The sequence below is a fragment of the Paraburkholderia denitrificans genome, from assembly GCF_042655705.1.
GTDB lineage: Bacteria > Pseudomonadota > Gammaproteobacteria > Burkholderiales > Burkholderiaceae > Paraburkholderia > Paraburkholderia denitrificans.
The window spans coordinates 229,444-287,114 of sequence record NZ_JBHSMP010000006.1 but is presented as its reverse complement, the minus strand read 5'-3'; the positions used below and the strand labels follow the sequence as shown (position 1 = coordinate 287,114).

The following is a 57,671-nucleotide window of genomic DNA, read 5'->3' as shown; positions in this document are numbered from 1 at the left end:
GTGCCGGGCTCGACGTCCTCGAACACTTCCAGCAGGAAATGCGCGCCCATCGCCGAGCGCAGCACCTTCGACGACCACACGTAGGCCGTGCCCGGCGTGCAGAACACCTTGTCGATCCCCGCCGCCGCCGCGCTGCGCAGGATCGAGCCGACGTTGCCCGCATCCTGCACGCCGTCGAGCACCACGCAGGTCGACAGCACGCGCTGTGGCAAGACGGCCTCGGGCGTATCGACCAGGAGCAGCATCCCCACACCGTGCACGACGTTCGAAAGCTGGCCGAACAGCGCATCGGGCAGCGTGATCACGCGCCGGTCGTCGACGCGCGCGACAATTGCACGCGCCTCGTCGTGCGCGAGCGCGCCGTCGGTGACGACGCAATACTCCGGCTGGCCGCCGCCGTCGAGCCAGGCGCTCGCCAGATGGAAACCTTCGAGTAGAGCCTGGCCGCTCTTGCGCTGTTGATGCGTCGAGCCGGCCAGCGCCTTCAGATGCTTGTAGAGTGGATTGTCGCGTGACGTAATGGCTTTCACGTTCGGGCCTGGCAATCTGAATAAAAGGGATTCGGGAAAAGGACAACGCGCCGCGCGATGCGGCGCTCAGCGCACGCGCGTAGCCACATCAGACCGGCGCGAACGCGTCGTCGTGCGGATCGGCGGAGTGACGCGCAGCCACCGTGCGGGTCGCCACGACGCCGTGCAGCGCATAAGCCTCGCGCACCGGCGCAAACGAGCGGCGATGATGCTCGCAGGGACCGTGCTCGCGCAACGCGGCGAGATGTTGCGGCGTGCCATAGCCCGCGTGCACGTCGAATCCATAAGCCGGATACGGCGCGTGCAATTCCACCAGCATGCGGTCGCGCGTAACCTTCGCAATGATCGACGCCGCCGAAATGCTCGGCACCAGCGCGTCGCCGCCGACGACAGCTTCGCTGCGCACGGGCAGCACCGGACAGCGGTTGCCGTCGATCTTCGCGAGCGTCGGCGTCACGCTGAGCCCCGTGACTGCGCGCCGCATCGCGAGCATCGTCGCTTGCAGGATATTGAGCGTGTCAATCTCTTCAACCGACGCCGACGCGACGCACCACGCGAGCGAGCGTTCGACGATGAGGTCGTAAAGCGCGTCGCGGGTCTTGGCGGTCAACGCCTTCGAGTCGTCGAGCCCGGCGATCGGCCGGGCCGGATCGAGAATCACCGCCGCCGCGACGACAGGCCCGGCGAGCGGGCCGCGCCCGGCCTCGTCCACGCCACAGACGATGTCGTCGGGCGAATCGAACAGCAAGCCAGCCTGCTGCGCCTGCGCGAGGCGCGCGGCGCGCTTTGCCGCCGCCGACTGCGCTTTCGGGGCGACTTTAGTTGCAGCCTTGGTTGCGGCTTTAGTTGCGCCTTTGGCCACCGGCTTGCGCGCACGCCCGGTCGCGTCGTCTATCATGAGTGCCCTCTGCGGCGTTCAACGATTTCAGCCACAACCTGGGCAGCGCGCTGCGACGTGTTCTGGCGCAGCGCCAAATGCATCTCGGTGAAAATTTCCGTGAGCGTGCGCCGGTTCGCCTCGTCGCGCAACTGCGTGAGCGTGGCGTCGGCAAGCGCCTCGGGCGTCGCGAAGTGCTGGAGGATCTCGGGGACGACGAAACGGCCTGCCAGAATATTCGGCAGGCCCACGTACGGCAGATAACCCTGGCGGCGCATGATCTCCCCGGTAAGCCAGGGCACCTTGTACGAAATCACCATCGGCTTTTTCAGCAGCGCCGCTTCGAGCGTCACCGTGCCGCTCTTCACGAGGATCGCATCGGCAGCCGTCATCGCAAGCTGCGACTGGCCGTCGATGATCGTCAACGCAAGGTTGTTGCGCGTGCTCGCGAGTTCCTGCAGTTGCGCATGGATCGCCGGCGTCGCTGCCGGCATCACAAAGCGCAGACCCGGTTCGCGCTGCTGCATGAGCGCAATGGCGTCGAAGAAGGTCGGGCCGATCAGGTTGATCTCGGAGCGCCGGCTGCCCGGCAGCACGGCGATCACCGGCCCGCTGTCGGGCAGGCCCAGCGCGCGGCGCGCGCCCGCCACGTCCGGTTCGAGCGGAATCTCGTCGGCAAGCGGATGGCCCACGTACGACGCCGCAACGCCCGCCTTTTCGAGTATCGCCGTCTCGAACGGAAATACGCACAGCATGTGATCCACCGACTTCTGGATCTTCTTGATGCGCCCGCCGCGCCACGCCCAGATCGACGGGCACACGAAGTGAATCGTGGGAATGCCCGCCGCACGCACCGCGTGCTCAAGGCCGAAGTTGAAGTCGGGTGCATCGACGCCGATAAACGCGTCGGGGGGATCGGCGAGCAACTGGTGCTTCAGCTCGCCGCGAATGCGCAGAATTTCGGGGATGTGCCTGAGCGCCTCGACATAGCCGCGCACCGTGAGCTTTTCCATCGGCCAGTGCGCGTCGAAACCGGCGGCCGACATGCGCGGGCCGCCGATTCCGTAGTACTGCGTCGTGTCAGGCAAGCGTTCCGTGAGGCCGGCGAGCAGCGAGGCCGCCAGCAGATCGCCGGACGGTTCGCCGGCGACCATCGCAACACGCAAGGGACGGGCTTGCAGGACCATTGGTTAGCGGATGATGCCGCGTTGCGACTGCTCGACGAACGCGATCAGCGCCTTGACGTGGACATCGCCGTCGCCGCCCGCCTCCGCCAGTTCCGCGAGCTGGACCTTCGCCTCTTCGAGCGACAGGCCGTTCTTGTAGAGCGTGCGATAAGCCGAGCGCAGCGCCGAAATCGCATCGGGCGAGAAGCCGCGGCGGCGCAGGCCTTCGACGTTGACGCCATGCGGCACGGCCTTGTTGCCCGCGGCGACCACGAACGGCGGCACGTCCTGCACGAGCGCCGATGCGCCGCCCACCATCGAGTGCGCGCCGATGCGCACGAACTGGTGTACGCCGGTCATGCCGCCGACGATCGCGTAGTCGTCCACGATCACGTGGCCCGCGAGCTGCGCGTTGCTCGACATGATCACGTTGCTGCCGAGGCGGCAGTCGTGGCCGACGTGCACGTAAGCCATGATCCAGTTGTCGTCGCCGATGATCGTGACGCCGGTGTCCTGCACCGTGCCCGTGTGCAGCGTCGTGTACTCGCGGATCGTATTGCGGTTGCCGATCACGAGCTTCGTCGGCTCGCCCTTGTACTTCATGTCCTGCGGACGGCCGCCAATCGCTGCAAAGTGGCCGAAGCGGTTGTCCTCGCCGATCGTCGTATAACCTTCGATCACGGTATGCGACCCGACAATCGTACGCGCGCCGATGCTCACGTTCGCGCCCACGACTGCGTACGCCCCGATCTCGACCGATTCGTCAACTTGCGCACCGGGTTCGACAATCGCGGTGGGATGGATCCTGCTCATTCGTCTTTGCTTCCGATTCTGTTATCTGCCGGCGCATCACGCGACGCGCGACGGCACCCTGCGGTGCGTGTTATTGCACGTCCGCATCCATTTTTTTCACGGTGCACATGAGCTCTGCTTCGCACGCGACGACACCGTCCACTTCGGCTTGCGCCTTGAACTTCCAGATGCCGCGCATGTAACGCTCGAACGTGGCGTTCAGGATCAGCTGGTCGCCCGGCTCGACCACCCGCTTGAAGCGCGCGCCGTCGATGCCGACGAAGTAGTACAGCGTGTTCGCGAAGTCCTGCTGCTGTTCGGAGAACGTCAGCAGCGCGGCCGTCTGCGCGAGCGCTTCGAGGATCATCACGCCGGGCATGACCGGGCGCGTGGGGAAATGGCCCGTGAAATACGGCTCGTTGACCGTCACATTCTTCAACGCCTTGATGCGCTTGTGCGGCTCAAGCTCGATGACCCGGTCGACCATCAGGAACGGGTAGCGATGCGGCAGCAGCGTGAAAATCTTGTGGATGTCGAAGTTGAGTTTTTCGATGTTCATGGTATTTCTGCTCACGCTGGAATTGCGCGAAGATGACTGCGAATGCCGATGCCGGTGATCTGGCGCTGACGCGCAGTATGCGCCAGCCCCGCGGATCGCGGCATGCGGATCTGCCCGGAGCACGGTCCGGCACGCAAAAAACCGGCGCCTGACGAAAGACGCCGGTCGTGTTGTACCCCGGCTTGTACCTGGAAGGCACCGCGCCCGGGTGACCTGTTGTTACGCGTCGCCCTGCGGCTTCGCGGGAAGCGCTGCCTCGAGTGCCCGGATACGATCGCGCAACTTGTCGATGTTGCGCAGCAGCGCGGCGCTCTTGTTCCAGTCGGCGTTGTCGACCGCCGGGAAGGCGCTCGTGTACACACCGGCCTTCTTCAGCGACTTCGACACACCCGATTTCGCTGTGACGATCACGTAGTCCGCGAGCGTCACGTGCCCGGCAATGCCCACCGCGCCGCCGATCATGCAATGCCTGCCGATCGTCGTGCTGCCCGCAATGCCGACGCAGCCGGCGATTACCGTGTACGCACCGATCTTGCAGTTATGGCCGATCTGCACGAGGTTATCGATCTTCACACATTCTTCGATAATCGTATCGGCCATTGCACCGCGATCGATCGTCGTATTGGCTCCGATCTCGACATCCGGGCCGATCGACACGCCGCCGACCTGCGGAATCTTGACCCAACTGCCCGTGCGCGCTTCGCCCTCGCCCGTGAAATCGGGCGCAAACCCGAAACCATCCGAGCCGATCACCGCGCCCGCGTGCACGATCGCGCGCTCGCCGATGCGGCAGCCGTGATAGATGGTGGCGCCCGGGTACAGATGCGAACCCGCGCCGATCCGCGTGCCGCGTCCGACGAACACGTTCGCGTCAAGACGCACATGCTCGCCGATCACGACGCCCGCCTCGACCGTCACGTTCGGGCCGATCACCGCGCTCGCAGCGATCTGCGCCGAAGCGTCGACGCTAGCGCCCGGATGAACGCCGGGTTGAACCTTCGGCGCGGCGAGGTCGATGAACGCCTGCGCGACGCGCGCGAAGTAAGCATACGGATTGGGTGTGACGATGAAGTTGCGGCCTTCGCGCGAAGCAAGCTTCTCGAGGTCGCCGGGGCTAATGAGCACCGCTCCCGCGCGCGTCGTGTCGACCTGAGCCAGATACTTCGGATTGGCGAGGAATGCCAGCTGCTGCGGACCGGCCTGGTCGAGCGGCGCGAGCGAGCCGACGCGTTGCGCGGCGTTGCCGATCACTTCACCGCCGAAACGCCCCGCGAGTTCCTCAAGCGTAAAAGCCATACGTGTCCTGCTCCTGCTTAATTGCTGCCCGACGAGCCGGCAAGCGCCTTGATCACCTGGTCGGTGATATCGATGCGCGGGCTCACGTAGACGGCTTCCTGCACGATCAGGTCGTAATGCTGCTGCTCGGCGATCTGCTTGATCACCTTGTTCGCCCGCTCCAGCACCGCGGCGAGTTCCTCGTTGCGACGCTGGTTCAGATCCTCGCGGAATTCGCGCTGCTTGCGCTGGAAGTCGCTGTCGAGCTGCGAAAGATCGCGCTGCTTCTGCGCGCGGTCGGTGGCCGACATCGCGACGCCGCTCTTGTCGACCGACTCGGACATCGTCTTCAGACGCTGCGCCATGTCCTGCAAGTCCTTGTCGCGCTTGGCGAACTCGGCCTCCAGCTTGGTCTGCGCGGCCTTCGCCGGGACGGATTCGCGCAGGATGCGATCAGAGTTGACTGCCGCGATCTTCGCCTCCTGCGCCTGGGCGACGCCCGCGTCGAGAGCAAACACCGCCAGCGACAACGTCATGGCCCCGATCACCCGTCTTGAATACTTACCCGTTAGCAAAGTCATCCTCTCGTTTCTCTGGATTCCGATTTCCATACAACCCGCTATACAACCCGCTGTACGACTTCGCCGTACAGCGTCTGGTTCGCGCCGTCAGAATGCTGTCCCGATCTGGAACTGGAACTTCTGGTACTGGTCGCCCGTGTGTTTCTGGAGCGGGAAACCAAGGCTCAGCTTGAGCGGACCGATCGGCGAGATCCAGGCCAGGCCCGCACCGTAGGCGTAACGCAGGCCGTTCGCGCCGATACTGCTGCCTTCCGTGCCCCAGACGTTACCACCATCGATGAAGGTGAAGACGCGCAGTGTGCGGTCGTAACCCGTGCCCGGCAGCGGGAACGTCAGTTCGATGTTGCCGACAACCATCTTCGAGCCGCCGATCGGGTCGTTCGTCGACTTGTCGCGCGGACCCAGCGAGCTCGGCTCATAGCCGCGCACCGAACCGATACCGCCGGCGTAGTAGTTCTTGAAGATCGGGAACGGTTTGCCGCCGAGGCCATTGCCGTAGCCGCCCTGGATGTTCAGGCCGAGCACGAAGCCGCGCGCGAACGAGTAATAGTACTGCGCCTGGACATCGGCCTTGTAGTACTCCGTCCCGCCCGCCGGCGTGCCGTATTCGGCATTCGCCTGCGTGAAATAGCCCTTGCTCGGCACGAGCGCGCTGTCACGCGAGTCGCGCGACCAGCCGATCGTCAGCGGCACGTTGTTCGACACGCGGCCGAAGTGGTCCACATAATCTTTGTAGCTCTGCGGCGTGTTGGCGTCGACGTCGAGGCGGTCCTGCTCGAGGCCCAAGCCGAAAAACACCGTATCGACTTCCGAGAACGGAATGCCGAACTTCAGATCGCCGCCGACCGTGATGATGCGGAAGCTCGAATCGGTCGAGTAGTACAGCGGCTGATACGTGCGGTAGTAGACGTCCGTGATGCGCTTGATGCCGTCCACGGTGAAGTACGGGTCCACCTGCGTGACCGACAGCGTGCGGTATGTCTGCGCGGTATTCACGTTCAACGACAGCGACTTGCCCGAACCGAACACGTTGTCCTGCGACACGCCCGCCGAGAGCACCACCTTGTCCGTCGACGAGAAACCCGCGCCCAGCGTAATCGCGCCGGTCGGCTTTTCCTTGACGTTCACATTCACGTCCACCTGGTCAGCTGTGCCTTCCACGGGCACCGTCGTCACGTCGACGTCGGTGAAGTAGCCGAGACGATTGATGCGGTCCTTCGAGAGCGCAAGGCGGTTCGAGTCGAACCACGAGCTTTCGAGCTGGCGCATTTCGCGGCGCACGACTTCGTCGCGCGTACGCGTGTTGCCGATCACGTTGACGCGGCGCACATAGACGCGGCGGCTCGGATCGACCTGCAGCGTGAGTTCGACCGTGTGGTGTTCCTGGTCGATCTTCGGCAGCGCATTGACCGTGGCGAACGCGTAGCCGTATTCACCGAGCTTGTCGACGATGGCCTTCGTCGTGCTCTTCAGTTTTTCCGCCGAGAACTTATCGCCCGGCCTGATCTTGATCAGCTTCTTCAGCTCGGCCTCGCGGTCGAGCATATTGCCGGACAACTGGATGCCCGACACCGTGTACGGCTGGCCCTCGTGGATCCCGATCGTCAGGAACATGTCCTTCTTGTCGGGCGAGATCGACACCTGCGTCGAGTCGATATTGAACTCGAGATAACCGTGGTCGAGGTAGTAAGAGCGCACGTTCTCAAGGTCGCCCGTGAGCTTTTCCTTCGAGTACAGGTCGTTCTTCGTGTACCAGGAGAACCAGTTCGGCGTGGAGAGCTGCATTTCGCCGAGCAGCGTGCCGCTGCTGAACGTCTTGTTGCCGATGAAGTTGATCTGGCGGATCTTCGCGTTCGGGCCTTCGTTCACCGAGAACAGCAGGCTGACGCGATTGCTGTCGATCGGCGTGACCGTCGTGATCACCTGGGCGGCGTAGAAGCCGCGCGTGAGGTACTGGCGCTTGAGTTCCTGCTCGGCCTTGTCGACGAGCGATTTGTCGTAGTAGCGGCCCTGCGAGAGACCGACCGCGTGCAGCGCCTTCGTGAGGTTGTCCTTATCGAACTCGTGGATGCCCGCGAAGTCGATCGTGCCGATCGCCGGACGCTCCTGCACCTGCACGATAACGACATTGCCTTCGGAGGCGATCTTCACGTCGTTGAAGAAGCCCGTCGCGTAAAGCGCGCGGATCGCCTCGGAAGCTTTGTCGTCGTTGAAAGTATCGCCCTGTTTGATGGGCAGATACGCGAAAACGGTGCCCGGCTCGACGCGCTGCAGCCCTTCGATCCGGATATCCTGAACCACGAACGGCGTAGTCGCTGCCGCAGTTACTGCATGAGCAACCAGTCCATGCGCGGCCAGGGCGGCGGCCGCAACGGTCTTTGGAACCAAGCGATGAGGTCTGAACAACGTGCTTCCCCAGGTATGTATAGCTGTATCAGGTCAGGCGGCCCGTCCCGGACGCCGCCCGACATTTTAAAAATGGATTAACCTAGCCAGATCGTTGAACAACGCAATCGCAGATAGCGCGACGATGCAGGCTAGACCCGCACGCTGCAGCACGAGCTGCCAGCGTTCGGATACGGCTTTGCCCGTTACGGCTTCAACCAGATAATATAACAGATGCCCCCCATCCAATACCGGAATTGGGAGCAGGTTGAGCACACCGAGGCTAATACTCACAAGCGCGAGGAACGACAGAAATGCCGATGGCCCAAGCCGCGCACTCTTGCCCGCATAGTCGGCAATCGTCACCGGACCCGATAGATTCTTCAGCGACGCTTCGCCCGTAATCATGCGGCCGAACATCCGAAGCGAGTAAACCGCGATCTCCCAGGTGCGATGGGCGCCGAGCTTCACGCTCTCGATCGGCCCGTAGCGCACCTCCACCGAAGGCGCCTGTGCCGCCAGCGCCGCACCGATGTGGCCCACGGTCTCACCCGTTTCGTCGTCGCGCTGGCCGACCGGCGTGACCGTCAGCATCAGCGGCTGGGTGGCGTTGCCGCGCATCACTTCGAGATGCAACGGCTTGCCTGCATGCGCCTTCACATACGAGATGAACGTGCCCGCGCTGTCGACCGGACGGCCATCGATTGCACGCAGATGGTCGCCCTTGCGCATGCCGGCGCGCTCCGCTGCGCTGCCCGGCTCGACGCCCGCGACCTGCAGCGTGCCGCCGCCGGCTTCGAGGCCGAGGTGCGACATGAAGTCGTCGTCGAGGTCCTTGCCGCGCAGTTTGCCGAGATCGAGCGGGAAATCGTAGGTGCTGCCGCCGTCGCGGGCCGCGAGCACGACGTGGCCGTGATCGAACGCCACCGCCAGCAGCTTCCAGCGCAGATCCGACCATGAGCGCACCGGCTGGGTATCGTTGCCGTTCGCATTCGTGACAGAGACGATTTTCTCGCCGCCCTGGAACCCCGCCTGGGCAGCGGCAGAATGCGCGGGCGGCGCGGCGACGATAGCCGCGGGCTCGTTCACGCCCGACGCGAACACGAGCGCAAACAATGCGATGGCCAGCAGGAAGTTGGCGATGGGGCCCGCCACGACAATCGCGATCCGCTTGCCGACCGGCTGCCGGTTAAACGCGTGCGGGAGTTCGTGCGCGGGAATGCGCTCGTCCGACTCGCGTTCGTCGAGCATCTTCACGTAGCCGCCGAGCGGCAGCGCCGCGATGGTCCACTCGGTACCGGTCTTCTTGCTGACCCATTGCACGATCGGCTTGCCAAAGCCGATCGAAAAGCGCAGAACCTTCACGCCGCACAGGCGCGCGATGCTGTAATGCCCGTATTCGTGGACGACGACAAGCACGCCGATCGCCACGAGAAAAGCCACCAGTTCGGTGAGCAGGTTCATATGCGCCTCCTGCTTGCGCGGCGTGCCGGTGCGTAACGCGCGAAACGTGCATTACGCGGCCTGAAACGGCCTCAGGCGGGCACCGGCAGGCTGTCGATGATGGTGTACGCCGCACGGCGCGCCGCGGCATCCGCTTCGAGTACGACGTCGAGGTTCGACGCGGCCGTATTGTCGAGCGCGTTAAGCACTGCGTCGACCGTCTGCGCGATCGCCATGAAACCGATGCGGCGGTTAAGGAACGCCTCCACCGCGACCTCGTTGGCCGCGTTGAGCGCCGCGCTCGCCACGCCGCCTTCGGCCAGCGCCTTCATCGCGAGCGCGAGACACGGGAAGCGTGCGTAGTCGGGCTTCTCGAACGTGAGCGTGGCGACCTGCGTCAGATCGAGTTGCGCGACGCCCGAATCGACGCGATCCGGGAACGCCAGTGCGTGCGCGATCGGCGTGCGCATGTCGGGGTTACCCAGTTGCGCGAGCACCGAGCCGTCCGCGTACGAGACCATCGAATGGATCACGCTCTGCGGATGGATCAGCACGTCGATGCGCTCGCCAGGCAGTTCGAACAGATAATGCGCCTCGATCACTTCGAGGCCCTTGTTCATCATCGTCGCCGAGTCGACCGAAATCTTGCGGCCCATCGACCAGTTCGGATGCTTGCACGCCTCGTCCGGCGTCACGCCGACGAGCGTGGCCGGTTCGCGCGTACGGAACGGCCCGCCCGAAGCGGTGAGGATGATCTTCGTGACGCCGCCGTGCAGCTCGCGCTCGCGCGGCAGGCACTGGAAAATCGCGTTGTGCTCGCTGTCGACCGGCAGCAGGATCGCGCCGTTGTCGCGCACCGCGTCCATGAAGATGTCGCCCGACATCACGAGCGCTTCCTTGTTCGCGAGCAGGATGCGCTTGCCGGCCTTCGCCGCCGCGAGCGTGGGCACGAGACCCGCCGCGCCGACGATTGCGGCCACAACGGTATCGCAGCCGTCGCTCTTCGAGACGTCGACGAGCGCCTGCGGACCATGGGTCACGACAGTGCGGCAGCCCGCTTCGCGCAGTTTCTTCTCGACGCGCGCGGCAGTGTCCGCGTCGCCGACCACGGCCACTTCGGGCGTAAAGCGCAGGCATTGTTCGACGAGCTTGTCGCCGTTGCGGTGCGCCGTGAGCGCATAAACCGAGAAGCGTTCCGGATGACGCGCGACCACGTCGAGCGTGCTGTCTCCGATTGAGCCCGTGGAGCCGAGCAGTGTCAGTCGTTTTTGCATATTCATGTCTCTAGCCGAGCAGCAGCATTGCAAGCGGCAGCACCGGCAGCAGCGCGTCGATACGGTCGAGCACCCCGCCGTGGCCCGGCAGGAGACCGCTCGAATCCTTCACGCCAGCCTGGCGCTTGAGCATCGACTCGAACAGATCGCCGATCACGCTGAACGCGACCAGCACGGTAAGCACAAAAAGCGCACGGCCTAAACCCAACTGGGCGGCCAGTGCGGAATAAAGCGTCGGCGCGAGGATGTGCAACGCAATCGCGGCGATCGACACCACCATCACGGCGGCCCAGCCGCCCACCGCGCCTTCCCATGTCTTGCCCGGGCTGATCGAAGGCGCCAGCTTGTGGCGGCCGAACGCCTTACCAGCAAAGTATGCGCCGATATCGGCCAGCCAGACGACCAGCAACAGGGACAGGACAAACGCCACGCCCGCCGTGCGCGCCGCGATGAGCGCGTGCCAGCAGGCCGCGAAGATCACGAGACCGCAGGCGAGCAGGAACACGCGCCAGACGCCCGCGGCGAGCGTCGGCTTGCGCAGCAGCACGTAAGGACCGGCGACGATCCAGAACACGCCAGCGGCCTGGAAGAGCGGGCGCGGCGCTTCGAGCTGGGCGCTCAGTATCACGACTGCCCCGGCGATGGCCGCATAGACGATCGAGCCGTTCTTCCCGGCCTTGAGCAGGCGCGCCCACTCCCACGCCGCGAACACGACCACGATACGGATCAGCGCACCGAACACCGGGATCGGCGCGAACAGCGTGACTGGCAAAAGGATGGCCAGCAGCACGACCGCCGTGATGACACGGGTCTTTAGCATGAAAGCGAGTCGGCGTTCTGGGATTGGGTGACGAGCTGGGCGCTCGTGCGGCCAAAGCGGCGTTCGCGTTCGACGTACGATTCGATCGCGCGGCCAAGCGCGGCGGCGTCGAAATCGGGCCAGTAGGTATCGGTGAAATAGAGTTCGGTGTAGGCGAGCTGCCACAGCAGGAAATTGCTGACGCGCTGCTCGCCACCCGTGCGGATGAACAGGTCGGGCTCAGGCGCATAGGCCATCGCCAGATGCTGGCCGAGCGTGTCCTCGGTCACCGGCACCGCCACGCCGCTCTTCGCGCTCTCTTCCACGAGCTTGCGGGTGGCCTGCATGATGTCCCAACGCCCGCCATAGTTTGCTGCGATCGTCAGCGTGAGACGGGTGTTGCGTGCGGTCTTGGTTTCGGCGCGGCGAATCAGATCCTGGATGCGCTCGTTGAACATCGACAGATCGCCGACCACGCGCAGACGGATCCCGTTCGCGTGCAGACGGCCCACCTCGCGCTCGAGCGCGGTGATGAAGAGGCGCATCAGGAACGAGACTTCCTCGGTCGGGCGCCGCCAGTTCTCGGAACTGAACGCGAACAACGTCAGATATTCGACGCCGCGTTCGACGCACGCTTCGACGGCAGAACGCACCGCGTCGACGCCACGCGTATGGCCCGCCACGCGCGGCAGGCGGCGCTGCGTTGCCCAACGGCCATTGCCGTCCATGATGATCGCGATGTGGCGCGGCACGGCCGCCACGTCGGGCACGCGAACGGTTGAGCTGGTATAGGTCATGGCCGTCGGACTATTACTGCGATAAAGAAGGGAAACCCTGTCTGGACTGAGAGCCTGGCGGCCTCAGACCGTCAGGATTTCGGCTTCCTTGGTCTGGACGAGCTTCTCGATCTCGGCCACGAAGCGATCCGTCAGCTTCTGGACGTCGTCGCTTGCACGGCGCTCGTCGTCTTCCGAGATTTCCTTGTCCTTCACGAGCTTCTTCAGTTGCTCGTTGGCGTCGCGGCGCAGGTTGCGCACGGCGACCTTCGCCGTCTCGCCTTCGCTCTTGACGACCTTCGTGAGTTCCTTGCGGCGCTCTTCGGTCAGCGCGGGCATCGGCACGCGAATCAGATCGCCGTGCGTGGCCGGGTTCAGACCCAGATCCGACTCGCGGATCGCCTTTTCGACGACCTGCACCATCTTCTTTTCCCACGGCTGCACGCCGATCGTGCGCGCGTCGACGAGCGTCAGGTTCGCGACCTGCGAGATCGGCACGGGCGAGCCGTAGTAATCGACCTGAATGTGATCGAGCAGACCGGTATGCGCCCGGCCAGTGCGGATCTTCGCGAGATCGCTCTTGAATGCTTCGATCGAGCGCTGCATTTTTTGCTCCGCGCCCTTCTTGATGTCAGCCACAGCCATTTTGAAACCTCCCAACCTTTAACGGTACGGACCGCCCGGCGCCTCGCCACTTCGCGAGGGGACGCGGCCCGCAATCGAGCCTCTCGGATGACGAGAGTTTACACGTGGACGAGCGTGCCCTCGTCTTCGCCCTGAACGATGCGCTTGAGCGCGCCCGGCTTGACGATCGAAAAAACGCGGATCGGCAGCTTCTGGTCGCGGCACAGCGCGAACGCCGTCGCGTCCATGACCTGCAGGTTCCGGCCGATCGCCTCGTCGAAGCTGATCGTCGAATAACGCGTGGCCGTCGGATCCTTCTTCGGGTCCGCCGAGTAGACGCCGTCGACTTTCGTTGCCTTCAGCACGACTTCCGCGCCGACTTCCGCGCCGCGCAGTGCGGCAGCCGTGTCGGTCGTGAAGAACGGGTTGCCCGTGCCGGCCGCGAAGATCACGACCTTGCCCTCTTCGAGCTGGCGAATGGCGCGCGGGCGGATGTACGGTTCGACCACCTGATCCATGCGCAGCGCCGACTGCACGCGCGCTTCGATGCCCGCGTGGCGCATTGCGTCCTGCAGGGCGAGCGCGTTCATCATCGTCGCGAGCATGCCCATGTAGTCGGCCGTTGCGCGGTCCATACCGGCTGCACCGCCCGCGACGCCGCGGAAGATGTTGCCGCCGCCGATCACCACCGCGAGCTGCGTGCCGAGCCGCACCACCTCGGCCACGTCCGCCACCATACGTTCGATCGTGGCGCGATTGATGCCAAAGGCATCATCGCCCATCAGGGCTTCGCCGGAAAGTTTGAGCAGGACGCGTTTATAGGCGGGTGTGGGCATGAGGTATCCAGATCGCGCGGAAAGGCAATAACTTGAAACTGTAGGGGTGAAATACAACTTCGGGCAAGCGCCGCCGGAACCGACGATGACCTGAGCCGCTGCGCGTCAGTCGTGCCGACGGGAGCCGGCCGCACGGGCGCCGCTGCGCTGCCCGCCGCGGCGGATTGCTCCGCCGCGGGTGCTACGGTACTGCGGGTACTGCTGTTGCTGTACGCGCGTGAACCTTATTGCTGCTTCGCAGCAGCGACTTGCGCGGCCACTTCGGCGGCGAAGTCGTCTTGACGCTTTTCGATGCCTTCGCCGACCACGAACAGCGCGAACTGATGAACCGTCGTGCCGGCAGCCTTCAGCATCTGCTCGATCGTCTGCTTGTCGTTCTTCACGAACGGCTGGTTCAGCAGCGAGACTTCCTTCAGGAACTTCTGCACCGAGCCTTCGACCATCTTCGAGATGATTTCGGCCGGCTTGCCCGATTCGGCAGCCTTCTGCTCGGCGATGCTGCGCTCCTTGGCGATCAGATCGGCCGGCACGTCGTCCGACGACAGCGAGACCGGCTTCATCGCGGCGATGTGCATCGCCACGTCCTTGCCGACCTGCTCTTCGGCGCCCGTGTACTCGACCAGCACGCCGATGCGCGTGCCGTGCAGGTACGAGGCCAGCTTGTTCGAGGTGGCGAAGCGCGCGAAACGGCGGATCGAGAGGTTCTCGCCGATCTTGCCGACGAGCGCGAGACGCACGGCGTCGACGGTCGAGCCTTCGAGCGGCAGCGCCGACAGGGCTGCGACGTCAGCGGGGTTTTGCGTGGCGACCAGCTCGGCCACCGTCTTCGCGAATGCGTTGAAGTCGTCGTTCTTCGCGACGAAGTCGGTTTCGCAGTTCAACTCGACCACGGCGCCCGCGCCGTTGCCGACATACGATGCGATCACGCCTTCAGCCGTGATACGCGAAGCCGCCTTGCTCGCCTTGTTGCCGAGCTTCACGCGCAGCAGCTCTTCGGCGCGCGCCATGTCGCCGTCGGCTTCCGTCAGCGCCTTCTTGCATTCCATCATCGGCGCGTCGGTCTTCGCGCGCAGTTCAGCCACCATGCTTGCGGTAATTGCCGCCATCATTCGCTCCTTGAGTCTGTCTGGTACACACCGGCCGCCTTTCGACGCGGCCAGCAGGAATTCGTTTTCCGCGAAACATGATTTTTACAGTCTCACGGTGCCGCGCATGTGGCACGGCAGCGAAAGTCACGGCTTAAAAAAAAGGGGCCTATGGAAAGCCCCCTTTTCTTGCCGGACACGGGGCAGCTTACGCCTCCGAATTGACCTCGACGAACTCGTCGTCGCCGTCATCGCCGCGCGCTGCGGCAACCACGTCGTTGACCGCGTTCGCACGGCCTTCGAGGATCGCGTCGGCCACGCCTTGCGTGTACAGCGCGACGGCCTTGCTCGCGTCGTCGTTACCCGGGATCACGTAATCCACGCCTTCCGGCGAGTGGTTCGTATCGACCACGGCGATGACGGGGATGCCGAGCTTGTTGGCTTCCGTCACGGCAATCTTGTGGTAGCCGACGTCGACGACGAAAATTGCGTCCGGAATGCCGCCCATGTCCTTCACGCCGCCGATCGACTTCTGCAGCTTGGCGATTTCACGTTCGAACAGCAGCGCTTCCTTCTTGCTCATCTTCTCGAGCTCGCCTGCTTCCACGGCCGCTTCCATGTCCTTCAGGCGCTTGATCGAAACCTTCAGCGTCTTGAAGTTGGTCAGCATGCCGCCGAGCCAGCGTGCGTTGACGAACGGCATGCCAGCGCGCAGTGCTTCCTCGGAGATCGTGTCGCGCGATTGACGCTTCGTGCCGACGAACAGGATCGTGCCGCGATTCGATGCCAGTTGACGCACGTACTTCAGCGCGTCGTTGTACATCGGCAGCGTCTTTTCGAGGTTGATGATGTGAATCTTGTTGCGATGGCCGAAAATGAAGGGGGCCATCTTCGGGTTCCAGAAGCGCGTCTGGTGACCGAAGTGGACACCGGCTTCCAGCATTTGGCGCATGGTAACTGCCATGAGAAATTCTCCGCTAGGGTTTGGGTCTGAAGCCGGCTGCCGCACCGGATGCGCCGCTTTTTCGCTGTAAATTACTGCATTCGTGGCGAAAAAATCGAAACGCAAACGGCACCCTGGATGCGCCGGCTCGCGAATATGCTGTCGTCACCGGAAATCATCCTGCTTCCGGTATCGCGCCCGCGACAGCAGCGGGCTCCTGCTTACTTCTTGATTCTTTCCTGCTTCTTTCTTGCCTCTTCCTTCTAAGCCACGCTACATTCCTTACATATTACGAAAGAATAGAGCGAGCGACTTAGCCGTAGAGTATAGCACGCGCAAAGCGGCCCACTCAAGCCAGCCATTGCCCTCGCAGACCTGCGCCGCCGCCAGCCAGCAGGTCTGCCGCCCTGCCTTTCAAAAGACAGCGACGCCTGGGATAAGGTGCGATAATTTAATATTCGACAGCATTTCCGGGCGCCCATCATGGCCATATCGATCAAGAATGAACACGACATCGCGCAAATGCGCGTCGCCGGCAAGCTGGCGAGCGAGGTGCTCGATTACATCACGCCCTATATTGCTGCGGGCGTAACGACCGGCGAGCTCGACCGCCTGTGCCACGAATACATGACCAATGTGCAGGGCACAGTGCCGGCGCCGCTCAACTACCAGCCGCCGGGCTACCCGCCGTATCCGAAAGCCACCTGCATCTCGGTCAACGACGTGATCTGTCACGGTATTCCGGGCGAAAAGACGCTGAAGAACGGCGACGCGCTCAATATCGACGTTACAGTCATCAAGGAAGGCTATTTCGGCGACACAAGCCGGATGTTCATCGTCGGCGAGGGTTCGATCCTCGTGAAGCGCCTTGTCCAGACGACCTATGAGTGCATGTGGCTCGGCATCGACCAGGTGCGCCCGGGCGCCCATCTCGGCGATATCGGCCACGCCATCCAGCGCTACGCCGAAGCGCAAGGCTACAGCGTCGTGCGCGAATATTGCGGCCACGGCATCGGCACGGTTTTCCACGACGACCCGCAAGTCCTGCACTACGGCCGCCCCGGCACCGGCATCGAACTCGTGCCCGGCATGATCTTCACCGTCGAACCGATGATCAACGCCGGCCGCCGCGAAATCCGCACGATGCCGGACCAGTGGACCGTCAAAACGAAGGATCGCAGTCTCTCCGCGCAATGGGAGCATACGGTGCTCGTCACCGAGACCGGCTACGAGGTGCTCACCGTCTCGGCGGGCACACCGGCCAAACCGGCGATCGTCGCTCAGGCCGCGGGCACGGCAGCCTGAAGCGCCGGACAGGCGAGCGGCGCGCGCTGCTCGCGGGCAGCGTCCAGCCACCTGCGCAGCCACCCGCGCACTTGCCCGACTCGTTGGCGGCGGCCGTGTGCCACCTGGCGCAGAACCGTCAGTCGCGAGACAATCCTGAAAGGTCGGGCGCGCTGCATCGATCCAACGTAGTTATCGGCAGTCATCGCAGCGCGATTGCGCACGCCCGCCCCGCCGGAGAGGGCGCGCGGCAGCGACACCGTCCGTTCCGGGCGGCTCACCGGCAGATCCGGCCGCGGCGCAGCTCCGGCCGGCCGCAATCCAACCCGCGCACGTACAACCCGAGCCCATGAGCGTTCCCGCCGCTGCCGTCCCCGATACGTCGTCGCTGAAATCCGACTACAAGGCCGCCAAGGCCCGGTTGCTGGAGCGTTTCCGCACCGCGACCAACGTCGACACGCTGATGCGCGCGCTCGCCCGCACCACCGACGAGACGCTGCGCAGCGCCTGGAACATGTGCGATCTGCCCGCGTCGCTGACGCTCGTCGCGGTCGGCGGGTTCGGGCGCGGCGAGCTCGCGCCTTATTCCGATGTCGACATCCTCGTGCTGTTGCCCGACGACGCGCCGCTCGCGCCGCTCGAAGCGCGAATCGAGCGCTTCATCGGGCTCGCGTGGGATCTCGGGCTCGAAATCGGCAGTAGCGTGCGCAGCGTGTCGCAGTGCCTCGATGAATCCGCGCACGACATCACGGTGCGCACATCGCTGCTCGAAGCCCGCCGCATCACCGGCAGCGCGACGCTCTTCGGCGACTTCGCGCAGCGCTATCGCGACGCGATGGACCCGCGCGCCTTCTTCCAGGCGAAGGTCCTGGAGATGCGCCAGCGCCACGCCAAATTCCAGGACACGCCCTACTCCCTCGAACCGAACGTGAAGGAAAGTCCCGGCGGCTTGCGCGATCTGCAGTTGATCCTGTGGGTCACTGAAGCCGCGGCGTTCGGCAGCAGCTGGCGCGAACTCGACCAGCGCGGACTGATCACCGCCCGCGAAGCGCGCGAACTGCGCCGCAACGAGGCATTCCTGAAGACGCTGCGCGCACGCCTGCATGTGACTGCAGGGCGCCGTCAGGACATCCTTGTGTTCGACCTGCAGACGGGCGTCGCGGAAAGCTTCGGCTACGTGGCGAGCGCCACGCGCCGCGCGAGCGAACTGCTCATGCGCCGCTATTACTGGGCCGCAAAGGCCGTCACGCAGCTCGCGACGATCCTGATCCAGAACATCGAGGCGCAACTCTTCCCGAGCACGAGCGGCATCACACGGGTGCTCTCGGATAACTTCGTCGAAAAGCAGGGCATGATCGAGATCGCGAGCGACGACGTGTTCGAGCGCGAGCCGCACGCGATCCTCGAAGCTTTTCTGCTGTACGAGCAGGTGGCGGGTTTGAAGGGCCTCTCGGCGCGCACGCTGCGCGCGCTTTACAACGCGCGCGAGACGATGAACCAGCACTGGCGGCGCGATCCCGAGAATCGCCGGCTCTTCATGGAAATCCTGATGCAGCCGAGCGGCATCACCCACGCCATGCGGCTCATGAACCAGACGAGCGTGCTCGGACGCTATCTGCTGAATTTCCGGCGCATCGTCGGCCAGATGCAGCACGACCTCTACCACATGTACACGGTCGACCAGCACATCCTGATGGTGCTGCGCAACATCCGCCGCTTTGCCGTCGTCGAGCATGCACACGAATACCCGTTCTGCAGCCAGTTGATCGCCAACTTCGAGCGTCCCTGGGTGCTGTATGTCGCGGCGCTCTTTCACGACATCGCCAAGGGCCGCGGCGGCGATCACTCGACGCTCGGCATGGCCGATGCGCGCCGCTTCTGCCACGAGCACGGCATCGAAGCCGACGATACCGCGCTGGTCGTCTGGCTCGTCCAGCATCACCTCACGATGAGCCAGGTCGCGCAGAAGCAGGACACGAGCGACCCCGAGGTCATCAAGCGCTTCGCCGATCTGGTCGGCACCGAGCGGCACCTGACCGCACTCTACCTGCTGACGGTCGCCGATATCCGCGGCACGAGCCCGAAGGTGTGGAACGCCTGGAAAGGCAAGCTGCTCGAGGACCTCTATCGCGCGACGCTCGCCGTGCTCGGCGGCGCGCGCCCCGATATGCACTCCAAGCTGAAGAAGCGCCAGGAGGAAGCCATCGCCCTGCTGCGCCTCGAAACCGTGCCGGAGAACGCGCACTGCGCGCTGTGGAAGCAGCTGGACGTCGGTTACTTCCTGCGCCACGACGCCGCCGATATCGCCTGGCAGACGCGCGTGCTCTATCGCCACGTCGAAGCGCCTGCGCCCGTCGTGCGCGCGCGGCCCTCGCCGATCGGCGAGGCGCTGCAGGTGCTCGTCTACGCGAAGGACCGCCCCGACCTCTTCGCGACGATGTGCGCCTACTTCGACCGCAGCGGCCTGTCCGTGCTCGACGCGCGCGTGAGCACGACGCGCCACGGCTACGCGCTCGATAACTTCATCGTCGCCCATACCGAAGGCGACGTGCACTACCGCGACATCGCGAACCTCGTCGAACTGGAACTCGCGGCGCGGCTGACCGCTGCCGGCGGCCCGCTGCCCGAACCGGGGAAAGGGCGTCTGTCGCGGCTCTCGCGCACGTTCCCGGTGACGCCGCGCGTCGATCTGCGAGCCGACGAGCGCGGCCAGTACTACATCCTGTCCGTGTCGGCGAACGACCGGCCGGGCCTTCTTTATTCCATCGCGCGCGTGCTGGCCGAACACAGGGTCGGCGTCCACGCGGCACGGATCAATACGCTCGGCGAACGCGTCGAAGACGTGTTTCTGCTCGACGGCGCGGTTCTCTCCGACAACCGTCTGCAGATCCGCGTCGAGACCGAATTGCTGCGCGCAATAGCAGTGTAAATAACCATGTCCACGAGAATTCGACTCACAGCGCGGCACCCGCGCCCGGCCACGCCCGAACGCGCCCCCGTCCGCCGCGGCAGCGCGACCGCACGCAAGCCGGTGCGCCCGGCCGTAAGCGCGGCGCCCGCCGCGAAGACGCCGGCGAAGCCCGCAGGCGCACGCGGCGAGGGCCGCACGACCGAACGTAGCGGCGCCAAAGCGGCTGCGCCGCGCGATCGCGATACGGCGAAGCGGCCTGCACGAACGGCGCCGGGTGAACGTCCGGCGCGCCCGCGCAGCGAAGGCTTCGGTGACGAACGCCGCCCGGCTCGTCCGCGCGGTGAAGGCTTCGGCGATGATCGCCGTCCGGCGCGTGCGCGTGGAGAAGGTTTTGGTGATGATCGTCGCCCGGCTCGTGCGCGTGGGGAAGGTTTTGGTGATGATCGCCGTCCGGCGCGTGCGCGTGGGGAAGGCTTCGGTGATGATCGCCGTCCGGCCCGTCCGCGCGGCGAAGGCTTCGGTGATGATCGTCGCCCGGCTCGTCCGCGTGTGGAAGGTTTCAGTGATGATCGCCGTCCCGCTCGCCCGCGTGGGGAAGGCTTCAGTGATGATCGCCGTCCCGCTCGCCCGCGCGGCGAAGGCTTTGGTGATGATCGCCGCCCGGCTCGTCCGCGCAGCGAGGGCTTTGGTGATGATCGCCGCCCGGCTCGTCCGCGCAGCGAGGGCTTTGGTGATGACCGCCGCCCGGCTCGTCCACGCAGCGAGGGCTTTGGTGATGACCGCCGCCCGGCTCGTCCACGCAGCGAGGGCTTTGGTGATGACCGCCGTCCGGCGCGTCCACGCAGCGAAGGCTTTGGTGATGATCGCCGTCCGGCGCGCCCGCGCGGTGAAGGCTCTGGCGACGAGCGCCGTCCGGCGCGCCCGCGCGGTGAAGGCTCTGGCGACGAGCGCCGTCCGGCTCGTCCGCGAAGTGAAGGTTTCGGTGATCGCGAACGCAAGTTCGGCGACCGCAAAGCGCCAGGCGCCGCACCACGCCGCGAATACGGCTCGTCGGCAGAAAGCCGCCGCCCTCGCGACGAAGGCACGCGCCGCACGAGCAGCGAGCGCCCCGCGCGCGAAGAGCGCAGCTTCGCACGCCCGGTAAAAGCCGCCTCGGGTTATCGAGACGACGCCCCCGCGCGCAAGTTCGCGACTCGCGTTAAACAGGACGACCGCGCTCCGCGCAGCGCACCCGTTGAATCGGCTGAGGGTGCACCACACCGCGCGACCCACACAGGCACCGACGCAGCCGGCTCACTGCGCCTGTCGAAGCGCATGTCAGAACTCGGTCTGTGCTCGCGCCGCGAGGCCGACGAGTGGATCGAGAAAGGCTGGGTTCTCGTCGACGGCGAGCGTATCGACACGCTGGGCACGAAGGTCACACCCGACCAGCGCATCGAGATCGACCCGGCCGCACGCGCTGCACAAGCCCGCCAGGTGACGATCCTGCTGCACAAGCCGGTGGGCTACGTCTCGGGCCAGGCCGAGGACGGCTATCCGCCCGCGGCGACGCTCGTCACGGCAGCCAACCAGTGGGATGGCGATCGCTCGGGCGTGCGCTTTTCGCCGCTGCATCTGCGCACGCTTGCACCGGCGGGCCGCCTCGATATCGACTCGACCGGTCTGCTCGTGCTGACCCAGGACGGGCGCGTGGCAAAGCAGTTGATCGGCGAGCAGTCGGACATCGACAAGGAATATCTCGTGCGCGTGACTTACGACGACATCGAGACCGACATCGACCAGCATTTTCCCGCCGAGCTTCTCGCGAAACTGCGCCACGGCCTGTCACTGGACGACGTGCCGCTCAAGCCCGCGATGGTGAGCTGGCAGAACGGCGAGCAGCTGCGTTTCGTGCTGCGCGAAGGAAAGAAGCGGCAGATCCGCCGCATGTGCGAGCTGGTCGGATTGAAGGTAGTGGGGCTCAAGCGCGTGCGCATGGGCCGGGTGCTGCTGGGGGCGCTGCCGCAAGGCCAGTGGCGCTATCTGACGTTCGACGAGTCGTTCTGAGTCGTTCCAAGTTGATCCGAACCCTCCCTTATGCAGGGAGGCTCGTGCAAACCAAAACGGGAGCCAGCGGCTCCCGTTTTCGCTTGATCGACTTAATCGTCGGCGACCGGATCGAGATCAGGAAACAGCACGTCGGTAAAGCCGAACTTCGAGAAGTCGGTGATCCGCATCGGATAGAGCTTGCCGATCAGGTGATCGCATTCGTGCTGGACCACGCGGGCGTGGAAGCCCTCGGCGACACGCTCGATCGGCGTGCCGAACTGATCGAAGCCGTTGTAGCGGATCATCGAATATCGGCTCACCATGCCGCGCATGCCCGGTACCGACAGACACCCTTCCCATCCCTCTTCCATGTCATGTGACAGAGGATGAATGACGGGATTGATGAGCACGGTTTGCGGCACGGCGGGCGCCTCGGGATAGCGCTCGTTTTGCTCGAAGCCGAAGATCACGACCTGCAGATCCACGCCGATCTGCGGCGCGGCAAGACCCGCGCCACTCGCGGCGTGCATCGTGTCGAACATGTCGGCGACGAGCGTGTGCAACTCGGGCGTGTCGAAATGATCGACTGGCTTTGCGATGTTGAGCAGCCGCGGATCGCCCATCCTGAGAATTTCGCGAATCATGTCGAGGACCCCTCCAGGAGCTTGTGCAACCCTTCTTCGTCCAGCACCGGCACGCCGAGTTCCTCGGCTTTCGCGAGCTTGCTGCCCGCGTCGGCGCCCGCCACCACATAATCGGTCTTCTTCGAAACCGAGCCTGCCACTTTCGCACCGGCCGCTTCGAGCATTTCCTTTGCTGCGTCGCGCGTGAGCGTCGGCAACGTGCCGGTCAGCACGACCGTCTTGCCGGCCAGCACGCCCTGCGGAGCCTTCGGCGCAGGCGGGCCTTCCTGCCATGCAACCTTGCCCGGCGCCCGCAGTTGCTCGATGACCGTGCGGTTGTGTTCCTCGGCAAAAAACTGGTGCAGCGCCTCGGCGACGATGGGCCCCACGTCGTTCACTTCGAGCAGTTCCTCGACGGAAGCGCACATCAACGGATCGAGCGAACCGAAATGCTTCGCGAGATCCTTCGCCGTGGATTCGCCGACATGCCGGATACCGAGCGCATAAATGAAGCGCGCGAGCGTCGTGGATTTGGCCTTCTCGAGCGAATCCAGCAGATTCTGTGCCGACTTGTCAGCCATGCGGTCGAGCGCCGCCAGCGTGCCGAAACCGAGGTTGAAAAGGTCCGCGGGCGTGCGCACAAGGTTCTGGTCGACGAGCTGGTCGATGATCTTTTCGCCGAGCCCGTCGATATCGAGCGCGCGCCGCTGCGCAAAATGCCAGAGCGCCTGCTTGCGCTGCGCCGGGCAAAACAGTCCGCCCGTGCAGCGTGCGATGGCCTCGTCAGGCAACCGCTCGATGCCCGATCCGCAGACGGGGCAATGCGTGGGCATTACGAATTCGCGGGCGTCGGCGGGACGACGATCGAGCAGCGCGCCCACCACTTCGGGAATCACGTCGCCTGCGCGGCGCACAATCACCGTGTCGCCGATGCGGATGTCCTTGCGCCGCACTTCGTCTTCATTGTGCAGCGTGGCATTCGTCACCGTCGCACCGCCGACGAACACGGGTTCGAGGCGTGCAACCGGCGTAATGGCACCCGTGCGGCCCACCTGGACATCGATAGCGAGCAGCTTCGTGAGCGCTTCCTGGGCCGGAAACTTGTGGGCGAGCGCGAAGCGCGGCGCGCGCGAAACAAAGCCGAGCGCGTCCTGCTCGTCGCGCCGGTTGACCTTGTACACCACACCGTCGATATCGTATGGAAGGCGGTCACGCTTTTCGCCGACCGCACGGAAAAACGCGAGCAGGCCCTGCGCGCCGGTCACGACGGCGCGTTCGCCGTTCACCGGCAGCCCGAGTTCCGCATACCAGTCGAGCAGTTCGCTGTGCGTGGCGGGCGTCGGCTCGCCTTCGAGCGCACCGATGCCGTAGGCGAAGAACGACAACGGCCGCTGTGCGGTGATCTTCGAATCGAGCTGGCGCAGGCTGCCCGCCGCCGCGTTGCGAGGGTTGGCAAATTCTTTCTGGCCGGCGTCGCGCTGACGCTCGTTCATGCGCTCGAAGTCGCGGCGGAACATCAGCACTTCACCGCGCACATCGAGCACTTTCGGCACCCGCTCGCCCTTCAGACGCAACGGCAGCGAGCGGATCGTGCGAACGTTTTCCGTGACGTTCTCACCGGTCGATCCATCGCCGCGCGTGGAAGCCTGAACGAATACGCCATCCACGTATCGCAGGGAAACGGCAAGCCCGTCGAACTTCAGTTCGCACGCGTATTCCACTTCGGACTTGTCGAGCGCGTCGGCCACGCGCTTGTCGAATGCGACGATGTCCTCATCCTCGAAGCCGTTGTTGAGCGAAAGCATCGGCACGTCGTGGACGACGGATTCGAACCCGGTCGCAACCTCGCCGCCCACGCGCTGCGTGGGGGAATCGGGCGTGACGAGTTCGGGATGACCGGATTCGATCTGCTGAAGTTCCTTGAACAACCGGTCGTATTCCGCGTCGGGCAACTCCGGCTGGTCGAGGACGTGATACGCGTGATTGGCACGCTCGAGTTCGGCGCGCAACCACGCCGCACGTTGCGACGCAGACGGTTCATCGGGATGACGGGCGGGCGTTCGGGCCATGCTGGAGCGGCTTCACGAGTGGATTTAGGAGACAGATTATCGCAGGAAGCGGCCCGTGTGGCATCGGCCAAACGGCCATGGTCGAACACCGCGTGCGCACCACCCGCGCACTGCCCGCGCGCCCCTGGCCGAACGGCTAACGTTCGGCCCGCTGCGTTGACAACGGGTTGCACGGGATGCGAACGTGAACGCATTCGCAACCTGCACGATGCGTGACCGCCATGAGCTTTCCAGCAGTTGAATCCGGCGCCTCCACGGTGGCGCTTCGCGCAGGCCGTCGCACGCAGCGTGCCCGCACTGCGAGTGACGCAAGGAACGAGAGGAACGCGCGGCACGCTTGCGGCGCCGCGCTGCGCACGTTCGAATTATTGGCTGAAGAGCCGCCGGGTGGCGGGCGATCCGGCCGGAATACCAGCCTGTTCGAGCTTCGCGTAGAGCGTCATGAGCTGCTTGTCGATGGCCTGCAGCACCGATTCCGGCAACGGACGGCGCTGGTCGTCAACCACGCGGCCGCCGATGCGCTCCGCGAGCGAGCGCGCGTAATCGCACATGAGGCGGAATGGCAGGATGTCCTCGTCGGCCACCGGCACGTCGAGAATCAGGCTGATCATCTGGCCACCCTTGTACGTGAGGTCGTCGCGCAGGAAGTTGGTGTCGCCGAACTGCAGCATGAACACCGGGTTCTGCTTCGCGTCGAGCTTCACGAACCGCGTGCCGTCGCGCGAGAGCAGCAGGCCGTCTTGCGCGGCCACGGCCTGGACGTAGTTCGCCGACCACGGTGCGCCGTCCGACAACACGTTGATCGAGAGCTGCGCATCGCATTGCGCGGCGAAACCGTCGAGCTCGCGCGCCATCGAAACGGTTTCCATCATGTCCGGGAATTCCGGCGCGGCGTCGAGTGCGTCAGCGAATTGCTGCACGCCGGTCACGAACTCCGAAAACTCCAGTTCGTTGAGCGGGCCACTGCGGTTAGCAAGCTGGGCGGCGGCGCGCAGCTCTTCATAGCGCACGCCGTTTTGCAGCAGCTCCCAACCGTCGCCGCCCTCCGGCTTGCCTTCGATATGCACCGGCTTGCTGCCGGCGCGGCGCAGGCGCTGGGCGAACGGAATCACGCGCTCGCCAGCCATCGGCGCGGCAAGGCGGATCGGGACGATGCAATCGATGCGGCGATCGACGACCGCAGGCGGCGCAGACGAAATCGTGGTCGCGGCAGGCAGGACCGGTTCTACGCGTTCAGCCTCTTCAGGCGTGGCCGCGGGCGTTGCGCTCTCCACGGCAGGCGGGCTGGCCTCGGTTTCCACATCGGGGAATCCGTTCGGCGACGTGTTTTCAGCCTGGATGTCGGCTGGCGTATCGAGCGGCGCCACCGTGCCGAACCCCGGCTCGACGCGCTTCTCTGCATCGCCCGCGAGCGACGGTTCGCGCCGCGCCGGCGCTCGGGCCGGCTCGATGAACGGACTCTGCTCCTCCAGGTTGTCGCGCGGCAGCGTTTCGGCCACTTCCTGCGGCATCGGCCGCGGCATGCGCCTGCGCACTCTCGCGCCCTGCCACGCGTTATAGACCACCACACCCCCGACCACCACGGCGCCCGCGCCGATCAATCCGAGAGTCAACTCGTCCATGCATGCTCCATCAGCAATTCTTGTCCAGCGGCGCGCTACAGGCGCGATCCGCTTGCGTTGCGTTCGCGCCGCACGCGGTGGCCGGCTTTCGCCCGGCACCACCGGATGCGCGTCGCGCGCCGCTCGTTAAACCGTATTCTGTGCAAAACCCGCCGCTGTTTCCATGTCGACCGCAACGATACGGGACACGCCCTGCTCCTGCATCGTCACGCCGATCAGCTGCTGGGCCATTTCCATCGCGATCTTGTTGTGCGAAATGAACAGGAACTGCGTCTTGTCCGACATGGCGCGCACCAGATTCGCGAAACGCTCCGTGTTCGCGTCGTCGAGCGGCGCGTCCACTTCGTCCAGCAGGCAGAACGGCGCAGGATTGAGCTGGAACATCGCGAACACCAGCGCGGTCGCCGTCAGCGCTTTCTCGCCGCCGGACAGCAGGTGAATCGTCGAGTTCTTCTTGCCCGGCGGCTGCGCCATTACCTGCACCCCGGCATCGAGAATCTCGTCGCCCGTCATGATGAGTCTCGCCTGGCCGCCGCCGAAGAGGCGCGGGAACAGATCGCCGAAATGCTGGTTCACTTCGTCGAACGTGCCTTGCAGCAGCGTGCGCGTTTCCTGGTCGATCTTGCGAATCGCATCCTCGAGCGTTTCGATCGCGCTCGTCAGGTCGGCGGACTGCGCGTCGAGGAAGATCTTGCGCTCTTTCGCCGCTGCGAGTTCGTCGAGTGCCGCCATGTTCACCGGGCCGAGCGCCGCGATCGCGTTATTGATGCGCGTGACTTCGCCCTGGAGATACGACGGCTTCATGTCCGGCGTGAGCTTCTCGCGCAGCGCCGTTTCGTCGACGCCCGCGGCCTGCAGTTGTTCGACGAACTGCTCGCCGTTCAGACGCGCGGCCTGCTCCTTCAACTGCAATTCCGTGATGCGATCGCGCAGCGGCTGCAGCGCACGCTCGGCGCTCAACCGCGTTTCGTCGGCCTGACGCAGCTTGCCGGTGAGATCGTCCAGTTCGGTGCGCGCAACGCGCAACGAGGCTTCCTTCTGCGTGCGAATCTCGAGCGCGTCCTGAAGCCCGGTGTGGGCAGTCTGTTCGTTGATCGTTTCGAGTTCGGCCCGCGCGTCTTCGAGCGACGCGGCTACCCGTTCGCTCTGATCGTGCGCCACCTGGATGTTGCGCCGCAGTTCTTCGATCCGGTTAGCCATGTCGCGCGCGGCGAAGCGCGCATCGCTTGCGGCACGTTCGAGATCGCGCGCCTCGTTGCGCGCAGCGCCGAGTGCCTCGTCGAGTGCTTCGAACGCAAGCTGGTTGTCCTCGAAACGGGCCTGCAGTTCGGCCAGCTCGCCATCGTGGCGCTCGAAGTTCGCTTCCGACTCGGCGCGCAGCGCGCGCTGCTCGTCGACCTGTGCCGCGATCTCGTCGAGTTCCTCGCGAATCTGCGTGCTGCGCGCCGTGTAACGCTCATGCGCCTGCGTGAGTTTGAGCACGTCCAGTTGCAGTGCGTGCACGCGCTGCGTCGCGCGCTCGGATTGCTGGCGCACTTCCGTGAGCGCCTGCGCAGCCTGCGTGTGCGCAGCTTCTGCGCGAATCGCAGCCGCACGCGCGTCGTCGGCGAGCAGGGCCTGCGCGCGCACCTGGCGCGTCAGATTCTCGATTTCCTGCTGCCGCGCCAGCATACCGGCCTGTTCCGAATCGGCGGCGTAGAGCTGCACGCCCACGCGCGTCACCATGTGGCCGGACTTCACGACGAACACGCCACCCGACGGCAACTGCGCACGCTGCGCCAGCGCCTCGGAAAGATCGGCCGCGACGAAGGTCGAGCCGAGCCATTCTGTCAGCACCGCGCGCAATCCCGCGTCGTCGATCCGCACGAGCGAGAGCAGCGGTGTGAGGCCGGACGGCGCAGACGGCGCCTGACCCGCCGCGGGCGGCGCGTAGAACGCGAGCTTGGCGGGTGGTGCATCGGTGGCGAACGCCTTCACCCAGTCGAGGTTCGACACCTCGAGCGCGGCGAGCCGCTCGCGCAGCACCGCTTCAAGCGCCGTTTCCCACCCTGCTTCGACATGCAGCTTCTTCCACAGGCGCGGCAGCGTGCCAAGCTCGTGACGTTCGAGCCAGGGCTGGATCTTGCCCTCGGTCTGCACGTTTTCCTGCAACTGCTTGAGCGCCGAGAGACGCGCTTCGAGCTGGTGAATCTGCGCGTTCTCGGCCTGCACACGCTCGTGCGCCGAGCGGCGGTCGCCGTCCAGACGCGGCAGCGCTTCCTGCGCGTCGCCGAGCCGCAACTGCGCGTCGTGCAGGATTTCCTCCTGCTCGGCCAGTTGCATGCGCAACTCTTCGAGCTGCGCTTCGTCCGGCGCGTCGAGTCCACCCTCTTCGGATTTGAGCCGCTCGTGACGCTGTTGCAGTTGTTGCAGCATCTGATCAGCATTGCGCTGATGCGCGGCTTCGAGCTTCAGCGCCTGTTCGGTGCGCGCAATGCCCGCGCGCTCTTCGTTGAGCTGGCCCTGCGCATCGCGCCACCGGCCTTCGAGCGCGGGCAGCGCGTCCTGCTTCGCCGCGGCCTCCTCTTGCGCGACGGCGGCCTTTTCTTCGGCCATTGCCAGCTGCTCTTCGGCGTCCTCGATGTCGCCTTGCGACTTCTGCGCCTGGGATTGCCACTGTTCGCGCTGTGCGCTCAGCGCCGCGATCTGCGCCTGCACACGATTGCGCGACTCGACGATGAACTTGATTTCGGCTTCGAGGCGGCTCACCTCGGCATTGGCTTCGTAGAGCGCGCCCTGCGCACCCTGCATCGCGTCGCTCGCGGTGTAATGCGCCACACGCAACGTTTCGAGTTGCGCCTCGACCTCGCGCAGTTGCGCCGTCTGGCGCTCGAGATCGATCTGCGCCTGTTCGATCGCGCGTTGCTGGCGCTCCTGCTCGCTCGCCGCCTCGTTTTTGCGCAGCAGCCACAGCAGGCGCTGCTTTTCCTCGCCGTCGAACTGCAGTTCGCGGAACTTCGTCGCGACGACTGCCTGGCCTTCCAGTTTTTCGAGGTTCGTCGAGAGTTCGCGCACGATGTCCTCGACGCGCGTGAGGTTCTCGCGCGTGTCGTGCAGACGGTTCTCCGTCTCGCGGCGGCGCTCCTTGTACTTCGAGACGCCCGCCGCCTCTTCGAGGAACACGCGCAGCTCTTCGGGCTTCGCTTCGATGATGCGCGCGATCATGCCCTGGCCGATGATCGCGTAGGCGCGCGGACCGAGGCCCGTGCCGAGGAAGATGTCCTGGATGTCGCGGCGGCGCGCTGGCAGGTTGTTGATGTAGTAGCTCGACGTGCCGTCACGCGTCAGCACGCGCTTGACGGCGATCTCCGCATACTGGCCCCACTGGCCGGCGGCACGACCGTCCGCGTTGTCGAACACGAGTTCGACGCTCGCGCGGCTGCCGGGCTTGCGTGCGGTCGAGCCGTTGAAGATGACGTCCTGCATCGACTCGCCGCGCAGCTCGGACGCGCGGGACTCGCCGAGCACCCAGCGCACGGCGTCGATGATGTTGGATTTACCACAGCCATTCGGCCCGACCACACCGACCAGTTGGCCCGGAACCTGAAAATGCGTGGGATCGACGAATGATTTGAAGCCAGCGAGTTTAATCGAGGTCAGACGCACGGCGATATCGCTGTTTGAATTGGGAGAGTGAACGGGACCGCTCGTGCCGCACGCCACGCACCGGCGCAATCGCCCGGCAGCGGAACGCGCACTGGGCAGCCGCCACGGCTCGCCGCGCGGCGCGGCCTGGCGTGCGCTCCACGGCGAGAATTAGCGGCAATCATACCATCGCACGCAGGTCGTTCTGCTCGCTCTGCGACCCGTCGCCCGCGCTGCCGCCGTCAGTATCGTCGCGCTTGTCGCCGTCATCGGCATGCCCGCCTGACAGCCGGGCGCCGTCGTCGCGCCGGGCAGGCGCGCTGCGCACGCGGTGCACCCAGCTCGACAGCAGCGACGCGAGTACGATGCAGCCGCCGCCCGCCCACTCGCGCGGACCGGGCGCCTCGCCCGCGAAGAGCCACGAACTGAGCGCGGTCACGATGATCTCGAACAACATGATGATCGACGCGCGGTTCGCGCTCACGCGCGCGAGACCGTACTGCACGATCATGTTGTTCGACGCGAGCACGAGGCCGAGCGCCAGGACGAGCAGCAGCGCGCGCCCGAGCAGGTCGCCCGCAGGGGCCGCCGCCATCGGTTCGAAGGTGCTCGCGCAGGCGCTGAACAGGGCCGTGCCGCCAAAGATCACGGCCGTGCGCATTTCCGGGCGCATGTCCGGCAGCACGCGGCTCGTCTTAAGCACCAGCACGTTGCTCATCGCGAAACCCATGCCGCCCGCGAGGCCCGCCCATTCCGCCGCATTGCCCGGCAGCGGCACGCCGAGCGCCGGCGACCACAGCATCAGCATCGCCCCGCCAAGCGAAAGCGCGGCGAGCGCCGCGCCCGACCAGGTCAGCCGCTCACCGAGGATAAAGTGCGCAAAGAGCGCGGTCCACGCCGGGGCCAGATAGAACAGCAGCATCACGCGCATCACCTGGCCGTGGATCGTACCCCAGACGAAGCCCAGATTCGTCACGCCCGCCGCGAGCCCGAGAAACGGCAAGACCCAGTGCCAGCGCACCGTCGCAATCGAGCGGCGGCGTAGCAGCAGCACGAATGCGCATCCGGCGGCGCTCGTCACTGCGCTCGCAACCGTGCCCGTGACGCCGAGCGCCGCCAGCATCCGCAGCGGATACCAGACGATGCCCCACACCGACGCGCCGACGAGGATCGCCAGCGTCGGCCAGTCGACGCGCAAGCGCTGGCTCATCGCAGCGTCCTCGGGCACGTCAGGCGCCTCAGGTGCTTTAAGTGCGCGTCGCGGGTCATGCACCGCCGATACATCGAAAACCGCATTCTTGCCCCCTCACACCCGTTAAAGCCCTTCAGAGCCTTCAAAACTCCGACTTTCCCTCACAGCCGCAGACGATTCGCAAAGGCCATGCGGCACGCCGCATGGCCCGCGACACCACGCTATAATCGACCGCCTGCAACCGTCTGCCGCATGGTTTCAGTGCGCGCCGCAGGCGAGTTCCGCGCGCCTGCCCCTCTGTTTTTCGCTTACGCCCGTTTTTCGCTTACGCCCGCCCAACGCCCAAGTGAATCCGCTACTCGACACCCTTCAGACCTATCCCTTCGAAAAGCTGCGCGCCCTCTTCAAGGACGTCACGCCGAAAGCCGGCCTGCGGCCCATCAGCCTGGGCATCGGCGAGCCGAAACATCCGACGCCCGCGCTGATCCGCGACGCCGTGGTCGCCTCGCTCGACGGTCTCGCGGTGTATCCGGCGACAGCGGGCAGCCCCGCGCTGCGCGAGTCGATCGCGAACTGGATCGAGGCGCGCTACGCGTTGCCCGCCATCGACGCGAACACCGAAGTGCTGCCGGTTTCGGGCTCGCGCGAGGCATTGTTCGCGCTCGCGCAGGCGGTGCTCGATCCGGCCGCTGGCGTGAAAGACCCGGCCAGACGGGCGATCGTACTCTGCCCGAACCCGTTCTACCAGATCTACGAAGGCGCCGCGCTGCTCGCGGGCGGCGAGCCGTACTTCGTGAACAGCGATCCGGCACGCAACTACGCGTGCGACTATTCGCAGGTGCCCGATGACGTGTGGGCCCGCACGCAGCTGCTCTACGTGTGCTCGCCCGGCAATCCCACGGGCGCCGTGCTCACGCTCGACGACTGGCGCGAACTCTTTGCGCTGTCCGACCGTTACGGCTTCGTGATCGCCTCCGACGAGTGCTACTCCGAGATCTACTTCGACGAAACGAAGCCGCCGCTCGGCGGCCTTGAAGCGGCGCACCGCCTCGGCCGCGGCTTCGAGCGCCTCGTGATGCTGTCGAGTCTGTCGAAGCGCTCGAATGTGCCTGGCATGCGCTCGGGCTTCGTCGCGGGCGACGCCGCGATCCTCAAGCAGTTCCTGCTCTACCGCACCTACCACGGCGCGGCGCTGTCGCCGGTCTGGCAGGCCGCGAGCGTTGTCGCGTGGGGCGACGAGCAGCACGTCCGCGAGAACCGCGCGAAGTACGCGCGCAAGTTTGCAACGGTCACGCCGATGCTCGCCGACGTGCTCGACGTGCGTCTGCCGGACGCCGCGTTCTACCTCTGGGCGAACGTCGCGCGTACCGGCCTGTCCGATACCGCTTTCGCCCAGCGTCTCTACGCCGACTATAATGTGACGGTCCTGCCGGGCTCTTATCTGGCCCGCACCGCGCACGGCACGAATCCAGGACAGAATTTCGTCCGCATGGCGCTTGTCGCCGACGTCGAGGAGTGCATCGAGGGCGCACAACGCATCGTCGATTTCTGCCGCTCGCTCGCCTGAACGCCACGCGCGGCGTCCACGAGGCATGCCGCGCCCGCACCGCCTTCCCTATCCGAACTCACACGAAACCAACACCATGTCGCAACAATTTCAGCAGATCATCGACAACGCCTGGGAAAACCGCGCGGACTTCTCGGCGAAGTCCGCACCGAACGACGTGCGCGAAGCCGTCGCCCACGTCATCGCGGAACTGGACCGCGGCGCGCTGCGCTGCGCCGAGAAGAAGGACGGCGACTGGGTCGTCAACCAGTGGGTGAAGAAAGCCGTGCTGCTGTCGTTCCGTCTCGAAGACAACGTGCCGATGCCCGCGGGCGGCTACAGCCAGTTCTACGACAAGGTGCCGTCGAAGTTCGCGAACTACACCGCCGAAGACTTCGCCGCGGGCGGTTTTCGCGTCGTGCCGCCGGCCATCGCGCGCCGCGGCTCGTTCATCGCGAAGAACGTCGTGCTGATGCCGTCGTACACGAACATCGGCGCCTACGTCGACGAAGGCACGATGGTCGACACCTGGGCGACGGTCGGCTCGTGCGCGCAGATCGGCAAGAACGTGCACCTCTCGGGCGGCGTCGGCATCGGCGGCGTGCTGGAGCCGCTGCAGGCCAACCCGGTCATCATCGAAGACAACTGCTTCATCGGCGCGCGCTCGGAAGTCGTGGAAGGCGTGATCGTCGAGGAGAACTCGGTCATCTCGATGGGCGTGTACCTCGGCCAGAGCACCAAGATTTACGACCGCGAAACCGGCGAAGTGTCGTACGGCCGCATTCCGGCGGGCTCGGTCGTCGTCGCGGGCAACCTGCCCTCGAAGGACGGCTCGCACAGCCTGTACTGCGCCGTGATCGTCAAGAAGGTCGATGCGAAGACGCGCGCCAAGGTCGGTCTGAACGAGCTGCTGCGAGGCGATTGATGGCGGCGAGCAAAACCGTCGTCTATGGCATTCCGAACTGCGACACCGTGAAGAAGGCCCGTGTGTGGCTCGAAGCGCACGGCGTCGCATTCGAATTTCACGATTTCAAAAAGGCGGGCGTAAGCGCGCCGATGATCGAAGGCTGGCTCAAGGACGTGTCACTCGAAGCGCTTGTCAACAAGCGCGGCACGACGTGGCGCGGCCTGCCCGACGAAACGAAGTCGGCGGCCGAAAACCAGGACGGCGCGATCGCGCTGATGATCGAGAAGCCATCGGTCATCAAGCGGCCCGTCGTCGTCGTGAACGGCCGTGTGAAGACGCTCGGTTTTTCGGCGGAACAGTACGCCACGCTCTTCGCGTGAGCCGGACTGCTTCGCACAACGCGTAATAACAAGCTGTTGCCGGTGCCCGTGTGAACTCGCGGCGCCGGCATTTTTATTGAAAGTGGCCCTTCCATGTCCGGCACCCTCGCCCTTACCGAAGCCCTGATCGCGCGCGCGTCCGTTACGCCCGACGACCAGCACTGTCAGCGCATCATGACCGGGCGCCTCGCGCCGCTCGGCTTTACGTGCGAAACGATCGAGTCGCACGGCGTGACGAACCTGTGGGCCGTGAAGCGCGGCACGGACGGATCTGCCGGACCGCTCCTCGCCTTCGCGGGCCATACCGATGTCGTGCCGACCGGCCCGCTCGAACAGTGGAAATCGCCGCCGTTCGAGCCGGTGCAACGCGACGGCAAACTCTACGGCCGGGGCGCCGCCGACATGAAAACCTCGCTCGCCGCATTCGTCGTGGCAAGCGAGGAGTTCGTCACCGCGCATCCGCAGCATCGCGGCGCCATCGCCTTTCTCATCACGAGCGACGAGGAAGGCCCCGCGACCGACGGCACCGTGAAGGTCGTCGAAGCGCTGCAGCAGCGCGGCGAAAAAATGGATTACTGCATCGTCGGCGAGCCGACTTCGACGCATGCGCTCGGCGACTGCGTGAAGAACGGCCGCCGCGGCTCGATGTCGGGCAAGCTGATCGTCAAGGGCGTGCAGGGGCATATCGCCTATCCGCATCTCGCGAAGAACCCCGTGCACCTGCTCGCACCCGCGCTCGCCGAGCTGGTGGCCGAAAAGTGGGACGACGGCAACGAGTACTTCCCGCCCACCACATGGCAGGTGTCGAACCTGCACAGCGGCACCGGCGCAAGCAACGTGATTCCGGGCCACGCCGACGTCCAGTTCAACTTCCGCTTCTCGACCGCCAGCACGGTGGAAGGCCTGCAGCAGCGCGTGCATGCGATCCTCGACAAGCACGGCCTCGACTACGAGCTGCACTGGACCGTGAGCGGCCTGCCGTTCCTCACCCCGCGCGGCGCGCTGTCGAATGCGCTCGAAAAAGCGATCCTCGACGAGACCGGCGTCACGACCGAACTCTCGACGACGGGCGGCACGTCCGACGGCCGCTTCATCGCGCGTATCTGCCCGCAGGTGGTCGAATTCGGCCCGCCAAACGGCAGCATCCACAAGATCGACGAGCATATCGAACTAAAGTACGTCGAACCGCTGAAGAACGTGTATCGTCGCGTGCTCGAACAACTGATCGCCTGAACACGCCTGCCGGAGCCCCCCACATGACGCATCCCCTGTCGACCACCTTTTCCACCGTGCGCGACCTGCTGCGCTACGCCGTGACGCGCTTCACCGCCGCGGAACTCGCGTTCGGCCACGGCTCGTCCAACGCCTACGACGAGGCCGCCTACCTGATCCTGCATACGCTGCATCTGCCGCTCGATCTGCTCGATCCGTTCCTCGACGCACGGCTCGCGTCCGACGAAATCGACGCCGTGCTCGGCGTGATCGAGCGCCGCGCGACCGAGCGCGTGCCCGCCGCCTACATCACGAAGGAAGCGTGGATGCACGGCGTGCGCTTCTACGTCGACGAACGCGTGATCGTGCCGCGTTCGTTCATCGGCGAACTGCTCGCGGACGGCCTGCAGCCGTATGTCGAGGATCCCGAACACGTGAGCGCGGTGCTCGAACTGTGCACCGGCTCGGCAAGCCTCGCGATCCTCGCCGCGCATGCGTTCCCGAACGCCGATATCGACGCGGTCGATCTTTCGGCCCCGGCGCTCGAAGTGGCGCGCCGCAACGTCCACGAGCACGGCTTCGACGAGCGCATCGCGCTGTTCGAAGGCGACCTGTTCGCGCCGTTGGCCGAACGCCGTTACGACGTCATCCTGACGAATCCGCCGTACGTGAACGCCGAATCGATGCAGGCGCTGCCGCCCGAATACCGTCACGAGCCGGAAATGGCGCTCGCGGGCGGCGCGGACGGCATGGACATCGTGCGCCGCATTCTTGCGCAGGCGCGCAACTGGCTGACCGACGAAGGCGTGCTCGTGGTGGAGATCGGCAACGAGCGCGCGAACGTCGAAGCGGCGTTCGGCGGGCTGGACCTCGTATGGCTCTCGACGAGCGCGGGCGACGATCAGGTGTTCCTGATCCAGGCAGCCGATCTGCCGGTGTAAGCGCCTTTTGTAAGTACCTTTCGCGCGCGAAAATTCGCGAAAACTGTCAGATCGCGGTTTCGCGCGCGCCCCCGGGGCCAGAACCATCACCCCAGCCCGGCCGGGTTCGGTAAGATGGAAGCTTCCCGGCTACCGCGCTACGGTGTCGTCCAGCATCCGGCGCGCCCCGCGCCCCTATGCAATTCGACTGGTCACAGCTCGGCCCGCTTCTCGCGATCATCCACCTCCTCGGAATCGCTGCGGCATGCCACGCCATCCTCAACACCCGCACCTCGCAAGGCGCGATCGCGTGGGCTGTGTCGCTCGCGACGATGCCCTATCTGACGCTGATCCCCTACCTTTTCCTCGGCCGCAGCAAGTTCGCGGGCTACGCCGACGCGCGGCGGCTGCGCAATGCAACCCTGCGCTCGCGCGCTCGCGCGCCCGAGTGGGACGAACTCCTTTCCACCGGCGAATGGCCGGTCGAAGAACTCGGCGCGCGCGTGATCCAGACGATGGCGCAACTCGGCGGCATGCCGATCGTGCCCGGCAATTCAGTGCGAACGCTCGTGAACGGCGAAGCCACGTTCTCGGCCATCTTCGAGGCCATCGAGCAGGCGCACCACTACGTGGTCGTGCAATTTTTCATCGTCCACGCGGACACCCTCGGCGAGATGCTGAAGGACACGCTCATCCAGTGCGTGGCGCGCGGCGTGCGCGCGTTTTTCCTCTACGACAGCATCGGCTGCTTCGACCTGCCCGCGAGCTATGTCAACGCATTGCGCGCGGGCGGCGTCGTGGTGCATCCGTTTTCGACGCGGCGCCACTTCGTCAACCGCTTCCAGCTCAACTTCCGCAATCACCGCAAGATCGTCGTCGTCGACGGCGAGCGCGCCTTTGTGGGCGGGCACAACGTGGGCGTCGAATACCTCGGCGCCAAGCCGCCGCTCTCGCCCTGGCGCGACACGCATATCGAAGTGCGCGGCCCCGCCGTCGCGAACATCCAGTTCGCCTTCACCGAGGACTGGTACTGGGTCACGCAGGAGCTGCCCGACTGCGAACCGCCGCCCGTCGCGCCCTGCGACGACAACATGTTTTGTCTCGTGATGCCGACCGGTCCCGCCGATCGTCAGGAAACCTGCTCGCTCATCTTCGTCGAGGCGATCAATGCGGCACGCCAGCGGCTGTGGATCACCACCCCCTATCTCGTGCTCGATGAAGCGGTGTTCTCGGCGCTGCGACTCGCGGTGCTGCGCGGCGTGGACGTGCGCATCATGATTCCGGGCCGCCGCGATCATTACGTGGTGTTCGAGGCCTCGACGCTGTACGCATTCGATGCCATCCGCGCGGGCATTCGCATCTTCCGCTATCAGCCTGGCTTCCTGCACCAGAAGGTCTTGCTGATCGACGACGTGGCGGCAGTCGTTGGCAGCGCGAACCTCGACAACCGTTCGTTCCGGCTGAACTTCGAGATCATGGTGCTCACGGTGCACCGCGGCTTCGCGGCCGAAGTCGAAACGATGCTGCTGCGCGACTTCGAGCAAGCCGTGGAGATCGACCGCACCGAATACCGCGACGCGCGCGCCTGGCGCAAGATGACCATGCATCTCGCGCGCCTCTTTGCGCCGATTCTCTAGCCGCGCGGCTCACGACAACCGTTCACAACAGCTTTTCGATATCCGCCGCGATCGCCTCCGGCTTGGTGAGAGGCGCATAGCGCTTGACCACATTGCCGTTGCGGTCGACGAGGAACTTCGTGAAATTCCACTTGACCGCCTCGAGCCCGAGCACGCCCGGCGCCTCGCCCGTGAGCCAGCGATAGAGCGGATGCGCATTCGCGCCATTCACGTCGATCTTGTCGAACATCGGAAACCTGACGCCATAGTTCTGCTCGCAAAAGCTGCCGATCTGCGCCGCGTCGCCCGGCTCCTGCTTGCCGAACTGGTTGCACGGAAAACCGAGCACGTCGAGGCCGCGCGCGGCGTATGCCTCGTAAAGCTTTTGCAGACCTGCGTACTGCGGCGTGAACCCGCACTCGCTCGCCGTGTTGACGACCAGCAGCACCTTGCCGGCAAAGCGTTCCAGGCTCACCGGCGCGCCGCCGCCAAGCGGTTCTGCTGAAAACGAATAGATCGACGTCATCTGTGCACTCCCCGGGAAATGACCCAGTTTAGGTGAGAATCGCCGCGCGCCGCACCTCGGCCGAACGGCTGATGCCGGCCCACGGGCCGCACAGTCTAAAATAGCGGTTTTCCCAAGCTGGCGCTGCTGTGATCCGCTTCAATCAATTCAGCCTTGCCCGCGGCACCAAGCCGCTTTTCGACCAGACCTCATTCACGCTGAACCCCGGTGAAAAGGCCGGTCTCGTCGGCGCGAACGGCGCGGGCAAATCAACGCTGTTCGCCGTGCTGCGCGGCGAGCTGCACGCGGATGCGGGCGACTTTTCGCTGCCGCCGTCGTGGCGGATCGCGCACGTCGCGCAGGAAACACCGGCTGTCGAGCGCACCGCGCTCGACTACGCGCTCGACGGCGACGCCGCGCTGCGCGACATCGAGGCGCGCATCGCCGCGGCATCGGCCGCGCACGACGGTGCGGCCGAAGCCGAAGCGCACGCCGCCTTCGCCGACGCCGACGGCTACACCGCGCCCGCGCGCGCCGAAGCGCTGCTGCTCGGGCTCGGCTTCACGCTCGAGCAGACGCGCGCGCCGGTCTCGAGCTTCTCGGGCGGCTGGCGCATGCGCCTGAACCTCGCGCAGGCGCTGATGTGCCGCTCCGACCTGCTGCTGCTCGACGAACCCACGAACCACCTCGACCTCGACGCAATCGTCTGGCTCGAAGACTGGCTGCATCGCTACCCGGGCACGCTCATCGTGATCTCGCACGACCGCGAGTTCCTCGATTCCGCCTGCGACGTCACGCTGCATCTGGAAAACCAGCAGATCAAACGCTACGGCGGCAACTACTCGCAGTTCGAAATCCTGCGCGCGCAGCAACTCGCGCTCCAGCAAAGCGCCTACGAAAAGCAGCAGAAAACCGTCGCGCACCTGCAAAGCTTCATCGACCGCTTCAAGGCCAAGGCGACCAAGGCGCGCCAGGCGCAAAGCCGCGTGAAGGCGCTGGAAAAGATGGAGCTGATCGCGCCCGCGCACGCAAGCTCGCCGTTCACGTTCGAATTCCGCACGCCCGATTCCGCGCCGAATCCCATGCTCGTCATGGAAGACGTGCGCTGCGGCTACCGCGCCGAGGACGGCAGCGAAACGCCCATCGTGAGCGATGTCGCGCTGTCGATCCAGAACGGGCAGCGCATCGGCCTGCTCGGTGCGAACGGCCAGGGCAAGTCCACGCTCATCAAGACGCTCGCCGCCACGCTCGCGCCGCTCTCGGGCGATCTGCGCACGGGCAAGGGTCTGCAGATCGGCTATTTCGCGCAGCATCAGCTGGAAACACTGCGCCCAGACGATTCGCCGCTGCAGCATCTCGCACGCCTCGCGCCCGATACGCGCGAGCAGGAACTGCGCGATTTTCTCGGCGGCTTCAATTTCCCCGGCGAAATGGCCACGGCGTCCATCGCGCCGTTTTCGGGCGGCGAAAAGGCGCGGCTCGCGCTCGCGCTCATCATCTGGCAGAAGCCGAACCTGCTGCTGCTCGACGAGCCGACCAACCACCTCGATCTCGAAACGCGTCACGCGCTCACAATGGCGCTCGCGCAATTCGAAGGCACGCTGATCCTCGTCTCGCACGACCGCCATCTGTTGCGCGCGACCACCGATCAGTTCATGCTCGTCGCCAGACATCGCCTGCAGCCGTTCGACGGCGATCTCGACGACTACCGCGACTGGCTGCTCCAGCACGCCGCCGAGCAGCGCGCCGCCCTCCGGCAGGATGCGGGCGGCGACGGCGCAGCCGATGCGGGCGTCAATCGCAAGGAGCAACGCCGCCAGGAAGCGGAGACGCGCCAGAAGCTGTCGCAGCTGAAAAAACCGCTCCAGGTGAAAATCGGCAAGATCGAGAAGGAAATGGACATGCTCAACGCGGAAAAAGGCACGCTCGATGCATTCGTTGCCGACCCCGCGAGTTACGAGCCCAGCCAGAAGACCCGCCTGACCGAAGCAATCCGCCGCCAGGCCGAAGTCCAGGCGCGCCTCGATACGCTCGAAGCCGACTGGCTCGACGCGCACGAGGATCTCGAACAGATTGGCTAGCCGCGGCGCGCGCGCCGTACGAAGCGAAGGAGATACGAGTGTCGTCACCTGCTGCGTTACAAGGTCTACGCGTCCTGGATCTGACCATGCTGCTGCCCGGCCCGGTTGCCACGCTGCGTCTTGCGGAAATGGGCGCCGACGTGCTGAAGATCGAGCCGCCCGGCGCAGGCGACGCGGCCCGCGCGATGATGCAAAGCTCCGCTGACGAAGTCGCCACGCGACCTGGCGCGTTCTACCGCCTCGTCAACCACGGCAAGCGCGAAACGCGGATCGACCTGAAATCGCAAAGCGGGCGCAATGTCCTACTGGCGCTCGCGCGCGAAGCGGACGTGCTCGTCGAGAGCTTTCGTCCCGGCGTGATGACGCGGCTGGGCGTCGGCTACGAGACGCTGAGTCAGATCAATCCGAAGCTCGTCTACTGCGCCATCAGCGGATATGGCGCCGACAGTCCGTTCGCCGACCGCGCCGGACACGACCTGAACTACATCGGCTATTCGGGTGTGCTCGACCAGCTTGCGGCGCGCGACGGCACGCCCGTGCTGCCGAATTTCCAGATCGCCGACCTGCTCGGCGGCGCGCTCTCGGCGGTCACGCAGATCCTCGCCGCGCTCTGGCAGGTCGCGCGCGGCGGCGCGGGCCGCTTCATCGACATTTCGATGGCGCACGCCGCTTACGCCTACAACGTGGTCGCGAAAGTCGCGCTTGCCAACGACGACGCGGCGGCCCTCCAGCCCGGCGGCGGCCTGCTCAACGGCGGCGTGCCCTGCTACAACCTGTATCGCACCCAGGACGGCCGCTGGCTCGCCGTCGGCGCGCTGGAACTGAAGTTCTGGCAGGCGTTCTGCAAGGCGCTCGGCCGCGAAGAGTGGGCCGAGCGGCACTGGAGTCTGGGGCAGGCAATCGGCGGCACGGATGCCGCGGGGCTCATACGCGAACTCGCCGCAGTCATCGCGGCGGAACCGCTGCAAACGTGGATCGACCTGCTTGAACCGATCGACTGTTGCGTGACACCGGTGCTCACGGCAGGTGAGGCGTCGCGCCACCCGCTGTTCAACCCGGACGTCCTGCAAGAAGCACTCGCGGAGAACACCGCAGAGCAGGCAAACCATCCGGTAGCGCAAGATGCGGCAGCGCAAGGCGCGCCCCGCGTGAATCCGCAAATGGGTGCATTCAGCAGCGGCAAGCCGTTTTCTTACGGCCCCTGGAACTGAAACCCGGCGCGCGGCGCGATGCAAGCTTAAACGGAGTGCAAAAGTAAAAATGGGCGCACATGGCGCCCATTTTTGCTGGCTAACGCCGCGGCAGCGTTTGCCGGGGCGTGCGTTCGTCGTCGTAGAGAATGTGCCTGCGGCCTTCCACGTGATGCGCAATCGTGCTGCGCACCTGGGCCGCCGTCACGTTCCCGGCCACCACACGTCGCGAGATGCAGCCGTTGCTGTCGATCCACTCGACAATGCGGCAACTGCTGCCCCAGGGCTGCATGAGCGGCTCGGAGATCCTGCACCCGCGCACGACGATCGAACGACTATCGGCGAGCGTATCAATCTGTTTCACGACGCTATCCTTTCCGCTGCGCGCGAGTCAAACATGCGGCCAAGAATAGGGAAATCGCAGAAAGCCCAGGTTACAGTGTGTGGCAGGGTTGTTACTAATCATTACGCGACAGTACAGGGTCCGCAGCGCCCTGCGTGTGCCCTGCATGTGCCTTGCCTGCACCTTACGTACGCCTGAATGACCAGCCGCACCCGGCCGGTTTCATTCGAGCGTGCGGACTTTGTCGATGGCCTCCTCGATCCGCTCGACTGCAATCACCTGCAAGCCGTCGACCGGCTGCTTCGGCGCGTTCGCACGTGGAATAAGCGCACAGGAAAACCCGAGCTTCGCCGCTTCCTTCAGACGTTCCTGGCCGCGTGGCGAAGGCCGGATCTCCCCCGCAAGCCCCACTTCGCCGAAAACGATCAGCCCTTTGGGCAACGCCTTGTTACGCATCGACGAGTGAATGGCCAGCAGCACGGCGAGGTCGGCGGCCGGTTCGGTGATCTTCACCCCGCCCACGGCATTCAGGAACACATCCTGATCGAAGCATGCGATTCCCGCGTGCCGATGCAGCACCGCGAGCAGCAGCGCAAGCCGGTTCTGTTCGAGACCGACTGCGAGCCGCCGCGGATTGGGCACCTGAGCGGTATCGACGAGCGCCTGCACCTCGACGAGAAGCGGACGCGAGCCTTCCTGGGTCACGAGCACGCACGAACCCGGCACGCTTTGTTCGTGCTGCGACAGAAATAGCGCGGACGGATTCGCGACACCGCGTAAGCCTCGCTCCGTCATCGCGAACACGCCGAGTTCGTTGACCGCGCCGAAGCGGTTCTTGAACGCGCGCACGAGACGGAACGACGAATGGGTATCGCCTTCGAAGTACAGCACGGTGTCGACGATGTGTTCGAGCACGCGCGGCCCCGCGAGGTTGCCCTCCTTCGTGACGTGGCCGACCATGATGATCGCGGTGCCCGATTGCTTCGCGATACGCGTGAGCTGCGCCGCGCACTCGCGCACCTGCGCGACTGAACCGGGGGCCGAAGTCAGCGCCTCGGAATAGATGGTCTGGATCGAATCGATCACCGCAACATCGGGTTTCTCGGCCTCGATGGTTGCCTGAATCTTTTCGAGCTGGATTTCGGCGAGCAGCTGCAGCTCGCTCGCTTTCGAACCCGGATCAAGCAGCGCAAGCCGTTGCGCGCGCAACGCAATCTGCGCCGCAGATTCTTCACCGCTCACGTAGAGCGCGCGGCGCTCGGCCGCAATCTGCGCGAGCGACTGCAGGAGCAGGGTCGATTTACCGATGCCCGGATCGCCGCCGATCAGCACCACGCCGCCCGCCACGAGGCCGCCGCCCAGCACGCGGTCGAATTCGCCGACACCGGTCGTGAAGCGCGGCACGTCGGACGCCTCGATATCGGCGAGGCGCCGCACAGGCGCGCTCTTCGCGAGCGACTGGTAGCGGTGGTTGCCCGCCGGTTCGGCGACGCCTTCCACCAACGTATTCCACGCGCCGCACGCGGGGCATTGCCCTTGCCACTTGGGAACCTGCCCGCCGCACTCGCTACACGTATACAGCGTCTTGACCTTCGCCACCGCTTATTCCGCCCGTACCGGCACGCGCGGTGCGACGGCGCACATCAGCTCGTAGCCGATCGTGCCGCACGCCTGCGCGACGTCGTCGATCGGCAGGGCCGCACCCCAAAGCTCGACACGCGCGCCCACTCCCGCACGCGGCACCGGGGTGAGATCGACCGTGAGCATGTCCATCGACACACGCCCGACGACGCGCGTGCGCACGCCCTCGACCACCACGGGCGTGCCTTCGGGCGCGCTGCGCGGATAGCCGTCCGCATAACCGCAGGCGACGACGCCGATGCGCATTGGCTTGCGCGCCGTAAAAGTCGATCCATAACCGATGGTCTGGCCTTCGGCGATGGTTTGCGTGCCGATGATCTCGGCACTGAACGTCATGGCGGGCTGCAGTCCGACACCTTCGATCGCCGACGCCACGCCCGACGGCGATGCGCCGTAGAGGATGATGCCCGGCCGCACCCAGTCGAAGTGCGCGGCCGGATACCAGAGCGTCGCGGCCGAATTGGAGAGGCTGCGCACGCCGGCGATGCCTTGCGCGCCGCGCTCGAACGTGTCCATCTGCTCGGCGATGCCGCGCGGCGTGTCGGCGTCGGAGAAGTGCGTCATCAGCGTGATCTGACCGATGCCGGGGCAGGCGCGCGCCCGTTCCCACGCCGCGCGATATTTTTCGGGCGTATAGCCGAGCCGGTTCATGCCGCTGTTCATTTTCAGCTGCACGTTGACCGGCTTCGATAGACGCGCCATTTCGAGCATGCGCATCTGCTCGTCGGAGTGCACGACCGTCGTGAGGCTGTAGCGGTCGATCACGTCGATATCGGTCGGACGAAAGAAGCCTTCGAGCAGCAGGATCGGACCCGCCCAGCCCAGTTCGCGCAGTTTCACGGCTTCTTCGAGATCGAGCAGTCCGAAGCCGTCGGTGGCCCGCAGGCCCGGGAACACGCGGGCGAGCCCGTGCCCGTAGGCGTTGGCCTTGACTACGGCCCAGATTTTCGACTTCGGCGCGTAACGGCGGGCGACGGCGAGATTGTTGGCGAGTGCGGCGGTATGAATCGTGGCTGAGAGGGGGCGAGGCATGGGAAATTTTCGTAAAGACGCTTTCAAATCATGAGCTTACGATGCACTTCCAGTGCCCGGAAGTCCCATCTGTAGGACGCTCGAGGAATCTGCTAGTCGGAATGCACCTATTTTCATGATATAAAGCCCTGCGCACAACCCATTTCGAACGTAATAAGCCCGGATGCATCCCATCCGTCCGGGGCGGACGGACCGTAGCGAGGACAGCATCGCAACAGATGAAAAAAGGCTTTTACACCATCATGGCCGCGCAGTTTTTTTCGTCGTTGGCCGACAATGCGCTCCTGATCGCTGCAATTGCACTGCTGAAAGATCTCCACGCCCCGAGCTGGATGACCCCGCTGCTCAAGCTGTTCTTCGTCCTTTCCTACGTTGTTCTGGCCGCGTTCGTCGGCGCTTTCGCCGATTCGCGCCCCAAAGGCCGCGTGATGTTCATCACGAATACGATCAAGGTCGTGGGCTGCGCCATGATGCTCGCAGGCACGCACCCGCTATTCGCATACGGCGTCGTGGGGTTCGGGGCCGCGGCCTATTCGCCCGCGAAATACGGCATCTTGACCGAACTGTTGCCGCCTGAACGGCTCGTCGCCGCGAACGGCTGGATCGAGGGCACCACTGTCGGATCGATCATTCTCGGCACCGTCCTCGGCGGCGCGCTCATCAGCCCGCATATCGCGTTGCACGTGCTCCACCATACGCCCGCATCGGTCCACACGCCCGCTCAAGCCGCGATGCTCGTCATCATGGCCATCTACGTCGTCGCCGCCCTTTTCAATCTGCGCATTCCCGATACCGGCGCACGCTACCCGCGCCAGCAACGCGGGCCCGTGCGCCTCGTGGCCGATTTCGCCGACTGCTTCCTGATTCTGTGGCGCGACAAGCTCGGCCAGATCTCGCTCGCCGTCACGACGCTGTTCTGGGGCGCGGGCGCCACGCTGCAGTTCATCGTGCTCAAGTGGGCCGAGGTTTCGCTCGGCATGTCGCTCTCCGAGGGCGCGATCCTTCAGGCCGTCGTAGCAGTGGGCGTCGCGGCCGGGGCCATCATTGCCGCCGCACGCGTGCCGCTCAAGAAGTCGCTGTCAGTGCTGCCGGTCGGCATCGTGATGGGACTGGCCGTCATGATGCTCGCGTTCTACACGCGCGATCTCTTTCCGCCGCACTGGGGCATGCGCCTCGGCCACATGCATGTGAGCGGATACCTCTCGTTCGCCTACCTGTTCCTGATTTTCATCGGCGGGCTCTCCGGCTTCTTCGTCGTACCGATGAACGCGCTGCTCCAGCATCGCGGCCACGTGCTGCTCTCCGCCGGCCACTCCATCGCCGTGCAGAATTTCAACGAGAACCTCTCGGTGCTCATCATGCTGTGCCTCTATGCCGTGCTCGTCTGGCTCGACGTGCCCGTCACCGTCGTCATCGTGCTGTTCGGCACCTTCGTCTGCCTCATGATGTGGCTCGTGATGCGCCGCCATCAGGCCAATCAGCGCGCGTTCGACTCCATCGCGCTGATCGGCGAAAATCACCGCCATTGATCCCGTTATTGCCTTCGCGTGCGCGCCTCGTGCGCACGTCCTGGTGCGAGCGCCCGTCCTTCAAGCTGCCATGACTTCATCCATTTCGAACGTCCTCACCATCGCCGGCTCGGATTCGGGCGGCGGCGCGGGCATCCAGGCCGACCTCAAGGCATTCTCGGCACTCGGCGCCTACGGCGCGAGCGTCATCACCGCGCTCACCGCGCAGAACACGCGCGGCGTCACGGCCATCCACACACCGGATCCCGCCTTCGTCACGGCGCAGCTCGACGCGGTATTCGACGATATCCGCATCGACGCCGTGAAGATCGGCATGCTCGCGAACGCGGCGATCGTACGTGCCGTCGCCGACGCGCTGCGCCGTCACAAGCCGGCGCGCATCGTGCTCGACACGGTGATGATTTCGAAGAGCAATCACGCGTTGCTCGCGCCGGAAGCCGTCGCCGCGCTGCGCGAGGAATTGCTGCCGCTCGCGGGCGTCGTCACGCCGAATCTGCCGGAGGCCGCAGCGTTGCTCGGCGTTGCGCCCGCCGCCGACGAAGCCGCGATGGTCGAGCAAGGCGAAGCGCTGCGCGCACTCGGCGCGCGGGCCGTGCTGATGAAAGGCGGCCATCTCAGTAGCGGCGACAGCCCGGACTGGCTCGTCGAAGCCAGCGGCACGCTGCGTCTTGGCGCAAAGCGGGTGCCGGTCGCCAATACGCACGGCACGGGCTGCACGCTGTCGTCGTCTATCGCGGCACTGTGGCCGCAGCGGGCAACGCTTGCCGAAGCCGTCAGCGACGCCAAGCAGTACCTCACCGGCGCGCTCGAAGCGAGCGATCGCCTCGACGTCGGCCATGGCGTCGGGCCCGTGCATCACTTCTATCGCTGGTGGTGAGCGTTCGCGCGCGGCGCTATTCGCGCGCAAAGGCCCGGGCGTGCGCGGGCCAGTCGTCGGGGACGATGAAGCCGCGCGACTGCTCGATGTAGCCGTTTGCCGCGTCGGCGACGAAGGCCGCCACCATCGCCGGCTCGTCGGGGCGCGGCAGATGCGCGCGCAACGTTTCGGGATCGACTGGGGCGGCAACCGACATTTGATCGGCGAACGTGCCCGGCACATCAACCAACCCTTCCCCGCTACTCCCGGCGCGCAGCGATAGCTCAGTCTGTATGCGCTCCGCCGCAGCCATTCCGCTCGACGATTCGCGCTCACCGCCTGCGATCCGGCGCGGCGCGAGCCACGCCATGCGCGGCAATGCGCTCCAGCCGTCGGCACCCTGCTGTGCGGCGAAAGCAGGCCATTCCGCGCGTGTGACCCACCAGCCGCGTGCATGGCCTCGCGCGAGCGCAGGCGGATCGTTCACGGCTGCTGGTGCGCTTGCTCCTGCCGGATAGAACAGCCAGCCCTTCACGAACATCTGCGCGATCCACGGCCCAGGAAATCCGAGCGAGACGAATTCCTCCCGCTCGCTGAGCCGAAGCTGATGATCGATCAGATGGGTGCGTTTGCGATCCAGCCGGTCGCGCAAACCGGGCCCGACGAAGTCCGCGAGCGTTGCGTGCGCATCCCCGCAATGCAGGTAGCACTTCACGGCCAGTTCCCAGTGCAGACGCTGGCCATCGCGCGTTTCAACAAGAAAATCGCATTCGCCGAGCGTGTGGCCCGCGCGCCGCAACGGCACGTTGGCCGCCACGAGCCGCGCGGCGGGGCCGTGTTCGAGGAACCAGCCAAGCAAGATCTCGGCGTAGCGGCCAAGTCGCTTCGGCCGGCTGCTGTCGAGCACCGCATGCAGCGGCTCGGGATCGCGATCAAGCTGGATGAGCCATTGCGCGGCGGCATGCGCCTCGGCGGGTTGGCTCCACGGCTCGGCGAGCGGCGCCCGGGGTGGTTGTGCGCTCAACAGATCCGCGCTGAAGAGCAACCACGCGAGATTGCGCACGGCAGGATCGGTCAGCCCGTCGAGACGCCCGGCGACATCGGCGCCGGATGCGTCCGCGGGCTGGGTGGCGGTCATTTTTCGCCGCCGTCCGCCTTGCGCCAGATATCACGCGCGAGGCAGAGATCGGCCCACGCCTTCGACTTGTCGTGCAGGCTGCGCAGCAGGTAAGCGGGGTGATAGGTGACGATCACAGGCACGCCCTCGTATTCGTGCACGCGGCCGCGAAGCGATGCGATGCTGGCCTCGCTCTTGAGCAGGCTCTGCGCGGCGAAACGGCCCAGGGCGACGATGATCTTCGGCTTCACGAGCGCGACCTGGCGCTGCAGGTAGGGTTCGCAGCGCGCGACTTCATCGGGCTCGGGATTGCGGTTGCCGGGCGGGCGGCACTTGATGACGTTGGCGATGTAGACGTTCTCGCCGCGGGCGAGCGACAGTGCGCGCAGCATGTTGTCGAGCAGCTTGCCGGCCTGGCCGACAAACGGTTCGCCCTGACGGTCCTCGTTCTCGCCGGGCGCTTCGCCGATCAGCATCCAGTCGGCTTCGCGGTCGCCTACGCCGAACACCGTCTTCGTGCGCTTCTCGCACAGACGGCAGCGCGTGCAGGCTTCGACGCGTTCGGCGAGCGCATCCCAGTCGAGCGCCGCGACATCGTTTCGGGGTGCTGCGGATCGCGAATGAGGCTCGTCGCCATGCGCGCCGGGCGGCGCGGGTACGGCGTCGAACCAGGCGAAATCTTCTTCGGTCAGTGGCGGCGGTTCATCGGACGCAACCGGGACGGCCGTTGCACGGGTGGCCGCTTCGGCCGACGGCGCGGCAGACGGCGCGGCAGACGCCGCATCGTCGATCGTTTCGACAGCATCCGCACGCGCAGCACGCGCCGGAAGGTCGTCCAAACGTGCGGGTCGTGCTGCTTGCACGGATTGCTGGCGCACGTCAGCCTGCGCGGCTGGCGTGGCGACAGCATCAGCCACGGCGGTAGCGCCCGCGCCGAGAGCAACCGGCGCATCCTGCTCGCCTGCACCGGCCGCCTCGACCGTTGCCGTTGCGGCGACACGCGACGCCTGCGTGCCTTTGCTCACCCAGCGCGGCGTGAGGCCCAGTTCGTCCAGCGCGAACTCATTGAGCGCCATCCGCGCCCTCCCCTGCAAAAGAAAAACGCATCACGATCGCATCCTCGCGGCTGTGATGCCGGGCCGGATAGTAGTTCTTGCGCCGGCCGATCGTGACGAAACCGAACTGCTCGTACAGCCGGATCGCGCGATGATTCGATGGCCGCACTTCCAGCAGCAGCCCTTCGAGCCGCTGCGCTCCCGCAATCCGCACCGCTTCGCGCAACAGCGCGAGCCCGGCGCCCGCGCCCTGTGCCGCGGGCGCGACGCACAGGTTCAGCAGATGCATCTCGTCGACCACCGGCATCAGCACGCAGTAGCCGAGCAGCGTGCCCGTCATGTGGCGCATGCAGATGCCGTAATAGCCGTTGCGCAGCGAATCCTGGAAGTTGCCGCGCGACCACGGAAACTCGTATGCGACCCGCTCGATGGCAGCGACCTCGTCGAGGTCGCTCTCGGTCATCTGCGACAGATAGCGGTCGGTCATCAACACGCCGCTCATCGCCCGTCCTCTGTGGCGGACGCCGACGGCGCGTCCGGGGCGGCGCGCCCGGCCTTCGCGGCCAGCCGCTCCGCCGTGGTCTGGGCGACCTTGTTGCGCACGTACTCGGGCGCCGCCTGGTCGGCGCGCAGCGTGCGGCCCGCGCGGAACGCGCGCAGCGCGGCATGCGCGAGCGGCAGCGCGTGCGGCAGCGCCTCGGCGTCGATCACGCGGGCCGCATGAGAGGCCGCGAGCCGTGTGCCGAACGCCGCGGCGGCATTGCCCGCCAGCGTGAAGGGAGCCTCGGGCGCTATGATGCGCTCCGGCGCGTCGAGCGACGCGGGACGCACAATACGCCAGTCGCGCGCCGCCGCGTCCCACTCGTACTCGGCCCAATAGGCCTCGTCCATACGGGCGTCGAGCGCGGCCAGCACGTGCGTCGCGGAGGCATCGCGCAGCCGCGCGCTTTCGGCGCAAACGAGCAGCGTGCCGACCGGCACCACCGGAATATCGAGCCCGAACGCGAGTCCCTGCGCGACGCCCGTTGCTGTGCGCAGCCCCGTGAACGAGCCCGGCCCTGCGCCGAAGGCGATAGCGTCGCAGTCCGCGAGCGTCAGCCCGGCTTCGGCGAGCAGCTCGCCGATGGCCGGCAGCAGACGCGTGCTGGACACGGCGCCGGTGGCCTCGTGGCGCACCCACACGGCCACTTCGGCGTACGGTTCGGTAACGGACGCACCGCCGGAGGCGGCGGTGGCGCGAAGAAGAGCGACCGAGCAGAATTCGGTCGACGTATCGAGGGCAAGCAGCACGGTGTCGTTCATGACCGCCATTGTAATGCGACACCCCGCGCTCTCCCATGCGGGACATGGTGCGTGCGTCGCCGGCCCGGTTCTGGAGGAATCGCTCCAGACAGATGTGGAGCGCGCTGCTACCATCGGCGCCTGTTTCAGCGCTGTTTCTGCGCTGTTTCCGATTAAACCCGTAGAGGAAAAACAATGAGTGATGTAAATGCGCTGTTCGAGAAAGCCCATGAAGAAGTGCAGCAGTTGCCCGAACGGCCGGGCAACCTGACGCTGTTGCGCCTCTATGCGCTCTACAAGCAGGCTACCAAAGGCGACGTCCACGGCGACAAGCCGGGTTTCACCGACATCGTCGGCAAGTACAAGTACGAAGCCTGGGCCGCCCTCAAGGGCACGGCCCAGGACGCAGCGAAGCAGCAATACGTCGAGCTGGTCGAATCGCTCAAGAGCGGCGACGCAAGCTAGGCACCCGGGCAGGCGCTGCGCCATGGCCATCGCGGTGGCCATGGATCGCGGCCCGAGCGGCTGGCAGATGCGTCCGCCACCGTCCGCAGCGCGTCGCAATCCCTCACCGGCAACTCGCTCTGGCGCAGCGCAACAAATCCGGATATAATTCGCGTCGCGCCGCGTTCCGGCCACCCAGCCAGAGCTGGGCGGGCCAGCAAGGCGCCTCGCAGCGTTAAGCTCCAATCCAGTTTAGAACCTGTCCCCTCCTGCCTTGGCCCTTCGGGCCGTCATGTATCAGGCTGGCGGCAAGCCAATATCGGTGCGCCGCATCCGAAACAGCTTCTAACGAAAATCCACCGTATGTGGTGGATTGCCCCCGTTTTTCGATTTGTTCGCAAAATCCGACGACTTGGGTATGCCGATTGGCGCCGACGTTCTATTTCCTGTATTCCCAAGGATTTTCATGACTTCGAGCATTACCCCAAGCCCCCTCGACGCGATCGCAGGCATTGCCCTCGGTCTCGGTGACGCTGCCGATGCATCGGCGCAAACCGCGGCACAAGCACAAGCTGCCGCGCAAGCCACCGATACACCCGAAGTGCCCGAAGGCCCGACCTTCGTGTCGCTCGGCCTGTCGCCGGAGATCGTCTCGGCGCTGACCGCAGCGGGCTACAAGTCGCCGACTCCCGTGCAGCAGCGCGCCATTCCTGCTGCCATCGCCGGGCGCGACCTGATGGTCTCGAGCCCGACCGGTTCGGGCAAGACCGCGGCCTTCATGCTGCCCGCGATCGAGCGCTTCGCGCAGATCCAGAAGGCGCAGGCCGCACAGCCGCGCGAGCCGCGTCCGCAGGGCGAGCAAGGCGATCGCCGCCAGCGCCGCCCGCAGCCGGTCGCGCGCCCGGGCCTTCTCGTCCTCACGCCGACGCGCGAACTCGCCATGCAGGTGACCACCGCTGCGTCGACCTACGGCAAGCATCTGCGCCGCCTGCGCACGGTCAGCATCCTCGGCGGCGTAGCCTACGGCCAGCAGCTGATGCTGCTCGCCAAGAACCCCGAGATTCTCGTCGCGACGCCGGGCCGTCTGCTCGACCACCTCGAGCGCGGCCGCATCGACCTGTCGGAACTCAAGATGCTCGTCCTCGACGAAGCCGACCGCATGCTCGACATGGGCTTCATCGAAGACATCGAGTCGATCGTCGCCGCCACGCCTGAGTCGCGCCAGACCATGCTGTTCTCGGCCACGCTCGACGGCAAGATCGGCTCGCTCACCGGCCGCCTGCTGAAGGATCCGGAGCGTATCGAAATCACGCACAAGATCGAGGCGAACTCGAACATCGCGCAAACCGTGCATTACGTCGACGACCGCGATCACAAGGATCGCCTGCTCGACCATCTGCTGCGCGACGAGAGCCTCGACCAGGCCATCGTGTTCACGGCGACCAAGATGGACGCGGACCAGCTGGCCGGCCGTCTCGCCGACGCCGGTTTCGAATCCGCCGCGCTGCACGGCGACCTGCCGCAAGGCGCCCGCAACCGCACGATCCGCTCGCTGCGCGAGCGCCGCGTGCGCGTGCTCGTCGCGACCGACGTCGCGGCGCGCGGCATCGACATTCCGGGCATCACGCACGTCTTCAACTACGACCTGCCGAAGTTCGCCGAAGACTACGTGCACCGTATCGGCCGCACGGGTCGCGCGGGCCGCTCGGGCGTCGCGGTGAGCCTCGTGCATCACGCCGAGCAAGGCGCGCTCAAGCGCATCGAGCGCTTCGTGCGTTCGACGCTGCCGGTCAACGTGGTCGAGGGTTTCGAGCCGCGCAAGGCACCGCCCGCGAATCGCGGCTTCGGCGGCCGCGGCCGTCCTGGCGGCAATGGCAACGGCGGCCGACGCTTCGGCAGCGGCAAGCCGGGCGGCTACGGCAACCGTAGCGGCAATGGCGGCAACGGCGGCGGCTGGCAAGGCAAGTCCGAAGGCTCGCGTGGCGGCTACAGCGGCCAGTCGCGTGACGGCGGTTACGGCCAGCGTGACGGCGGCAACGGATCCCGCGAAGGCTACGGCGCTTCACGCGGCGAAGGCGGCAACAGCAACGGCAACGGCCGCGGCTACGGCCAGCCGCGCGGCGAAGGCTACGGCCGCTCGCGCGAGGGCTACAGCGCCCGCCGCAACGACGGCCCGCGCGGCGCACGTCGCGACAGCTAAGCGCTGTTTCTTGCGGGAGCAAGGCGGGATTTCCGGCCTGCTTCCGAAGCTGCACATCGAAGACCGGTGCCTCGTCACCGGTCTTTTTTTGCCTCCATCACGGTTTCACGATATGAAAAAATTTTTTGCTTCGTAAAAAATTGTGCTGCGTGGCACAAAGCAATTCATTGCAAGATGGGAAATCGCATCCCTTATTACGAAATTATGCAAATAACCAATTGATTTAATTGAATTAAAAAACATCAAAAAACCCGCAAGGACATCTGTCGCCCCCATATCGATTTGCCTAGACTCTTATATAAGACTTCACGAAACGAAACGCACGGAAGCGCGAGAGAAGTACCTCATTTTGCGAAGTCACCGATTTCATCCGGTCTTACCTATCAGGCAAACGAAGGAGCACACCATGTCGACCCGTCAGGAACAAGCGAAGCAACTCCAACAGGAATGGGATACCGATCCGCGCTGGAAAGGCATCAAGCGCAACTACACCGCCGATGACGTGGTGCGTCTGCGCGGCTCGGTCCAGCCTGAGCACACGCTCGCCAAGCAAGGCGCGCAAAAGCTGTGGAAGGGCGTGAACACCGAGCCGTTCATCAACTCGCTCGGCGCACTGACCGGCAACCAGGCCATGCAGCAGGTGAAGGCCGGTCTCAAGGCGATCTATCTGTCGGGCTGGCAGGTCGCGGGCGACGCCAATCTCGCCGGCGAAATGTACCCGGACCAGTCGCTCTACCCCGCCAACTCGGTGCCGCAAGTCGTGAAGCGCATCAACAACACGCTCACGCGCGCCGACCAGATCCAGTGGTCCGAAGGCAAGAACCCGGGCGACGAAGGTTACGTCGACTTCTTCCAGCCGATCGTCGCGGACGCTGAAGCCGGCTTCGGCGGCGTGCTGAACGCATTCGAACTGATGAAGGCCATGATCGACGCGGGCGCCGCGGGCGTGCACTTCGAAGACCAGCTCGCTTCGGTGAAGAAGTGCGGCCACATGGGCGGCAAGGTGCTCGTGCCGTCGCGTGAAGCCGTTGCCAAGCTGACCGCCGCGCGCCTCGCTGCCGACGTCTGCGGCGTGCCGACCGTGCTGCTCGCCCGCACCGACGCGGAAGCCGCCGACCTCGTCACCTCCGACATCGACGACAACGACAAGCCGTTCCTCACGGGCGAGCGCACGGTGGAAGGTTTCTTCCGCACGCGCAACGGCCTCGAACAGTCGATCGCACGCGGTCTCGCCTACGCGCCGTACGCCGACATGATCTGGTGCGAAACCGGCAAGCCGGACCTCGAGTTCGCCAAGAAATTCGCGGAAGCGATCCACCAGCAGTTCCCCGGCAAGCTGCTTGCGTACAACTGCTCGCCGTCGTTCAACTGGAAGAAGAACCTCGACGACGCAACGATCGCGAAGTTCCAGCGCGAACTCGGCGCGATGGGCTACAAATTCCAGTTCATCACGCTCGCGGGCTTCCACTCGCTCAACTACTCGATGTTCAACCTCGCACACGGCTATGCGCGCCAGAACATGAGCGCGTTCGTCGAACTCCAGCAGGCCGAGTTCGCCGCCGCCGAAAAGGGCTTCACCGCCGTGAAGCACCAGCGCGAAGTCGGCACGGGCTACTTCGACGCCGTGACGCAGACGGTCGAGCGCGAAGCGTCGACGACCGCCCTGCACGGTTCGACGGAAGACGAGCAATTCTTCGACAAGAAGGTGGCGTAAGACCACCTGCAGCAAAGGCACCGCCGGGCGGTGCCGCAGCCGGTACGCGTGACCCTGGCGGGGCGCGCCGGCTGCGGCAGCAGTCCGGCGCGCCAAATACTGCGACACAAGGCTTCCACGACAGGGCGAGCCAATCAGGGGGCAGAACGAGGCCAGGCACTGCCGGACACGATCCGGCCCGCCGCACGGCCCGGCAACCGGCCGGGCACGCGGCACCGGGTCTCGCCAGCAAATGAAGCCCAACCAGGGCAGCACCACGGAAGGCGCATGGGCACCGGCTGTATGTATGTGCCCATGCGCCGGCTGTGGCGGTTGTGACGACTGTGGCGGTTGTGACGCGCCGCAGCTGGGTCTGTCGCGTGGTTTGCGTTCTCAGCGGTAAACGATCACCGGAATTTTTGTATGCGTGAGCACGCGCTGCGTCTCGCTGCCGATCAACAGGCTGCCGAGTCCGCGGCGTCCGTGCGACGCCATGAAGATCACGTCGCAGCCGCCCGCTTCGGCCGCTTCGATGATGCCGAGATACGGTGACGGATGAACACTCGTACGGCTTTCGCAGACGACACCCGCGCTACGCGCCGTGTTCTCGATTTCCTCAAGATGCGCGCGCGCCTCCCGCTCGGCGCGGGTCTGGAAATCGCCGGGTTGCTCGATCACGACGTCCGCGTACGGTGCATACGGATATTGCGGCAGACACGCGTAGGCCGTGACTCGTGCCCCAACGGTGCGCGCCAGGTCGATCGCGCCGTCGACCGCCTGCTTCGACAGATCCGAACCGTCGGTAGGAACGAGAATGTGCTTGAACATGGCGCCCTCCGTTGTGCACAGCGGCCAGTCGCGGCGATCCTGGCATTCCGCATCCGGATCCCGTCAGATCGATTGTAGTGCGCTAAAAACAGGCGCAAGGCGCACATGCGGGTCTCCACGCATATCGGAAACGCGCATGTGGGCGCTCGAACGAAGCCGTCACTCCCCGCCCCAGTACCGCGGATGACCGTACGTATGCTTGAGAAGATCGAGAAAGAGGCGCACACGCAACGGCAGATGCCGACGCTGCGGAAACACGGCATGGATGCCGACGGGCGGCGCGGCGAACGCATCGAGCACGGCAACGAGCCGCCCCGCCGCGATGTCCTCACCGACTTCCCACCACGAGCGCCACGCCAGTCCGTGGCCGTCGAGACACCATTCGTGCAGCACCGCGCCGTCCGTGCATTCCATCGTGCCCGTCACGCGTATCGACACCACCTTCCCCTCTTGCTGAAACGTCCAGCCGCGCTGCTGGTTCGCGCCGCTCGCACCGAGCGCGAGACAGTTGTGGTGCGCGAGATCGGCGAGCGTTTCGGGCGCACCGCGGCGCGCGAGGTAATCCGGCGAAGCGACGCACACGCGGCGGTTCTCGCCGAGCTTGAGCGAAACGAGCGACGAGTCGGGCAGCTCGCCGAGGCGCACGGCGCAATCGAAACCCTCGTTGACGAGATCGACCAGGCGATCGGAGAGATCGAGCGTGATCGAGACGTCGGGATGCGCGCTCGTGAACGCCGGCACGAGCGGTGCGACGTGACGCCGTCCGAAGCCCGCCGGCGCCGACACGCGCACGTGCCCGCTCGCCTTCACGCGCCCCGCCGAAACGCTCGCTTCGGCGTTTTGCATGTCGTTGATGATGCGCTGGCAGTCCTCAAGGAACGCGGCGCCTTCGAACGTCAGCGTGATACGGCGCGTCGTGCGCACGAGCAGCTTGACGCCGAGCCGCTCCTCGAGCGCATCGATACGGCGACCGATGATGGCGGGCGCGACCCCTTCGGCTTGCGCGGCAGCGGAGAGGCTGCCCTTTGCCGCGACCGCGGCAAAAGTTTCGATCTGCTTGAAGCGGTCCATCGGCGGGCAACGAGAAGTGAATATGTGAACGAATCGGGTGGTAAAGACCGTGCGAATGGCCAGATTAAGTGGGTAAAAGTAAAAGATCAAGTGATCGGCGCGCCCTTTTTCAGAGATAGGGCGCGTCAATACAATTCAGAACGCCCACTGACGATGGAGGATCCGACGATGCCTGCTTCATTTGCACAAAGCGCCGCGCAATCCGCCGCAAAAAGCGCAACCCGATTCCCGACAGCCGTAATTTTCGACGCGTACGGCACGCTGTTCGACGTGCACTCGGTCGTCGCCGCCGCCGAGCAGATGTTCCCCGGCCGTGGCGACGCGCTCTCACAGCTTTGGCGTCTCAAGCAAATCGAATACACGCAGTTGCGCACGTTGTCCGATCCGGCTGGCGCACGCTATCGCCCGTTCTGGGACGTGACGCTCGACGCGCTGCGCTATGCGGCGCACCGCCTGAATCTTGCGTTGACCGGCGCGGACGAAAAACGCCTGATGGACGAATACGCGTGCCTTTCCGCGTTCCCCGACGTGCTGCCCGTCCTGCGCCGCCTGCGCGCGCCGCGTGAAGACGGCTCGCGCCCCGGCCTCGCGATTCTCTCGAACGGCAATCCGTCCATGCTCGACGTCGCGGTGAAAAGCGCGGGCATGAACGGGCTCTTCGACCACGTGCTTTCCGTCGATCCCGTACGCGCCTACAAACCCGCAGCCGCGGCCTACGCGCTCGGCACGACGGCGTTCGGCACAGCGCCAGGCGAAATCGTGTTCGTCTCGTCGAACGGCTGGGACGCGGCAGGCGCAGGCTGGTTCGGCTACACGACGTTCTGGATCAACCGCCAGCGACTGCCCGCCGAAGAACTCGGCATCGCCCCGCACGGCACCGGAAGCGGCATGGACGACCTCGCCGCCTTTCTCGACACCGCAGCGCC

Annotated in this window: 50 protein-coding genes (2 of these 50 only partly in view); 19 read left to right on the top strand and 31 right to left on the bottom strand. The window is 65.4% G+C overall.

The features are described 5' to 3' along the window. The 16 genes from ACFPTO_RS03090 to rpsB form a co-directional block, all read right to left on the bottom strand. Positions 1–530 carry the 5' portion of a TrmH family RNA methyltransferase gene (locus ACFPTO_RS03090; protein ID WP_377709368.1) on the bottom strand. 256 nt of this gene lie to the left of the window's left edge, so the window shows 530 of its 786 coding nt (coding positions 1–530); the start codon lies at positions 528–530; the stop codon falls past the left edge of the window. An 88-nt stretch (positions 531–618) separates the two neighbouring features. Then, positions 619–1,428, bottom strand: a complete 810-nt coding sequence (gene rnhB / locus ACFPTO_RS03085; protein ID WP_377709367.1) for a ribonuclease HII — start codon at positions 1,426–1,428, stop codon at positions 619–621. Further along, a complete protein-coding gene (gene lpxB / locus ACFPTO_RS03080; RefSeq protein ID WP_377709366.1) occupies positions 1,425–2,594 on the bottom strand; it encodes a lipid-A-disaccharide synthase in 1,170 nt (389 codons plus the stop codon). Before lpxB ends, rnhB begins: the two co-directional genes overlap by 4 nt. Positions 2,595–2,597: 3 nt before the next feature. After that, positions 2,598–3,386 carry an acyl-ACP--UDP-N-acetylglucosamine O-acyltransferase gene (gene lpxA, locus ACFPTO_RS03075; protein WP_296654346.1) on the bottom strand — a complete coding sequence of 263 codons (789 nt, stop codon included), beginning with the start codon at positions 3,384–3,386 and terminating at the stop codon, positions 2,598–2,600. A 70-nt stretch (positions 3,387–3,456) separates the two neighbouring features. Next, complete coding sequence (gene fabZ, locus ACFPTO_RS03070) at positions 3,457–3,924, bottom strand: 3-hydroxyacyl-ACP dehydratase FabZ (protein WP_377709365.1); 468 nt, start codon at positions 3,922–3,924, stop codon at positions 3,457–3,459. A gap of 219 nt (positions 3,925–4,143) precedes the next feature. After that, entirely contained in the window at positions 4,144–5,220 is a 1,077-nt protein-coding gene (lpxD, locus tag ACFPTO_RS03065) for a UDP-3-O-(3-hydroxymyristoyl)glucosamine N-acyltransferase (protein ID WP_377709363.1), read from the bottom strand. Positions 5,221–5,237: 17 nt separating this feature from the next. Beyond that, positions 5,238–5,774 carry an OmpH/Skp family outer membrane protein gene (locus ACFPTO_RS03060; protein WP_377709412.1) on the bottom strand — a complete coding sequence of 179 codons (537 nt, stop codon included), beginning with the start codon at positions 5,772–5,774 and terminating at the stop codon, positions 5,238–5,240. Between the two features lie 93 nt (positions 5,775–5,867). After that, on the bottom strand, positions 5,868–8,186 hold the full coding sequence (bamA, locus tag ACFPTO_RS03055) for an outer membrane protein assembly factor BamA (RefSeq protein ID WP_377709361.1): 2,319 nt from the start codon (positions 8,184–8,186) through the stop codon (positions 5,868–5,870). Positions 8,187–8,252: 66 nt separating this feature from the next. Beyond that, positions 8,253–9,629, bottom strand: coding sequence for an RIP metalloprotease RseP (gene rseP, locus ACFPTO_RS03050; RefSeq protein WP_377709360.1), 1,377 nt, complete (start codon positions 9,627–9,629; stop codon positions 8,253–8,255). Between the two features lie 71 nt (positions 9,630–9,700). Next, a complete protein-coding gene (locus ACFPTO_RS03045) occupies positions 9,701–10,882 on the bottom strand; it encodes a 1-deoxy-D-xylulose-5-phosphate reductoisomerase (protein WP_377709358.1) in 1,182 nt (393 codons plus the stop codon). Between the two features lie 10 nt (positions 10,883–10,892). Further along, positions 10,893–11,702, bottom strand: a complete 810-nt coding sequence (locus ACFPTO_RS03040) for a phosphatidate cytidylyltransferase (protein ID WP_377709357.1) — start codon at positions 11,700–11,702, stop codon at positions 10,893–10,895. Next, on the bottom strand, positions 11,696–12,478 hold the full coding sequence (gene uppS / locus ACFPTO_RS03035) for a polyprenyl diphosphate synthase (protein ID WP_377709356.1): 783 nt from the start codon (positions 12,476–12,478) through the stop codon (positions 11,696–11,698). Before uppS ends, ACFPTO_RS03040 begins: the two co-directional genes overlap by 7 nt. A gap of 63 nt (positions 12,479–12,541) precedes the next feature. Continuing rightward, the gene (frr, locus tag ACFPTO_RS03030; protein ID WP_377709354.1) at positions 12,542–13,102 is read right to left on the bottom strand and encodes a ribosome recycling factor; all 561 of its coding nucleotides are present in this window, start codon (positions 13,100–13,102) and stop codon (positions 12,542–12,544) included. 98 nt (positions 13,103–13,200) lie between these two features. Continuing rightward, positions 13,201–13,917 carry a UMP kinase gene (gene pyrH / locus ACFPTO_RS03025; protein ID WP_377709353.1) on the bottom strand — a complete coding sequence of 239 codons (717 nt, stop codon included), beginning with the start codon at positions 13,915–13,917 and terminating at the stop codon, positions 13,201–13,203. A 224-nt stretch (positions 13,918–14,141) separates the two neighbouring features. Beyond that, positions 14,142–15,023, bottom strand: coding sequence for a translation elongation factor Ts (gene tsf / locus ACFPTO_RS03020; protein ID WP_296654328.1), 882 nt, complete (start codon positions 15,021–15,023; stop codon positions 14,142–14,144). A 187-nt stretch (positions 15,024–15,210) separates the two neighbouring features. Continuing rightward, a complete protein-coding gene (gene rpsB, locus ACFPTO_RS03015) occupies positions 15,211–15,966 on the bottom strand; it encodes a 30S ribosomal protein S2 (RefSeq protein WP_377709352.1) in 756 nt (251 codons plus the stop codon). Between the two features lie 462 nt (positions 15,967–16,428). Between rpsB and map the strand changes: the two genes are divergently transcribed. The 4 genes from map to ACFPTO_RS02995 all read left to right on the top strand — a co-directional run bounded on the left by map (position 16,429) and on the right by ACFPTO_RS02995 (position 22,186). Next, positions 16,429–17,250: a type I methionyl aminopeptidase gene (map, locus tag ACFPTO_RS03010; RefSeq protein WP_377709351.1), complete on the top strand. Its 822-nt coding sequence runs from the start codon at positions 16,429–16,431 to the stop codon at positions 17,248–17,250. Positions 17,251–17,578: 328 nt separating this feature from the next. Then, positions 17,579–20,158 carry a [protein-PII] uridylyltransferase gene (locus ACFPTO_RS03005; RefSeq protein ID WP_377709350.1) on the top strand — a complete coding sequence of 860 codons (2,580 nt, stop codon included), beginning with the start codon at positions 17,579–17,581 and terminating at the stop codon, positions 20,156–20,158. A 292-nt stretch (positions 20,159–20,450) separates the two neighbouring features. Beyond that, the gene (locus ACFPTO_RS03000; protein ID WP_377709418.1) at positions 20,451–21,284 is read left to right on the top strand and encodes a hypothetical protein; all 834 of its coding nucleotides are present in this window, start codon (positions 20,451–20,453) and stop codon (positions 21,282–21,284) included. Between the two features lie 152 nt (positions 21,285–21,436). Continuing rightward, a complete protein-coding gene (locus ACFPTO_RS02995; protein ID WP_377709410.1) occupies positions 21,437–22,186 on the top strand; it encodes a pseudouridine synthase in 750 nt (249 codons plus the stop codon). A gap of 92 nt (positions 22,187–22,278) precedes the next feature. Here ACFPTO_RS02995 and def read toward each other — a convergent pair whose 3' ends face one another. The 5 genes from def to ACFPTO_RS02970 all read right to left on the bottom strand — a co-directional run bounded on the left by def (position 22,279) and on the right by ACFPTO_RS02970 (position 31,316). Further along, a complete protein-coding gene (gene def / locus ACFPTO_RS02990) occupies positions 22,279–22,812 on the bottom strand; it encodes a peptide deformylase (RefSeq protein ID WP_377709349.1) in 534 nt (177 codons plus the stop codon). Beyond that, positions 22,809–24,860, bottom strand: coding sequence for an NAD-dependent DNA ligase LigA (gene ligA / locus ACFPTO_RS02985; RefSeq protein ID WP_377709348.1), 2,052 nt, complete (start codon positions 24,858–24,860; stop codon positions 22,809–22,811). Before ligA ends, def begins: the two co-directional genes overlap by 4 nt. A 365-nt stretch (positions 24,861–25,225) precedes the next feature. After that, a complete protein-coding gene (locus tag ACFPTO_RS02980; protein ID WP_377709347.1) occupies positions 25,226–26,482 on the bottom strand; it encodes a cell division protein ZipA C-terminal FtsZ-binding domain-containing protein in 1,257 nt (418 codons plus the stop codon). Between the two features lie 126 nt (positions 26,483–26,608). Then, a complete protein-coding gene (gene smc / locus ACFPTO_RS02975) occupies positions 26,609–30,127 on the bottom strand; it encodes a chromosome segregation protein SMC (protein WP_377709346.1) in 3,519 nt (1,172 codons plus the stop codon). A 160-nt stretch (positions 30,128–30,287) separates the two neighbouring features. Beyond that, a complete protein-coding gene (locus ACFPTO_RS02970) occupies positions 30,288–31,316 on the bottom strand; it encodes a DMT family transporter (protein ID WP_377709345.1) in 1,029 nt (342 codons plus the stop codon). Positions 31,317–31,644: 328 nt separating this feature from the next. On the opposite strand from ACFPTO_RS02970, the gene dapC reads away from it, so the two are divergent. The 6 genes from dapC to cls all read left to right on the top strand — a co-directional run bounded on the left by dapC (position 31,645) and on the right by cls (position 37,900). Next, complete coding sequence (gene dapC / locus ACFPTO_RS02965) at positions 31,645–32,865, top strand: succinyldiaminopimelate transaminase (protein ID WP_377709344.1); 1,221 nt, start codon at positions 31,645–31,647, stop codon at positions 32,863–32,865. Positions 32,866–32,941: 76 nt separating this feature from the next. After that, positions 32,942–33,769 carry a 2,3,4,5-tetrahydropyridine-2,6-dicarboxylate N-succinyltransferase gene (gene dapD / locus ACFPTO_RS02960; RefSeq protein WP_377709343.1) on the top strand — a complete coding sequence of 276 codons (828 nt, stop codon included), beginning with the start codon at positions 32,942–32,944 and terminating at the stop codon, positions 33,767–33,769. Continuing rightward, entirely contained in the window at positions 33,769–34,131 is a 363-nt protein-coding gene (locus tag ACFPTO_RS02955; protein WP_377709342.1) for an ArsC family reductase, read from the top strand. The genes dapD and ACFPTO_RS02955 overlap by 1 nt, the downstream gene beginning before the upstream one ends. A gap of 93 nt (positions 34,132–34,224) precedes the next feature. Next, positions 34,225–35,364: a succinyl-diaminopimelate desuccinylase gene (dapE, locus tag ACFPTO_RS02950; protein ID WP_377709340.1), complete on the top strand. Its 1,140-nt coding sequence runs from the start codon at positions 34,225–34,227 to the stop codon at positions 35,362–35,364. 23 nt (positions 35,365–35,387) lie between these two features. Next, positions 35,388–36,284: a 50S ribosomal protein L3 N(5)-glutamine methyltransferase gene (gene prmB / locus ACFPTO_RS02945; protein ID WP_377709337.1), complete on the top strand. Its 897-nt coding sequence runs from the start codon at positions 35,388–35,390 to the stop codon at positions 36,282–36,284. Between the two features lie 176 nt (positions 36,285–36,460). Further along, complete coding sequence (gene cls, locus ACFPTO_RS02940; protein ID WP_377709336.1) at positions 36,461–37,900, top strand: cardiolipin synthase; 1,440 nt, start codon at positions 36,461–36,463, stop codon at positions 37,898–37,900. A gap of 22 nt (positions 37,901–37,922) precedes the next feature. Here cls and ACFPTO_RS02935 read toward each other — a convergent pair whose 3' ends face one another. Next, positions 37,923–38,405 (bottom strand): glutathione peroxidase, encoded by a 483-nt coding sequence (locus ACFPTO_RS02935; protein ID WP_377709335.1) that lies wholly within the window; start codon positions 38,403–38,405, stop codon positions 37,923–37,925. Between the two features lie 128 nt (positions 38,406–38,533). Between ACFPTO_RS02935 and ACFPTO_RS02930 the strand changes: the two genes are divergently transcribed. Both ACFPTO_RS02930 and ACFPTO_RS02925 read left to right on the top strand, forming a co-directional pair. Beyond that, a complete protein-coding gene (locus tag ACFPTO_RS02930) occupies positions 38,534–40,465 on the top strand; it encodes an ATP-binding cassette domain-containing protein (protein ID WP_377709334.1) in 1,932 nt (643 codons plus the stop codon). Positions 40,466–40,551: 86 nt separating this feature from the next. Continuing rightward, positions 40,552–41,676 (top strand): CaiB/BaiF CoA transferase family protein, encoded by a 1,125-nt coding sequence (locus ACFPTO_RS02925; RefSeq protein ID WP_377709408.1) that lies wholly within the window; start codon positions 40,552–40,554, stop codon positions 41,674–41,676. A 79-nt stretch (positions 41,677–41,755) separates the two neighbouring features. On the opposite strand, the gene ACFPTO_RS02920 is transcribed toward ACFPTO_RS02925, so the two are convergent. From ACFPTO_RS02920 to alr, 3 genes are all read right to left on the bottom strand, one after another. Next, positions 41,756–42,019 (bottom strand): DUF2866 domain-containing protein, encoded by a 264-nt coding sequence (locus tag ACFPTO_RS02920; RefSeq protein WP_377709332.1) that lies wholly within the window; start codon positions 42,017–42,019, stop codon positions 41,756–41,758. A 201-nt stretch (positions 42,020–42,220) separates the two neighbouring features. Next, entirely contained in the window at positions 42,221–43,597 is a 1,377-nt protein-coding gene (gene radA / locus ACFPTO_RS02915; protein ID WP_377709331.1) for a DNA repair protein RadA, read from the bottom strand. A gap of 3 nt (positions 43,598–43,600) precedes the next feature. Further along, complete coding sequence (gene alr, locus ACFPTO_RS02910) at positions 43,601–44,671, bottom strand: alanine racemase (protein WP_377709329.1); 1,071 nt, start codon at positions 44,669–44,671, stop codon at positions 43,601–43,603. Between the two features lie 218 nt (positions 44,672–44,889). On the opposite strand from alr, the gene lplT reads away from it, so the two are divergent. Together lplT and thiD are read left to right on the top strand one after the other, a co-directional pair. After that, entirely contained in the window at positions 44,890–46,200 is a 1,311-nt protein-coding gene (gene lplT / locus ACFPTO_RS02905) for a lysophospholipid transporter LplT (protein WP_377709328.1), read from the top strand. A gap of 70 nt (positions 46,201–46,270) precedes the next feature. Then, positions 46,271–47,077, top strand: coding sequence for a bifunctional hydroxymethylpyrimidine kinase/phosphomethylpyrimidine kinase (gene thiD / locus ACFPTO_RS02900; RefSeq protein WP_377709327.1), 807 nt, complete (start codon positions 46,271–46,273; stop codon positions 47,075–47,077). Positions 47,078–47,093: 16 nt separating this feature from the next. On the opposite strand, the gene ACFPTO_RS02895 is transcribed toward thiD, so the two are convergent. The 4 genes from ACFPTO_RS02895 to tsaB are packed head-to-tail and all read right to left on the bottom strand — an operon-like array spanning position 47,094 to position 50,530. Further along, complete coding sequence (locus ACFPTO_RS02895) at positions 47,094–48,194, bottom strand: DUF1853 family protein (protein ID WP_377709325.1); 1,101 nt, start codon at positions 48,192–48,194, stop codon at positions 47,094–47,096. Then, entirely contained in the window at positions 48,191–49,249 is a 1,059-nt protein-coding gene (locus tag ACFPTO_RS02890; RefSeq protein WP_377709323.1) for a uracil-DNA glycosylase, read from the bottom strand. The genes ACFPTO_RS02895 and ACFPTO_RS02890 overlap by 4 nt, the downstream gene beginning before the upstream one ends. Further along, positions 49,236–49,730, bottom strand: a complete 495-nt coding sequence (gene rimI, locus ACFPTO_RS02885; RefSeq protein ID WP_377709322.1) for a ribosomal protein S18-alanine N-acetyltransferase — start codon at positions 49,728–49,730, stop codon at positions 49,236–49,238. Before rimI ends, ACFPTO_RS02890 begins: the two co-directional genes overlap by 14 nt. After that, complete coding sequence (gene tsaB, locus ACFPTO_RS02880) at positions 49,727–50,530, bottom strand: tRNA (adenosine(37)-N6)-threonylcarbamoyltransferase complex dimerization subunit type 1 TsaB (protein ID WP_377709320.1); 804 nt, start codon at positions 50,528–50,530, stop codon at positions 49,727–49,729. The genes rimI and tsaB overlap by 4 nt, the downstream gene beginning before the upstream one ends. Between tsaB and ACFPTO_RS02875 the strand changes: the two genes are divergently transcribed. The 4 genes from ACFPTO_RS02875 to aceA all read left to right on the top strand — a co-directional run bounded on the left by ACFPTO_RS02875 (position 50,529) and on the right by aceA (position 54,867). Continuing rightward, positions 50,529–50,708: a hypothetical protein gene (locus ACFPTO_RS02875; protein WP_377709318.1), complete on the top strand. Its 180-nt coding sequence runs from the start codon at positions 50,529–50,531 to the stop codon at positions 50,706–50,708. The genes tsaB and ACFPTO_RS02875 overlap by 2 nt on opposite strands. After that, complete coding sequence (locus ACFPTO_RS02870) at positions 50,705–50,974, top strand: acyl-CoA-binding protein (RefSeq protein WP_296654280.1); 270 nt, start codon at positions 50,705–50,707, stop codon at positions 50,972–50,974. The genes ACFPTO_RS02875 and ACFPTO_RS02870 overlap by 4 nt, the downstream gene beginning before the upstream one ends. A gap of 445 nt (positions 50,975–51,419) precedes the next feature. After that, entirely contained in the window at positions 51,420–53,153 is a 1,734-nt protein-coding gene (locus tag ACFPTO_RS02865) for a DEAD/DEAH box helicase (RefSeq protein ID WP_377709317.1), read from the top strand. A gap of 406 nt (positions 53,154–53,559) precedes the next feature. Beyond that, positions 53,560–54,867: an isocitrate lyase gene (gene aceA, locus ACFPTO_RS02860; RefSeq protein WP_377709315.1), complete on the top strand. Its 1,308-nt coding sequence runs from the start codon at positions 53,560–53,562 to the stop codon at positions 54,865–54,867. 372 nt (positions 54,868–55,239) lie between these two features. Here the strand turns inward: aceA and ACFPTO_RS02855 are convergent, their stop codons facing one another. Beyond that, positions 55,240–55,674, bottom strand: coding sequence for a universal stress protein (locus tag ACFPTO_RS02855; protein WP_377709313.1), 435 nt, complete (start codon positions 55,672–55,674; stop codon positions 55,240–55,242). A gap of 159 nt (positions 55,675–55,833) precedes the next feature. Further along, positions 55,834–56,745, bottom strand: a complete 912-nt coding sequence (locus tag ACFPTO_RS02850) for a LysR family transcriptional regulator (RefSeq protein WP_377709311.1) — start codon at positions 56,743–56,745, stop codon at positions 55,834–55,836. Between the two features lie 168 nt (positions 56,746–56,913). Between ACFPTO_RS02850 and ACFPTO_RS02845 the strand changes: the two genes are divergently transcribed. Then, positions 56,914–57,671, top strand: partial view of a haloacid dehalogenase type II gene (locus ACFPTO_RS02845; protein WP_377709309.1) — the 5' portion only. Its footprint extends 40 nt past the window's final position; only the first 758 of its 798 coding nucleotides appear in the window; it begins with the start codon at positions 56,914–56,916; the stop codon falls past the right edge of the window.

Coding starts and splice junctions, on each gene's coding strand:
- ACFPTO_RS02865 (WP_377709317.1), top strand. CDS start 51,420: ATGACTTCGAGCATTACCCCAAGCCCCCTCGACGCGATCGCAGGCATT.
- ACFPTO_RS03005 (WP_377709350.1), top strand. CDS start 17,579: ATGAGCGTTCCCGCCGCTGCCGTCCCCGATACGTCGTCGCTGAAATCC.
- alr (WP_377709329.1), bottom strand. CDS start 44,671: ATGCCTCGCCCCCTCTCAGCCACGATTCATACCGCCGCACTCGCCAAC.
- fabZ (WP_377709365.1), bottom strand. CDS start 3,924: ATGAACATCGAAAAACTCAACTTCGACATCCACAAGATTTTCACGCTG.
- map (WP_377709351.1), top strand. CDS start 16,429: ATGGCCATATCGATCAAGAATGAACACGACATCGCGCAAATGCGCGTC.
- uppS (WP_377709356.1), bottom strand. CDS start 12,478: ATGACCTATACCAGCTCAACCGTTCGCGTGCCCGACGTGGCGGCCGTG.
- rpsB (WP_377709352.1), bottom strand. CDS start 15,966: ATGGCAGTTACCATGCGCCAAATGCTGGAAGCCGGTGTCCACTTCGGT.
- ACFPTO_RS03040 (WP_377709357.1), bottom strand. CDS start 11,702: ATGCTAAAGACCCGTGTCATCACGGCGGTCGTGCTGCTGGCCATCCTT.
- ACFPTO_RS02895 (WP_377709325.1), bottom strand. CDS start 48,194: ATGACCGCCACCCAGCCCGCGGACGCATCCGGCGCCGATGTCGCCGGG.
- lpxD (WP_377709363.1), bottom strand. CDS start 5,220: ATGGCTTTTACGCTTGAGGAACTCGCGGGGCGTTTCGGCGGTGAAGTG.
- ACFPTO_RS02980 (WP_377709347.1), bottom strand. CDS start 26,482: ATGGACGAGTTGACTCTCGGATTGATCGGCGCGGGCGCCGTGGTGGTC.
- ACFPTO_RS03045 (WP_377709358.1), bottom strand. CDS start 10,882: ATGCAAAAACGACTGACACTGCTCGGCTCCACGGGCTCAATCGGAGAC.
- ACFPTO_RS02875 (WP_377709318.1), top strand. CDS start 50,529: ATGACCGCCATTGTAATGCGACACCCCGCGCTCTCCCATGCGGGACAT.
- pyrH (WP_377709353.1), bottom strand. CDS start 13,917: ATGCCCACACCCGCCTATAAACGCGTCCTGCTCAAACTTTCCGGCGAA.
- tsaB (WP_377709320.1), bottom strand. CDS start 50,530: ATGAACGACACCGTGCTGCTTGCCCTCGATACGTCGACCGAATTCTGC.
- ACFPTO_RS02890 (WP_377709323.1), bottom strand. CDS start 49,249: ATGGCGCTCAATGAGTTCGCGCTGGACGAACTGGGCCTCACGCCGCGC.
- lpxA (WP_296654346.1), bottom strand. CDS start 3,386: ATGAGCAGGATCCATCCCACCGCGATTGTCGAACCCGGTGCGCAAGTT.
- def (WP_377709349.1), bottom strand. CDS start 22,812: ATGATTCGCGAAATTCTCAGGATGGGCGATCCGCGGCTGCTCAACATC.
- rnhB (WP_377709367.1), bottom strand. CDS start 1,428: ATGATAGACGACGCGACCGGGCGTGCGCGCAAGCCGGTGGCCAAAGGC.
- lplT (WP_377709328.1), top strand. CDS start 44,890: ATGAAAAAAGGCTTTTACACCATCATGGCCGCGCAGTTTTTTTCGTCG.
- ligA (WP_377709348.1), bottom strand. CDS start 24,860: ATGGCCCGAACGCCCGCCCGTCATCCCGATGAACCGTCTGCGTCGCAA.
- tsf (WP_296654328.1), bottom strand. CDS start 15,023: ATGGCGGCAATTACCGCAAGCATGGTGGCTGAACTGCGCGCGAAGACC.
- thiD (WP_377709327.1), top strand. CDS start 46,271: ATGACTTCATCCATTTCGAACGTCCTCACCATCGCCGGCTCGGATTCG.
- cls (WP_377709336.1), top strand. CDS start 36,461: ATGCAATTCGACTGGTCACAGCTCGGCCCGCTTCTCGCGATCATCCAC.
- ACFPTO_RS02970 (WP_377709345.1), bottom strand. CDS start 31,316: ATGAGCCAGCGCTTGCGCGTCGACTGGCCGACGCTGGCGATCCTCGTC.
- prmB (WP_377709337.1), top strand. CDS start 35,388: ATGACGCATCCCCTGTCGACCACCTTTTCCACCGTGCGCGACCTGCTG.
- frr (WP_377709354.1), bottom strand. CDS start 13,102: ATGGCTGTGGCTGACATCAAGAAGGGCGCGGAGCAAAAAATGCAGCGC.
- rseP (WP_377709360.1), bottom strand. CDS start 9,629: ATGAACCTGCTCACCGAACTGGTGGCTTTTCTCGTGGCGATCGGCGTG.
- ACFPTO_RS02955 (WP_377709342.1), top strand. CDS start 33,769: ATGGCGGCGAGCAAAACCGTCGTCTATGGCATTCCGAACTGCGACACC.
- ACFPTO_RS02925 (WP_377709408.1), top strand. CDS start 40,552: ATGCTGCTGCCCGGCCCGGTTGCCACGCTGCGTCTTGCGGAAATGGGC.
- ACFPTO_RS02935 (WP_377709335.1), bottom strand. CDS start 38,405: ATGACGTCGATCTATTCGTTTTCAGCAGAACCGCTTGGCGGCGGCGCG.
- ACFPTO_RS02850 (WP_377709311.1), bottom strand. CDS start 56,745: ATGGACCGCTTCAAGCAGATCGAAACTTTTGCCGCGGTCGCGGCAAAG.
- rimI (WP_377709322.1), bottom strand. CDS start 49,730: ATGAGCGGCGTGTTGATGACCGACCGCTATCTGTCGCAGATGACCGAG.
- ACFPTO_RS02870 (WP_296654280.1), top strand. CDS start 50,705: ATGAGTGATGTAAATGCGCTGTTCGAGAAAGCCCATGAAGAAGTGCAG.
- dapD (WP_377709343.1), top strand. CDS start 32,942: ATGTCGCAACAATTTCAGCAGATCATCGACAACGCCTGGGAAAACCGC.
- lpxB (WP_377709366.1), bottom strand. CDS start 2,594: ATGGTCCTGCAAGCCCGTCCCTTGCGTGTTGCGATGGTCGCCGGCGAA.
- dapE (WP_377709340.1), top strand. CDS start 34,225: ATGTCCGGCACCCTCGCCCTTACCGAAGCCCTGATCGCGCGCGCGTCC.
- aceA (WP_377709315.1), top strand. CDS start 53,560: ATGTCGACCCGTCAGGAACAAGCGAAGCAACTCCAACAGGAATGGGAT.
- ACFPTO_RS02855 (WP_377709313.1), bottom strand. CDS start 55,674: ATGTTCAAGCACATTCTCGTTCCTACCGACGGTTCGGATCTGTCGAAG.